Source organism: Burkholderia seminalis DSM 23518 (assembly GCF_902832885.1).
Classification (GTDB): Bacteria; Pseudomonadota; Gammaproteobacteria; order Burkholderiales; family Burkholderiaceae; genus Burkholderia; species Burkholderia seminalis.
The window spans coordinates 228942-285478 of record NZ_CADFDK010000009.1; the positions used below are offsets into that span (position 1 = coordinate 228942).

Sequence of the window (56537 nt, forward strand, 5' to 3'; positions counted from 1 at the left end):
GCTCAGCAGCAGCGTGATGACGGTCGCTGTCGCGATCAGCGCGGCCAGCGTCCAGCCGAAGCGGCGCAGCATCCGCTGCGTGCGTTCGCACGAGGTCGCGACGACCAGCTGCAGCGTCGGCCGCTCGTCGGCGCCGGGCAGCGTGACGGTCTTGGTCATCACCGCGTAGCTGCTGTCGTTGAGCTGGTAGCGCTGGAACGCGCCGAACGGCGGGTCGAGCGGCACGCCGTCGACGGGGCTGCCGAAGCGGAACGCGGGGTTGTCGCTGACGACCTGATAATGCGTCGAACCGTCGGGCGGTTCGAGATCGGCGAGTTTTTCCTGCATCAGGCGGCCGCGCGCGGCCGTGGTCGCGTGCGACACGATCATCGCGGCGACCTTGGCGCGCGTGTCGAGCGTCGCGCGCAACTCGGCGAACAGCTGGCGCTCCATCATCACGAACAGCCCGCAGCCGACCAGCGTGAACACGAGCAGCGACACGATGCCGAACATCGCCGAGAGCCGCAGGATGATCGAGCGCTTCATGCCCGCCGCTCCGTGTCGCCGTCCTCGCGTGCCTCGAGCACGTAGCCCATCCCGCGGATCGTGTGCAGCAGCTTGTCCGCGAACGGGCCGTCGAGCTTCGCGCGCAGCCGCTTGATCGCCGTCTCGACGACGTTCGCGTTGCTGTCGAAGTTCACGTCCCATACGAGTTCGGCGATCGTCGTCTTCGACAGCACCTCGCCGCTGCGCCGGGCCAGCACGCCGAGCAGCTGGAATTCCTGCGCGGTCAGGTCGAGCCGCGTGCCGTCGCGCGTCGCGCGGCGGCCGATCAGGTCGACGCGCAGGTCGCCGATCGAGATCAGCGTCGACTCCTGCACGCGCGCGCGGCGTGTCAGCGCGCGCAGCCGTTCGATCAGCTCGAGAAACGAGAAGGGCTTGGTCAGGTAGTCGTCGGCGCCGCCGCGCAGCCCGCGCACGCGATCGTCGACGCGGTCGCGCGCGGTCAGCATGATGACGGGCGTCTGCTTCTGCGTGCGCAGCGCGCGCAGCACGCCGAAGCCGTCGAGCTTCGGCAGCATCACGTCGAGCACGACCACGTCGTAGTCGAATTCGACGGCTTTCCAGGCGCCGTCCTCGCCGTCGAGCGCGGTATCGACGACCCAGCCTTCCTCGGTCAGGCCGCTCTTCAGGTATTCGACGACTTTCGGTTCGTCTTCGACGATCAGGACTTTCATGAGGTTGTCCGCCTAATCGGGTTAAGGGCCGACGCTCTCGGCGCGCGGCGGGGCCGCGGCCGCGACGTCGGACGGCGCGGCGCCGTCCCAGCCGCCGCCGAGCGCCTTCGCGAGAAACACGACGAGCGCCGCGCGCTGGCCCTGGATCTGCACGGCCTGGCGCTCGCTCGTCAGGAGTTGCTGCTGGGCCGTCAGCACGTCGATGAACGGCGTCAGGCCGCCCGCGTAGCGGTCCTGCGCGAGCGACACGAGCTTGCGCGCGTCGTCGACGGCCGCCGATGCCTGCTGCGCGGCGTCGGCGAGCACCGACAGGCCCGTGACCGCATTTTGCACCTCCTGGAACGCGGTGAGCACGGTTTGCCGGTAGCTGGCCTGCGCGGCGACGTAGCCGGCCTGCGCGAAATCGACGCCGGCCTTCAGCCTGCCGCCTTCGAACAGCGGCTGGCTGAGCGACCCGCCGACCGACCACAGCAGCGCCGGCACGGTGAACAGGCCCGCGAACCGCGTCGCGTCCCAGCCGATGTCCGGCGACAGCGTGATGCGCGGGAAATACGCGGCGCGCGCGACGCCGATCTGCGCGTTCGCGGCGGCCATCGCGCGCTCGGCCGACGCGACGTCGGGCCGCCGCTGCAGCAGGTCGCTCGGCATGCCGGTCGGCAGCGCGGGCGCGTTGATCGGCACCACGCGCGGGGGCAGCGAGAAGGCGGGGGCCGGCGTGCCGACCAGCGTCGCGATCGCGGTTTCGACCTGCGCGCGCTGCTGGATCAGCAACTGCGCCTGCGTGCGCGTCGCGTCGAGCTGCGCGCGCTGCTGCAGCAGATCGAGACCCGACACCGCGCCGAGGTCGTGGCGCGCGCTCACGTAGTCGAGCGCCTTCTGCTGCAGGTCGATCGACCGCTTGACGACGTCGATCTCGGTATCGAGCTCGCGCAGCGCGAAATAGCTCGACGCAAGATCGGCGCTCAGCACGAGGCGCGCGTTCGCGAAATCGTCGCGCGCCTGCTCGGTGGTCGCCTGCGCCGATTCGACGCTGCGCCGCACGCGACCGAACAGGTCGAGTTCGTAGCTGACGGCCGCGCCGACCTGGACGTCGTTCTGCACGGTCGACATGCTTTGCGTCGCGTAGTTGGTCTGCGGCCGGTCGGCGGAGATCTTGAAGCGCTGGCCGCTCGCGGTCAGGCCGACGGCCGGATACTGGGCCGACGCGACCGACGCGAGCGTCGCTTTCGCCTGGTCGTAGCGCGCGGCCACGGCCTTCAGGTTCTGGTTGTTGCGCAGCGCGTCGGTTTCGAGTGCGTCGAGTTGCGGATCGCCGAACGCGGTCCACCACGCGGGGTCGAGCGGCGCGCGGGCCGGCGCGGCCGGGTGCCAGTACGCGTCGGCCGGGTCGAGCCGCCATGCGGCCGGCGTGTCGACGGCCGGGCGCTGGTAGTCGGGGCCGACCGTGCAGCCGGCGAGGACGGTTGCCGCCGCGACGGCGGCGAGCGCCGCGGGCCGCATGCGTGCGCGCAACGCGATCACGACTTTGCTCCCGCGACGGAAGAAGCGGGCTGCGCGGCCGGCGCCTGCACGACGACCTTGTCGCCGTTCGCGAGCGCGTCGCTCGGGTTCGCGACGAGGCGGTCGTTCGGCGTGAGCGGGCCGTCGACCTCGAGCGTCTGGCCGATCGTGCGCACGACCGTCACCTGCTTCAGGTGGACCTGGCCGTTCGCATCGACGGTCGCGACCGTCGGGCCTTCGCCGCGGAACAGCAGCGTATTGGCCGGCACCTGCAGGCGGCCGATCGGCGTCATCGGCAGCGTGGCCTGCACGTACGCGCCGGGCAGCAGCCGCCCGTCGGGGTTCGGCAGCGTGATCTCGATCTGCAGCGAGCGCGTCGCGACGTCGATCGCCTCGGACGTGCGCGTGATCGTGCCGTCGAAGGTCCGGCCCGGCAGCTCGGCCTGCGCGACGCTCACGTGCTGGCCGACCTTCACCTGCTGCGCGTAGGCCTGCGGCACCTGGACGTACAGGCGCAGCCGGTCGGCCTGCACGACCGTGAACAGCGCACGGCCCGCGTTGCCGGAACTGACGAGATCGCCGACGTCGACGTTGCGCTGCGTGACGATCCCGTCGATCGGCGCGGCGATCCGCTGGAAACCCTTCAGCTCGGTGAGCCGGCGCATGTTCGCATCGGCCGCGGCGAGGTTCGCGGTGCCCTGGTTGAACGCGCCTTGCCGGTCGTCGAGTTCCTGCTGCGACACGGCATCGCGCTGGCGCAGCTGCTGCGCGCGGTCGAACGACGTCTTCGCGAGCGCGAGCGCGGCCTGCGCCTGCTGGCGTTGCGCGGTGGCCTGCGCGAGTTCCTGGTTCAACTCGGGCGTGTCGAGTTCGGCGAGCGTTTGCCCCTGCTTCACGTGCGTGCCGATGTCGGCCTGCCAGCGCAGCACGTAGCCGCTCGCTCGCGCATAGATCGGTGCCTCGACGAAGCCGCGCAGCGTGCCGGGCAGCGTCAGCTTGCCGCCGGTGGCCGCGTCGACCGGGTGCACGACGGTCACGTACTGGCGCGTGTTCTGCTCGGCGACAGCGTCGAGCCGGTGGCCGTTCAGCACGTTGACGACGATCGTCCGCGCGGCGCCGGCGGCCAGCAGCACGCCGATCACGATCAGGACGATGCGCCCGCGCCGCGACACCGACGTGCGCGTCGGCAGATGCATGCCGTGTTCGTCCACCTGGATGCCGACGGCGCTGTGATGTTTCTCTTCCATGAATTCAACCAATTCAACCGGGTAGGGGGGACGAAAGTCAGTGTCCGGCCTGACGCGCACGGCGGCGGGCCAGCCGCGCATGCACGCCGCCGAACACGAGCGGCACGAACAGCAACGTCGAAACGGTCGCGAACAGCAGTCCGCCGATCACCGCGCGGCCGAGCGGCGCGTTCTGCTCGGCGCCTTCGCCGAGACCGAGCGCCATCGGCACCATCCCGATGATCATCGCGAGCGCCGTCATCAGCACCGGCCGGATCCGCGTCGCGCCGGCCTCCAGCGCGGCCGTGAGCGGCGGCGCGCCGGCCGCGAGGCGCTGGCGCGCGAACGACACGACCAGGATGCTGTTCGCGGTCGCGACGCCGACCGTCATGATCGCGCCGGTCAGCGCGGGCACGCTCAGGTGCGTGCCGGTGATGAACAGCATCCACGCGATGCCGGCGAGCGCGGCCGGCATCGCGCTGATGATGATCAGCGGGTCGAGCCACGACTGGAAGTTGACGACGATCAGCAGGTAGACGAGCACGATCGCCATCGCGACGCCCGCGCCGAGGCCGAGATACGACGTGCGCATCGTCTCGATCTGGCCGCGCATCGTCAGGTCGGTGCCGCGCGGCAGCGTCGCGCGCGCATCCGCCACGATGCGGTCGATCTCGCCCGCGACCGCGCCGAGGTCGCGGCCCTCGACGCTCACGTACACGTCGATCGCGGGGCGGATGTTGTAGTGCGTGATCACGGCCGGGTTCGCGGTGCTGCGCACCTGCACGAGGTTGCCGAGCAGCTGCAGCGGCGTGCCCGTGCGGCCGCTCGCCGAGATCGGCGTGCCGAGCAGGTCGTCGACCGACGAGATGCTGTATTGCGGGGTCTGGATCTGCAGCGGGTACTGCACGCCGGTGCGCGGGTTGATCCAGAACGACGGCGTCGTCTGCGAACTGCCGGACAACGAGATCAGCATGTTCTGCGCGACGTTCTGCGCGGAGAGGTTGAGCTGCTGCATGCGCGTACGATCCATGTCGGCCAGCAGGGTCGGTTCGTCGTTGCGTTGCAGCACGTGCACGTCGACGGCGCCGGGGATTTGCCTGAACTTTTTCATCAGGCTGCTCGCGATGGTCATGTTACTCGCGAGATCGTTGCCGAGCACCTGCACGTCGATCGCGGCCGGCTGACCGAAGTTGAGGATCTGCGTGATGATGTCCGACGGCTGGAAGAAGAACTCGACGCCCGGGAAGCGCTGGGGCAGCAGCGTGCGCAGCGTCTGCACGTAGTGCTGGGTCGCGCGGTGGCCCGGTTTCAGCGCGATCAGCAGCTCGCCGTCGAGCGTACCGATCGTGCCGGCGTTGCTGTACGACAGGTTGATGCCGCTCACCGGCAGGCCGAGGTTGTCGACGATTGCGCCGAGCTCGTCGGCCGGCACGGTTTCGCGGATCACGCGCTCGACCTGGTCGGCGAGGCGCGCGGTTTCCTCGATCCGGTAGCCGGTCGGCGCGCGCATGTGCAGGCGGATGTTGCCGGAATCGGCGTTCGGGAAGAAGTCGCGCCCGAGCACGAAAACCAGGCCCGTCGACAGCACGCAGAAGCCGAGGAAGCACATCGCGTAGAAGCGGCGGCGCACCAGCAGGATGCTCAGCAGCACGATGTACCACGCACGCAGCCGCTCGAACGCGCGGTTGAACGCGTGATGGATGCGCGCGAAGCGCGACGTCGAATGGTCGGGGCCGGTGCCCGCCTGCTGCGGGCGGAACAGCAGCATCGCGAGCGTCGGCACCAGCGTGCGCGACAGCACGTACGACGCGAGCATCGCGAACACGACGGCTTCGGCGAGCGGCACGAACAGGAAGCGCGCGACGCCCGTCAGGAAGAACATCGGCACGAACACGATGCAGATGCACAGCGTCGACACGAACGCGGGCACCGCGATCTCGCCCGCGCCTTCGAGGATCGCGTCGTGCAGGTTGGTGCCGAGATGCAGGTGCCGCTCGATGTTCTCGATCGTGACGGTCGCGTCGTCGACGAGAATGCCGACCGCGAGCGCGAGCCCGCCGAGCGTCATGATGTTGATGGTCTCGCCGAGCGCGGACAGCGCGATCAGCGACGTGAAGATCGACAGCGGGATCGAGATCGCGATGATCAGCGTGCTGCGCCAGTTGCCGAGGAACAGCAGGATCATCATTGCGGTCAGCACGGCGGCGATCAGTGCCTCGTGGATCACGCCCTGGACGGCCGCGTTGACGAACACCGACTGGTCGAACAACGGCGTGATCGTGAGCCCTTCGGGCAGCGTCGGGATCACCTTCGGCAGCAGCGCCTTCAGGTCCGACACGACCTTCAGCGTGGACGCGTCGCCGCTTTTCAGGATCGAGATGAGCACGCCGCGCTGGCCGTTCTGCCGCACGACGTTGGTCTGCGGCGCGAAGCCGTCGCGCACCGCCGCGACCTCGCGCAGGTAGGTCGTCGCGCCGTTGACGGTCTGGATCGGCAGGTTGCTGATGTCGGCGACGGTGTCGGCCGACGCGTTCGTGTCGATCCGGTATTCGGTCGGGCCCATCTTCGCGGTGCCGGTCGGCAGCACGAGATTCTGCGCGTTCACCGCGTTGACGATGTCGGCCGGCGTCAGGCCTTTCGCCTGCAGCGCCTGCGGATCGAGGTCGATCGCGACCACGCGCGTGCGGCCGCCGTACGGGAACGGGATCTGCACGCCGGGCACCGTGATCAGCTGCGGGCGCAGGAAGTTGAGCGCGATGTCGGCGAGCGACTGTTCGCTGAGCGTCTTGCTCGACAGCCCGAGCTGGATCACCGGGATGCTCGACGCCGAATAGGTGATCACGAGCGGCGGCGTCGCCCCCTGCGGCATCTGCCGCACGATCGCCTGCGCGGAGGACACCGTCTGCGCGATCGCCGTCTGCACGTTGGCGCCTGGCTGCAGGAACACCTTCACGACGGCGATGCCGGGCAGCGACGTCGATTCGACGTGCTGGATGTTGTTGACGGTCGTCGTCAGGATCCGTTCATGGACGGACGTGATCCGGTTGGTCATCTCCGTCGCGGAGAAGCCGCTGTAATTCCAGATGACGCTGATCACGGGGATGTTGATCGCGGGCAGCACGTCGACCGGTGTGCGCATCAGCGCCAGCGGGGTGGCCAGCACGATCATGATGGCCATGACGATGAACGTGTAGGGGCGCCTGAGCGCGAGATTGACGATCCACATGGAGGCGGCGGGACAGGCGGTGATCAGGCGTCGGTGAAGGGAACCCGAATGATAGGCGTCGGCGTGGAACGGGTTACTGTCGCGAAACTGGCGGAACTGTCAGGTTGGGGCGGGCGGGTGGTCGGCCGATTCCGCAGACGGAAGGCATGCGTCGCGATGGCGGCGGTTTCGCCGATCGTGCCGCGTTCACAGCTGCTCCATCCCGAAGCGCGCGAGCGCGCGCAGATCGACGACCTCGATCTGGTTGTACGCGAGCCGCAACGCGCCGAGCTTCTCGAGCTGCTGCAGCGCCTGGTTGATCCGTTGCCGCGACACGCCGACGAGCATCCCCAGTTCCTCCTGCGAGATCGACAGCGACGGGCCGGTGTCCGGATACAGGTCGGGGTTGAACAGCTGCGCGAGCGCCTGCGCGACGCGCGCGTCGACGTCGAGCAGCCGGCTGTTCTGGATCGACGCGATGAATTCGCCCATCCGGTTGTTCAGCTGATGAATCACGAAGCGCGTGAACGGCAGGCTGGTATCGAGCAGCGCGTGGAAGGTGTCGACCGGCACGAACAGCACGGTCGAGCGCTGGATCGCGACGACCTCGTACTTGCGCAGCTCGCGCTTGATCACGCTGCCTTCGCCGAACCAGCCGCCCGACGGCACGCCGGAAAACGTGCAGCCGCGCCCCGACACGTTGAAGATCGCGAGCTTCAGCAGCCCCTGGTGCACGCCGATCCAGTATTCGGACGGCGCGAGCCGGTGCGCGATCACGTCGCCGGCCTCGCATTGCTCGACGTGCGACTGCGCGAGCACGAGCGCCTGGTGCTCGGGCGCGAGCGTGCGGAACCACGCACACTGGCCGAACAGCGTCGCCAGGGCGGGCAGCGGGCCCGGTTCGGGAAGCGGGTCGGCCGCGTCGGGCGGCGCTACGGGGTGATCGTGCATGGGTGCGGGTTTGCGAGGATAGGGATAACGCGCAGCGCTCGAAAGGCACTCTGTCGTTTCGATGACAGACGGCTCACAATAACGCCCGTTAGGCTGTCGGCAATTGAACCACATCAAAACGATCCGGGGTGCATGCACGCCGGTCGGCAGAATACGGGAGACAGGATCATGACGCAGATGTTCGAGGCCGGACTCGGCCGCCGCGACGCCAATTACGTGCCGCTCACCCCGATCGACTTCCTGGTCCGGACGGCCGAAGTCTACGGCGAGCGCGCGGCGATCGTGCACGGCGACGTGCGGCGCACGTGGGGCGAGACCTACACGCGTGCGAAGCAACTCGCGAGCGCGCTTGCGCGGGCCGGCGTCGAGCGCGGCGACACGGTCGCGGCGATGCTGCCGAACATCCCGGCGATGGTCGAGGCGCACTTTGGCGTGCCGATGGCCGGCGCGGTGCTCAACACGATCAACACGCGCCTCGACGTGCCGTCGGTGCTGTTCATGCTTCGTCACGGCGAGGCGAAGGTGCTGATCGTCGACACCGAGTACGCGGAGTTCGCGCATCGCGCGGCGCTCGAGGTGCCGGGCCTGAAGATCGTCAGCGTGGCCGACGCGATGCCGGCCGATCCCGAGCGGTTCGCGGGCGCGACCGACTACGAGGCGTTCGTGGCCGGCGGCGATGCCGACTACGCGTGGACGCCGCCCGCCGACGAGTGGGACGCGATCGCGCTGAACTACACGTCCGGCACGACCGGCGACCCGAAGGGCGTCGTCTACCATCACCGCGGCGCGTATCTCGCGGCGGTCAGCAACCTCCTCGAATGGGACATGCCGAAGCACGCGGTGTATCTGTGGACGCTGCCGATGTTCCACTGCAACGGCTGGTGCTTCCCGTGGGCGGTCGCCGCGCGCGCGGGCGTGAACGTGTGCCTGCGCAGGTTCGACGCGAAGACCGTGTTCGACCTGATCCGCCGCGAGCGCGTCACGCATTACTGCGGCGCGCCGATCGTGCAGAGCGCGATCGCGAACGCGCCGGCGGAATTCCGCGCCGGAATCGACCACACGGTGCACGCGATGGTCGCGGGTGCGGCGCCCGCGCCGGCCGTGATCGCGAAGATGAAGGAGATCGGCTTCGACCTGCTGCACGTGTACGGGCTGACCGAGGTCTACGGCCCGGCGACCGTCTGCGCGAAGCAGGCGCACTGGGACGAGCTGCCCGACGAGGACCGCGCCCGGCTCAATGCGCGCCAGGGCGTGCGCTACCACCTCGAGGCGGGCGCGACGGTGCTCGATCCCGACACGATGACGCCGGTGCCGGCCGACGGCGAGACGCTCGGCGAGATCATGTTCCGCGGCAACATCTGCATGAAGGGCTACCTGAAGAACCCGAAGGCGACCGACGAGGCGTTCCACGGCGGCTGGTTCCATACGGGCGATCTCGCGGTGCTGATGCCGGACGGTTATATCCGGATCAAGGATCGCAAGAAGGACATCATCATCTCGGGCGGCGAGAACATCTCGAGCATCGAGGTCGAGGACGCGCTGTACCGCCATCCGGCCGTCGCCGTCGCGGCGGTCGTCGCGATGCCCGACCCGAAATGGGGCGAGGTGCCGTGCGCGTTCGTCGAGCTGCGCGAAGGCGCGAGCGCCACCGAGGCGGAGATCGTCGCGCATTGCCGGCAACTGCTGGCGGGCTTCAAGGTGCCGAAGGCCGTGCGCTTCGGCGAGCTGCCGAAGACGTCGACCGGCAAGATCCAGAAGTTCCAGCTGCGCAACGCGGTCGGCTCGGACAAGGCGATCGACCTGGCGGGCGACAAGAAGTAGGCGCGGCGCCGGGCCCCGGCCGATCATCCGGCGTCCGTCACGCGTCGCGTTCGAGCCGGAACACGCTGACCGCGTCCGACAGCTGCGCGGCCTGGTCGCGCAGCGCGACGGCCGCGCGCTCGGCGTCCGAGATCAGCATCGCGTTCTGCTGCGTCGCGTCGCCGATCTGCGTGACGGCGAGGTTGACCTGCTCGATGCCGGTCGATTGCTCGCGCGACGCGGCGCTGATCTCGCCGATCAGCGTGCGGACCTGGTCGACCCGCGCGACGATCTCGCGCATCGTGCCGCGCGCGGCGTCCGCGATCCGGTAACCCTGTTCGACCGTCGTCGACGATTCGGCGCTCAGCGCGTCGATCTCCTTGACGGCGGCCGCGCTGCGCTGTGCAAGCGCGCGCACCTCGGCCGCGACCACCGCGAACCCCTTGCCGTGCTCGCCCGCACGGGCGGCCTCGACGGCCGCGTTCAGCGCGAGGATGTTGGTCTGGAACGCGATGCCTTCGATCGTACCGGTGATCTCGGCGATCCGGCGCGTCGCGCGGCCGATGTCGTCCATCGTCGCGGCCACGCGCTGCACCGCGGCGTCGCCGTTCGTCGCGGCGGCCGACGCGTCCGCGACCAGCATGTTGGCTTGCGCCGCATGCTCGGCGCTCTGCTGCACGGCGGCGGTGATCTGTTCCATGCTGGCGGCCGTCTGTTCGACGCTGCTCGCCTGCGTCGCGATCCGGGCGGCGATGTCGCCGCTGCCGGCCGCGATGCCGACCGTGCCGTGCGCGATGTCGGCCGAGCTGTTGCGTACCTGCGCGACGATCCGCGCGAGGCCGTCGCCGATGCCGTCGACCGCCTGCACGAGCCGGCCGATCTCGTCGTTGCCGGCGCTGCCGCGCGCGTGCGCGCCGTCGCGGATGCGCACGCTGAGATCGCCCGCCGCGTAGCGCTCGGAGGCGCGGGCGGCGGCTTCCAGCGGCCGGCTCACGACACGCCGCACGACGATCACGAACAGCGTCGCGAACGCCGCGACGAGCACCGCGCCGATCATCAGGAAGCGGTTGCGGGTGGCGCGCATGGCGGCGAGCAGTTCGTCGTCGAGCGCGATGCCGCCGACGAGCCACTGCCACTGCGGAATCGTCGTGAACGACACGAATTTCGCGGTCGGGCCGCTGTCGTGCGCGGCCGGGTCGGTCGACGTGTACGCGAGCCGCCCCTGGCCGGCCGCGAGCATCCGCGCATACGGCGCACGCGTGTCGTCGGCGGGTTGGCCGGCCGCATCGGGATGCACGACGAAGGTGCCGCGCGACGGGCCCTGCGACGCATCGAGCACGAAGTAGTAGCCGTTGTCGCCGATCTTCAGCGAGCGGATGCCGTCTTCGACGAGCTTGAGTTCGTTGCCGATGTCGAGGCCGACGAACAGCGCGCCGATCACGCGGCCGCTCGCGTCGGTCACCGGCTTGTACTGCGTGATGTACGGCCGGCCGAACAGCCTCGCGAGGCCGGTATAGCTGCGCCCGGCGACCAGCGGCGCATACGCGGGCCCGGCGCGGTCGAGCCGGGTGCCGACGGCGCGCGCGCCGTCCTGCTTCTTCAGCGACGTCGTGATGCGCACGAAATCGTCGCCGTCGCGCGCGAAGATCGTCGCGATCGCGCCGCTTTTCTTCAGGAACTGGTCGGGAATCGCGTAGTCGAGGTCGAGCGGCTGGCCGCCCGCGAGGAGGGTCGGCGCGGCGACGCCGCCGATGTCGACCGTGCGGGCCGCGTCGAGCGAGAAATCGGCCGGCAGGAAGCTCGCGAACAGCGTCATCGAGCGGTTCGCTTCGGCGGTCAGGGCCTTGTCGAACAGGTCGACCATCGCGCGGATCGACTGCTCCTTGTCGGCGATCCGCAGATGGGCTTCTTCAGCGAGCTGCTGGCCGGCGAAATGGGCGAGCGTCCACGCGAACACGGTAAACAGCAGGGCGACGAGCACGCACGCCAGCGCGGCCAGACGCGCGCCGACGCTCACCCGGCCCAATTGGGTCGATCTCATGAAACATCCTGAGTGGGGAGAGTGAGAGGGGCGGAACGCACGCGTCACCGCAGTCCGTAAGGAAAACGGCAGATTCGGCGAAATCTTTAGCGGGACGAAGCCGGCGGCGCCGCGAACGGGCGTTGCCGGAGGTCGGCGGCGCGCGTCGGCCGGTCAGCGGGTCAGTGCGTCACGAGCCACGCGACGGCCAGGTAGCGGCCGACTTTCGCGATCGTCACGATGACGAGAAAGGTCGGCAGCGGCTCGCGCAGCACGCCGGCGATCATTGTCAGCGGATCGCCGATGACCGGCGCCCAGCTGAGCAGCAGCGACCAGCGGCCGTAGCGCCCGTACCAGCGCTCGGCGCGCGCGAGCGCGGACGGCTTGACCGGAAACCAGCGGCGGTCGCGGAAGTGCTCGATGCCGCGCCCGAGCGCCCAGTTGATCACCGAGCCGGCGACGTTGCCGATGCTCGCGACGAGCACCAGCGCCCACACGGGTTCGCGCCCGGCGAGCAGCAGGCCCGCGAGCACGGCTTCGGACTGGAGCGGGAACAGGGTCGCGGCGACCATCGACACGGCGAACAGGCCGCCGTAAGTGAGCAATTCGGACATCGCGCGATTGTACCGGCCGAATGCCGACCGGCCCGGATCAGGCGATCACGGGCGCACGATGCTAGGTGGCGCCGGTCGTGCCGAACAGCAGGTGCGAGATCAACGATTTGTCGACCGGTTCGTCGTTGAGCGTGCTGGCGAGCAGTTCGCCCGCGAGTTGCTGCGGCGAGAACACCATGTCGGGTTTCAGCAGGCGCAGCCGTTCGAGGTTGCGCTGCTGGTTCACGAGCGCGACCGTTCGCACCGTCGACGCGATCTCGCGGATCGCGAGGATGACGAACGCGTTTTCGGCGTCGTCGGAGCGCAGCGCGAGCACGGCACGCGCGGTCGCCGCGCCGGCGCTTTCCAGCACCGCATGATCGGCCGCGTCGCCGACGATCAGGTCGGTCGAGGCCGCGTAGTTGTGCTCGACGCCGGCCGGCACGACGACGGTCACCGCGTAGCCGCGCTTGCGCAGCCCGTCGTGTACCGCGTGCGCAACCGGCGTCGCGCCGACGATCAGGAAATGATGCTTGCGGATCACGTTCGACAGGCCTCCCTTGACGATCCGTTTCAGATTGCCGCCGATCACGGGGCCGACGACCGCGCTGATCGATGTCGCGAACACGGTGATGCCGAGCACGATCACCGAGGCGGTGAACAGCCGCGCGGTCGGCGCGTGCGGGACGATGTCGCCGTAGCCGACCGTCGACATCGACACGATCGAGAAATAGACGGCGGTGGCGAGATCGTGGACGGGCGGCGTGAATTCGTCGCCGAGGTACAGCACGCCGAAGGTCGCGTAGATCAGCAGCGACACGATGCTCAGCAACGCGAACAGGCTGCTCGCGGCGATGCTCGCGCGGTCGAAGTGCCGCCAGTAATAGAGCAGCGCGACGACCAGCACGGCCGTGTAGACGAACACCGCGTGGCTGCGATAGCCGCCGAGCATGCTGATCGCGGCGGCCGCGACCAGCAGCACGATTGACAGCACCCACGCGACGCGGGCGCGTAGCACGATGCCGATGGCCATCGTCGCGAGGCCGGCCGCGACGACGACTTGCGGCAGCACGACGAGCCCCGCGGTGTCGACGAGGTTCAGCGCATCGGCGAGCCACGCGTGATGCAGGCCGAGCCGCGCATGCTCGACGACGGGGCGCAGCACCATCAACGCATCGAGCGCGAGAAGGAGGGCGAGATACCAGTGCAGGCCGATCGGCGCGAACAGGCGCCGCAGGCGGGTAGTGACGTGCTTCATTCAGTCGCCCGGCGGGCCGGGCATGTCCAACGAACCAGCCGCTACCCTAAAGCATTCGGCGAGCGGCTGCTTTTTCGCGGGGCTCGACGGCGGCCGCGACGAAGCCGGCAGACCGGACCGTTCAGTTCCACCCGACCATGATCGCGCCCATTCCGACGAGCAGCCCGCCCGTCACGCGGTTCATCGCGCGCATCCGCGCCGGCCGCTGCAGCGCGCGGCTCAGCCGGTGCGAGAACAGCGCCATCGACGCGACGCCGCCCGCGAACAGCAACGCGAACGTCGTCGCGAGCAGCAGGAATTGAAGGTTCAGGCTCCAGTCGGCATTCGGGCTGATGAACTGCGGAAAGAACGACGGAAAGAACAGCAGCGTTTTCGGATTCAGGCCGGAGGTCGCGACGCCGCGCCAGAACAGCGCGCGGTCGGTGTCGGTGTCCTGCCGGGCGATTGCGGCTCCGGCCGCGGCATCGGTGGACGGAGCGGATGCGTTGGCCGGCGCCCGGCTGAGCCATTGCCTGGCGCCGAGCCACACGAGATACGCGGCGCCGGCCCAGCGCAGCGCGGTCAAGGCATGCGCGCTGACATGCACCAGCGAATTCAGGCACAGCGCGGTCAGCGCGAGTTGCAGCAGCACCGCGAGCGTGCCGCCCCACACGCACGGCAGCGCGCGGCGCCAGCCGGCGCGCAGCGCCTGGTTCATCGTGAGCAGGTTGACGGGACCGGGGGCGTAGATCAGGACGACGGAAGCAGCGAGGAACGACAGATAAAGCTTGAACGACATGACGGGAGTGCAGGAACAGGGCCGCGGGCACCGGCCCCGCACGCGGTCGGATAGGCGTGCGGGCGGCGGGGAATCGCATGCCTGCGGCCCGGCACCGCAACTCGTGATTGCGGCCGTGCGTCCCGCTGCGAAGGGGTGGTCGCGGGGAGCGTGCCGGGCAGCAGGCATGGTGAAAATGTATCAAGCGGCCCGGTTAAAAGGCTTCCTGTTTTCCGGCTAAACGGGCCTGAAACCGGAATCCTGTTCAGCTAGAATGCTGATTTTAAGTAGAAGATTCTTTTCATCATGGCTACCCGCGAACGCACGCCGAGAACGCTCGACAACCAGGACCGCAAGATCCTGGGCGCATTGCAGAAAAACGCGCGCCTGTCGAACGCCGAACTCGCCGAACAGATCGGCATGTCGACCACCGCCTGCTGGAACCGCACGCGGCAACTCGAACTCGACGGCTACATCGACGGGTACGTCGCGCTGGTCAACCAGCGCATGCTCGGCTACGCGGACATCGTGATCCTCGAAGTCACGCTCGATCGCCACGAGGACGACGCGCTCGCGCGTTTCGGTTCGGAGCTGGCGGCGCTGCCGGAAGTGCTCGAGGCGTATCTGGTGTCCGGCGAGTACGACTACTGGATCAAGGTCGCGGTGGACGGCACGGCCGGCTACGAGCGCTTCCTGCGCGAAAAGCTGTACCGGATTTCGAGCATCCGCCACAGCCGCTCGATGTTCGCGCTGCGCTGCATGAAGGACGTGCCTTCGATCCAGGTGTGATGGGGTGCGGAGGGCGGCCGTCGTTGAAACGACGGCGCGTGCGGCTGCGGGCGGGGCGCGGAGAAAACCGCCAAAGGGCCGACAGGCAACGCTTGCCGGCAGAGTCGGCAGGCGAGCGCGGAAAACGGATGAATCTTCCGGCGGCGGCGGTCCGGCGCAATCGTGCGCCGGCTATCGGCCTTGAAGCGGCCTCGAGATGACCTTCAAACGCTCGCGGCGCGGTGAGCTCGGCCGGCCGGCACGAGCCCGGCCTGTTTCCACGCCGGCACCGCCATGTTCCGATGCCCGACGCAGCGGCCGCTGGCGGCCGGTCGGCCTGCTCAGCGCGGCAGGCGCGCGTGTGCTTGCGCGATGATTTCGCAGTTCTCGAGGTGGAGCGCCCACGCTTCTGCAAGCAGCTCGCTCACACGTGCGAGCCAGCCGGTGGATTGGGTGGAACGGTTGGAGACGTTGGACGTTTGCATGGTGAAGCCCCGTATAGGTGGCGAGTTAGGGATAACCCTAATCATAGCGGAGCATCACCGCCTTGTGAAATGCGATTTCGTTATATGAGAATTCCTGACACTTTATGTTGCTGCCGCGCAACATGCATGTCTGACCGCGTTTGCGTCGCGGACAGGCGTGCCGAGGCCGTCCCGGCCAGGCTTCGCGGGAAGCGGGACAAGGGAAGGCGAGCGTAGGGGAAACGGGGCGCGATTACCGGCCGATCCACCCGAACCGCCAGGACAGTCGCCGCGTCGCGGCGAGCAGCGCCTGTGCGAGGTCGCTGTCCGGCCCGCGCGGGAAGCCGCGCGACGAGCCGATGATCGCGATCACGAGCCGGATGCTGCCGGTGTGATCGAACACGGGCGCGGCGACCGTGCCGATGCCCGGCACCGGCGCGTCGAATGCGAAATCGAGTTCGTCCGCGCGAATCGCCGCGAGCCGCGCACGGAATGCGGCGTCGTCCGGCGCGGTGCGGCTGCCCGCGAGGCGCACGGGCTCGTTGGCGAGCAGGTCGGCCAGCACGTCCTCGGACATGCCGGACGCGAAGATCCGGCCGATCGCCGTATTGACGAGCGACATCACGGTGCCGACCTGCAGGCTCACGTGCTGCGGCCGTGCCGATTCCTCGAGACGGATCACGGTCGGGCCGAGCGGGCCGAGCGTCGCGGCGGCGACGCTCATGTCGGTCGCGGCGGCCAGCGCGACGATCTCGGCTTCCGCGTCGCGCGTCGGCGACACGCGCTGCATCGCGATCAGGCCGAGCGCCTGCGCGAGCGGGCCGCCGTCGAAGCAGCCGGCGTCGTCGCGGCTCAGCAGGCCGATCTTCTGCAGGCTGACGAGATGGGGGAACGCCTTCGCGGCCGGCATGCCGGCTGCCGCCGCGAGATCGCGCAACGGCAGCGCGCGGCCCGCCGACACCAGCGCGAGCAGCAGGTCGCCGGTGCTGTCGAGCGCGTTGATCCCGCGTTGCGCCTTCGCGTCGTCGGCCAGTGCCGGTGGCACGCGAGCCGGGCCCGCTGCCGGCGCGGGCAGCGGTTCGGCCTGGTTCGCCCTTTCCGCGCCGAGCGACGCGGTGGCCTGCCGCGCTGCTTCGCGCAAGGCCGTCGCAATCGGGCCGTGCCAGTCGACATCGATCGACCCGCTCGAACCGATCACCGTCAACGCAAGCTGCAGACGCCCGTGCGCGTCGAGGACGGGCACGCACATCGCGCTGACGCCGGGGCTCGGCCGGTCGATGCCGCGTTCGATGCCGCGTGCGCGGATCGCCTCGCGTTCGGCCTGCTGCACGTCCGCGTCCGGCGCCGGCTGCACGCCCTCGGCGCCCGCGAGCGTCTCGCCCGCGCCGGCCTGGCTCGCCGCCATCGCGTCGAGCTGCGCGGGTTCGCCGAATGCGCGGAACACGCGGCCGGTCGCCGTCGTGTCGAGCGACATCACCGAGCCGACGTGCAGGTTCACATGCAACGGATAACCACCGTGCTCGATGCGCACGATCGTCGGGCCGAGCGCGCCCGGCACCGACAGCGCGACGCTCAGGCCCACGGCTTCGGCGAGTCGCACCGCGTGCGGCAGCGTCGCGCGGTAGGCCGGTTGACGCTCGATCGACATCAGCCCGAGCCGCAGCGACAGCGGGCCCGGCTCGTAGTTGCCGGTGATCGCGTCGCGCTTCACGAGCGCGAGCCGCGTCAGGCTGACGAGATAGGTATGCGCCTGCGCGGTCGACAGGTCGGCCGCCGCGGCCAGTTCCGACAGCCCGAGCGGCTTGCGCCGGCGCGCGAGCGCGTCGAGCAGCCGGCCGCCGACCTCGACACTCTGGATGCCGCGCTGCGCCTTGGGCGGCGCATCGTCCGCGCTGACTTCGTGGTTCTGCACGCGATGATTCTTCCTTGACGAAACCCCGCATGGTATCCGACGCCATTTATCGCGCCAGCCCGCAGGTTTACCCGTATTAGACAATAGCAAGCGACTTTGTCATTGACAAATATTCCATGCGGGAAGATGATCCGCTCACTCCCCTCAACACATGGCTCGCAGCCACGGAACGCAACATGGCCAAAGCATTCGCCTCCCAAGCCGATCTGGAAGAGAAGAAAGTCACCTGGACGAAGCTGTCCGAGAACGCCTACGCGTACACCGCCGAAGGCGACCCGAACTCGGGCGTGATCATCGGCGACGACAGCGTGCTGATCGTCGACACGACCGCGACGCCCGCGATGGCGCAGGACCTGATCGCGAAGATCCGCAGCGTGACCGACAAGCCGATCAAGCACGTGGTACTGTCGCATTACCACGCGGTGCGCGTGCTCGGCGCGTCCGCGTATTTCGACGAAGGCGCGCAGCACGTGATCGCGAGCCGCGGCACGTACGAGATGATCGTCGAGCGCGGTGAGGCCGACATGAAGTCGGAGATCGAACGCTTCCCGCGCCTGTTCGCCGGCGTCGAGACGGTGCCGGGCCTGACCTGGCCGACGCTCGTGTTCGAGCGCGAGATCACGCTGTTCCTCGGCAAGCTCGAGGTGAAGATCATGCACGTCGGCTCGGGCCACACGAAGGGCGACACGATCGTCTGGCTGCCGTCGCAGAAGGTGCTGTTCTCGGGCGACCTCGTCGAGTACGACGCCGCGTGCTACTGCGGCGATGCGCAGCTCGAACAGTGGCCGGCCACGCTCGAGGCGCTGCGCGCGCTCGGCGCCGAGAAGCTCGTGCCGGGCCGCGGCCCCGCGCTGCTGAACCCGGCGGAGGTGAACAAGGGCCTCGACTACACGAAGGATTTCGTCACGACGCTGCTCGCGCAGGGCCGCAAGGCCGTCGAGCGCAATCTCGACCTGAAGGCGGCGATGGCGCTCACGCGCGAAGCGATGGACCCGAAGTTCGGCCACGTGTTCATCTACGAACACTGCCTGCCGTTCGACGTGTCGCGCGCCTTCGACGAAGCGAGCGGCATCGCGCATCCGCGCATCTGGACCGCGCAGCGCGACAAGGACATGTGGGCCGCGCTGCAGGACTGAGCGGCACACGACGGCGAGCGCTGACGTAGGCATCGCCGTTTCCCCGACGGTTGCGGCATCCGCGGCGGCAGTGCGCCGCGGTGCCGGCAGCCGGATCCGGTCTCACAAGAAAGCAGGGCGCACGCACGCCCTCGGAGACTGCCGCGCGCGCGAATCGCGCGGCCCGTTTGGAGAGAGACATGCCCCAATCGCTTCCCGCCGGAGCGACGCTCGCGCACGCGCGTGCGTCGGCTTCGGTATCCGAATTCAGCGACGCGCAACTGTTCCGCAAGATCGCGTGGCGGATCGTCCCGTTCCTGTTCCTCTGCTACGTCGTGTCGTTTCTCGACCGCATCAACATCGGCTTCGCGCAGTTGCAGATGAAGCACGATCTCGGCTTCAGCGATGCGATGTACGGCCTCGGCGCCGCGGTGTTCTACGTCGGCTACGTATTCTGCGAAGTGCCGAGCAACATGCTGCTCGCGCGCTTCGGCGCGCGCCGGACATTCATGCGGATCATGCTGCTGTGGGGTCTCGCGTCGACCGGGATGATGTTCGTGTCGCAGCCGTCGCACTTCTACGTGCTGCGCTTCCTGCTCGGCGTGTTCGAAGCCGGCTTCTTCCCCGGCATCGTGCTGTACCTGACCTACTGGTTCCCGGCGAACCGGCGCGCGGCGGCGATCTCGGTGTTCTTCGCGGGCGTCGCGGTGGCCGGCGTGCTCGGCGGCCTGCTGTCGGGCTGGATCATGCGCGACATGAGCGGCGTGCTCGGGCTGCACGGCTGGCAATGGATGTTCGCGATCGAAGGCGCGCCGGCGATCCTGCTCGCGTTCGCCGCGTTCACGTTCCTGGTCGACCGGCCGCAGGACGCCGCATGGCTCACGGCCGACGACAAGGCGCGCGTCGCCGCGCTGTGCGCCGAAGGCCGCGGGCACGGCAGCGCGTACGACGGGCGCAGCGTGATGGCCGCGCTCGCGAACCCGCGCGTGTACCTGTTCGCGTTCATCTATTTTTCGCTGACCTGCGCGTCGCTGACGCTCAACTTCTGGATGCCGCTGATGATCCGCGACTTCGGCGTGACCGATGTCGTCGCGGTGAGCCTCTACACGGTCGTGCCGAACGCGGTCGGCGCGGTCGGGCTGGTGCTGATCGCGCGCCGCTCGGACCGCACCGGCGAGCGCCGCAAGCACTTCGCGTGCTGCACGATCGGCGGCGGGCTCGCGCTCGCGGCGCTGACGCTGCACCTGCACAGCTTCGCGGCGATGCTCGCGTGCCTGTCGATCGCGGCGACGCTGATCTTCGCCGCGCTGCCGATCTTCTGGGCCGTACCGACCCGCTACCTGTCGGGCAACGCGGCCGCGGCCGGGATCGCGCTGATCAGCAGCCTCGGGATCACGAGCGGCATCGTCAGCCCGTGGGTGATCGGGATGATCCGCACGCGCACCGGCAGCATGGATCTCGCCGTGTACCTGCTCGCCGCGCTGCTGGTGGCCAGCGGCGCCGCGCTGATGCTCGGCGTGAAGGGCGAAAGCGCGCCACGCGGCTGAGCACGTGACGACCGGTCGCGGCCCGCGGGCGGCGGCGGCAGGCGCTTCCTCTTCGCCCGCACCCGAATCCATCGAGGAGACGATCGATGTCAGCCCCTCTTCACGCGCACGCCGCACCGGCCGCCGTGTCCGCCGCCGGTTCGACGGATGCGGCCGGCGACGATGCGCTGTACCGCCGTATCGGCCTGCGGATCGTGCCGTTCCTGTTCATCTGCTACATCGTGTCGATCCTCGATCGCAGCAACATCGGCTTCGCGCAGTTGCAGATGCGGCAGGATCTCGGCCTGACCGACGCGATGTACAGCCTCGGCGCGGTGCTGTTCTTCGTCGGCTACGTGCTGTTCGAGGTGCCGAGCAACGCGCTGCTGCGCCGCTTCGGCGCGCGCCGCACGTTCGCGCGGATCATGTGCCTGTGGGGCGCGGTGTCGGTCGCGATGATCACCGTCGACAGCGCCCGGCACTTCTACGTGCTGCGCTTCCTGCTCGGGCTGTTCGAGGCCGGGTTCTTTCCGGGCGTGGTGTTCTACCTGACGTACTGGTACCCGGCGCGGCGGCGCGCGTCGGTGCTGTCGATCTTCTACGCGGGCGTCGCGGTGGCCGGGATGGTCGGCGGGCTGCTGTCGGGCTGGCTCATGCGCGGGATGTCCGGCGTGATGGGGCTGCACGGCTGGCAATGGATGTTCGCGATCGAAGGCGCGCCCGCGATCCTGCTCGGCGTGGTCGCGTGGTTCTGGCTGTGCGACCGGCCGGAGCACGCGCGCTGGCTGTCCGACGCCGAGCGCGAGCGGCTGGCGGCGGACCTGGCCGCCGACCGCGCCCGCACGGGCGCGCCGGCGCCGCATTCGCTGCGGCAGGTGCTGGCCGAACCGCGCACGTACCTGTTCGCGTTCATCTACTTCTCGTTGACCACCGCGCTGCTGATGCTGCTGTTCTGGATGCCGCTGATGATCCGCGAATTCGGCATTCACGACATCGTGCGGATCAGCCTGCTGTCGGTCGTGCCGAATGCGATCGGCGCGGCCGGTCTGATCGCGATCGCGCGGCGCTCGGACCGCAAGCGCGAACGGCGCCGCCACTTCGCCGCCTGTGCGTTCGGCGGCGCGGCGGCGCTCGCGCTGCTGACGCTGCACCTGCCGAGCATCGTCGCGATGATGGCGCTGCTGTCGATCGCGGCGACGCTGATCTTCGCCGCGCATCCGGTGTTCTGGACCGTGCCGTCCGCGTATTTCTCGGGCGCCGGCGCGGCGGGCGGGATCGCGCTGATCAGCAGCATCGGCGTGTCGAGCGGGATGATCACGCCCTGGCTCGTCGGGCTGATCCGTACGCGAACCGGCAGCATGGATCCGGCGATGCTGATGATCGCGGCGCTGCTGGCCGCGTGCGCGATCGCGATGCTGCTGGGCGTGCGGCGCGGCGAGGCGGGTGCGCGGGCGGACGCCGCGCCTTGACGGCGAGGCCGCGTGACCGGGCGGCGGCGGGATGCCGTCGTCCCGTTCCCGGCGGAAGCGGGCGCCGCGGCTACGCCCGATACACCTCGATCCGGTTGCGGCCGCGTTCCTTCGCGAGATAGAGCGCCTTGTCGGCGCGCGACAGCGCCTGGTAGGCACCCAGGTCCGACTCCCGCATCGCGTCGATGCCGATGCTGACGGTCAGCACGATCTGCTCGTCCTCGTGCGTGAGCTGCGTCTGCCGCGCGCGCTGCTGCACGCGCCGCGCAAAGGCCAGCGCCGTCTCGAGGTCCGATCCCGGCAGCACGATCGCGAACTCCTCGCCGCCGACCCGGCCCACGATGCAGTCCGGCCCGGTTTCCGCGAGCAGCAGCCGCGCGAAATGCCGCAGCGCGCGGTCGCCGAGCGGGTGGCCCCAGCGGTCGTTCAGCGCCTTGAAGTGATCGAGGTCGAGCATCAGCACGGCGGCAGCGTGGCCGGTCGCGCGTACGCCGCGTAGCGCCGCTTCGCTTTGCCGCATGAACGCATGGCGATTCGACAGTTGCGTCAGATGGTCGGTCGTCGCCATCCGGTGCAATTCGGCCTCGATGTGCTTGCGGTCGGTCGCATCGGTGATGAAGCCGTGCCACACGGTGCCGCCGTCGATCGTGCGCTGCGGGCGCGCATCGCCTTCGCGCCAGCGCAGGCCCTGCCCGGGCAGCAGCACGCGATACTCGAGACGCCACGGCGTCAGGTGCACCGACGATTCCTGCAGCGACTGCCGATAGGCGGCCAGGTCGGCCGGATGGATCCGCGTCTCGACCGTGTCCGCCTGGCGGGCGAGCTGCTCGGACGTCAGTTCGTAGATGTCGCGGACACCGGCGCTCGCATACGAGAAGAAGCGGCGCCCGCCGGCGGTCTGCCGCAACTGGAATACGAGCCCGGGAACCTGGTCGGTGAGGTCCGTGACGAGCGCGGCCGAGTCGAGCAGCCGCTCGGCGAGCTCGCGCAGCGCGGTGATGTCCGTGGTCGTGCCGACCATCCGCAGCGCGCGGCCGTTGCCGTCGCGCGCGATCACCTTGCCGCGGCTGCGGATCCACTTGTACGTGCCGTCCTTGCAGCGGATGCGGTGCTCGACTTCGTAGCTGTCGGTCCGGCTCTCGAAATGGGCGAGCATCGCGGCCTTCACGTCGTCGGCGTCGTCCGGGTGCAGGCGTTCGTAAGCGTCCTCGATCCGGTTGCTCAGCTCGTGCGGCGCGTAGCCGAGCATCGCCTTCCACGCCGGCGAATAATGGATCTCGCCGGTTTCCACGTTGCGATCCCACACGCCGGTGCCGCTTTCGGTCAGCGCCAGCGCCGTCAGCGTGCTGTGCTCCTCGACGCGCGCCAGCCGTTCGCGCAACGCGGTTTCCGTGAGGGCGCGGGCCAGCGCGCGCTCGGCCACGACCGCGAGGTCGAGCAGCAGCGCGCATGGCGTGCCGTCGAGCGTCAGGGGGGTGTCGTTGGCGATGCACAGCGTGCCGAGCGTCGTGCCGTCGGCGGTGGTCAGCTCACAGGCCGCGACGATCTGCGGCGCGTGCGGCGGGCCGTCGTCGCATCGCAGGTCGTGTATGACGTAGCGTCTGCCGGCGGACGGATCGCGTTCGACGTGCGCTGGAAAACAGTCGGCCGGAAGCGGGTCGGGCACGGCTCCGTCGGCCGCCAGCACGCGTTGCGTGCCGCGGCCGGCGCGCGCGACGAACGCGCCGGCCGCGCGTGCATGCGCACGCGCAATACGGCAGACGGCGACGAGTTCGGGCAGCGCCGCAAGCGCCGGCTGCTTGTCGGCGGGATCGCGTGCGGCGGCCGGCGCGTCGCCGGTCTCGGTGATGAACATACGGAACCGCCTGGTCGAATTCCGCAACGGACGATTGCCCTCGTGATCGGACGAGGTTGCGTGGGGACTGCAATCGCAGAGCTTACTGTCGCGCGGAATGCGTGGCAAGCGTGTCGGAATCGATGGGTGGCACCGGTCATTTGTGCCGTCGGAGAACGAATTCGCGAGAGCGTTCCCGCAGACGAATCGAGCGTTCCGCGCCGGCCCGTCAACCTGCCGCCGAACGCCGGGCGACCATCGGTCGAGTCGTCGCCGGGCATCGCCGTGTTCCGTCACGTTTGCCGGCGTTCGATCCGTTGGCCGGCCCCGCTCGGCGCGGGGCCGGCGCGATCGATCAGCTCGCGTAGCGCGGTGCGGGCGTATCGGACGACAGGTGCGGCGCCATCGTGCGGCGTGCGGTCTCGTATGCGTCCCATTCGTCGCCCGCGTGCAGCGACGGGATCGTCACGAGTTCGCCGCGATCGAAGCCGACGAGTGCCGCGTCGACCATGTCGGGCGCCGTCATCACGATTTCCTTCGGCAGGTGCTCGAGCGGCAGGCCGCCCGTCTGCCAGAAATCGGTGGCCGTCGCGCCCGGCAGCACGGCCTGCACCCGTACGCCCTTGTCGGCGAGTTCGTGATGCAGCGACTGGCTGAACGCGAGCACGAACGCCTTGCTGCCGCCATACACGCCGTTCAGCGTTTCCGGCGAGATCGCGACGATCGACGAAATGTTGATCACGGCGCCGCCGCCGCGCGCGACGAAGCCGGGCACGGCCGCGTAGGTCAGGCGCGTGAGCGCCGTCACGTTCAGGTCGATCATCCGCGTCATCGCGTCGACGTCGCTGTCGAGCAGCGGCGCATGCGTGCCGATGCCCGCGTTGTTCACGAGCAGCGTGATGCTCGCGTCCTGCTTGAGCTTCGCCTCGACGGCGGCGAGCGCCGCGCGGTCGTTGAGGTCCGCGTCGACGATCTCGACGCTGCGCTGCGTGTCGTTCGTGATGCGCTCGGCGAGGGCGCTCAGCCGGTCGCGATTGCGCGCGACCAGGATCAGGTCGTAGCCGCGGCGCGCGAGGCGGTCCGCGTAGACGGCGCCGATGCCCGACGAGGCGCCGGTAATGAGGGCGGTACCGCGATGTGCTTGCGTCATGATGTGCTCCGTTTCGGTGGGAATGGCCGGATGGCGTGAAGCCATTCTGGCGCCGAAGTGCGGCGACACAAATGACGTAGATGGGTATGATTCAGGACATCGGGCCGATGACCGCGCCCGGGACCGGAGAATCCTCATGCACCGAATCGGCTTTCTGATCAGCGACGGCTTCCAGATCATGGCGCTCGCCGCGCAGTCGGTGTTCGAGTACGCGAACATGGGCACGCGCGAGCCGTTCTACGTGATGGACAGCTATTCGGTCGACGGCGGCGACGTGCGCTCGTCGCTCGGGCTGACGGTCGCGACGCGCGCGCTGCGCGGGCGGATCGACGTCGATACGTGGATCGTCGCGGGCGTCAACGATCCGCTCGTCTCGCCGGCGCCGGCCGGCGTCGTCACCTACCTGAGGCGCGCGAATGCGCGCGCGCGGCGGATCGCCGGCATCTGCACGGGCGCGTTCGTGCTGGCCGAGGCCGGGCTGCTCGCGCAGCGCCGCGCGACCACGCACTGGGCGTTCGGCCGCGACATGCAGCGGCACTACCCGGAGATTCGCGTCGAGGAAGACCGGATCTACATCGTCGACGGGCCGATCTGGACCTCGGCCGGGATGACGGCCGGGCTGGACCTCGCGCTCGCGATGGTGGAAAAGGACCTGGGCGCCGACGCCGCGCGCTCGGTCGCGCACAAGCTCGTGATGCACCAGCGCCGCGGCGGCGGCCAGTCGCAGCATTCCGAAATGCTCGATCTCGCGCCGAAATCCGACCGGATCCAGAACGCGCTGAACTATGCGCGGCGCAACCTCGGCCGCGCGCTGACCGTCGAGGAACTCGCCGAAGCCGTCCACCTGAGCCCGCGCCAGTTCAGCCGGGTGTTCACGCTCGAAACGGGGCAGTCGCCGGCGAAGGCGATCGAACGGCTGCGGCTCGAATCCGCGCGGCTGATGATCGAGCAGAGCCGCCATCCGCTCGACGTGATCGCGAAGGAGAACGGCTTTCGCGACCGCCGGCACATGCGCGAGGCGTTCGTGCGCGGGTTCGGCGTGCCGCCGCAGGCGATGCGGCGCGACGCGCGGCTGGACGAACGGGAAACGGGCTGACGCGGGCGCCAGCGCGGCCCGGGAAAAGCGCGCAAAATCTCCGGCACCCTTCGTGAGGAGACACCATGCCCGCCGAGCCGTTCCGCATTGCGATACCCGACCATGCGCTGGACGACCTGCGCCGGCGCCTGCGCGACAGCCGCCCGCCGCTGCTGACCCCCGCCGAGCCGTGGCAGCAGGGCGTCGACGGCGCGTGGCTGCGCGAACTGGTTGCATACTGGGCCGAAGGCTTCGACTGGCGTGCGGTGGAGCGTGCGCTGAACCGGTTGCCGCAGTTCGTTGCCGACGTAAGCGGGCAGCGCGTGCATTTCATTCACCGGCGCGGGGCGGGACCGAAACCTTATCCGCTCGTCATCACGCACGGCTGGCCGGGCTCCGTGTTCGAATTCGACGCGCTGATCGACCGCCTGTGCGACCCGGCGGCCTTCGGCGGCGATCCCGACGACGCGTTCGACGTCGTCGTGCCGTCGTTGCCCGGCTTCCTGTTTTCGCCCGCGCCCGCGGCGCCGGGCATGGCGGCATTCCAGGTCGCCGACCGCTGGGCGGCGTTGATGTCCGGTCTCGGTTATCGGCGCTTCGGTGCGCAGGGCGGCGATCTCGGCGCGGGCGTGTCGATCGCGCTCGGCGTGCGACATGCCGACCGGGTGGACGGCATCCATCTGAACTACCTGCCCGGCAGTTACGAGCCGCCGGCCGACGCGGCGTTGCCGTTGACCGGAGACGAGCAGGCCTTCCTGACGCAGCGCGGCGAGTGGGCCGCGCTGGAAGGCGGATACGCCCATATGCACATGACCAAGCCGCAGACGCTGGCCGTCGCGCTCAACGATTCGCCGGCCGGGCTGGCCGCATGGATCGCCGAGAAATTCCGCGCGTGGAGCGATTGCGACGGCGACGTCGCGCGGCGGTTTTCGCACGATACGCTGCTGACCGGCATCTCGCTCTACTGGTTCACCGGCTGCATCGGCTCGTCGATGCAGATGTATTGGGAAAACCGGCTGCAGCCGATGCGCTTCGCGGCCGGGCAACGCGTGGCGGTGCCCGTCGCGTATGCGCGTTTCCCGAAGGAAATCGGCCGGCCGCCGCGCAGCTGGCTCGAACGCGTATTCGACGTCGTGCAGTGGACCGACATGCCGAGCGGCGGCCATTTTGCCGCGATGGAGGAGCCGGATCTGCTGGCCGACGACGTGCGGCGATTCTTCCGGCGGTTTCGGTAATGCGCGGCCGGGCCGTCTGGCTTACCGCGTGACGAACGGCGCGGCGTCGTCCGGCGCGGTGCGCGCATGCTTGCGCTGGCGCAGCAGCGCGACGCGGCAATTCTCGCGCGCGGTCTCGCGGCCGTCGTCGTCGAGCAGCACGAGGTCGCCGCGCATCACGTTCAGCGTGATCACGTCCTCGCCCGGCGCGCCGAGCGTTTCCGGCGTATGCACCGAGCCGGCCGGTTCGAGCACGGTCGAGCCGGCGTGCGCGACCCAGTCGTACTCCCGGTAGCGCCACGCACCCTGCAGCGTATGGACGAACACCTCGCCGTCGTGACGGTGGCGCGGCAGCGTGCCGCCGGCCGGCATCTTCAGCAGCGCGGTGAGCGTGTCCTCGGCCGCATTGATGTGCAGGTACTTGATCGCGAGCCCCGGCAGGTCGGCGCTCATCGGCAGCCACGGCAGCGCGTCGCCGGGCAGGCACGAGATCGGCGGCAGGTCGGTGGGGGGCAGGGCGGGCGGCTGCGTCATGGCGGGAGGCGGAGCGGAAATGGGGAGTCAGCATTATCGCAGAGCAACTTCGCACGGCGGAACGCGGCCGTTCTCGGCGACGCGGGTCTGGCCGGGCCCACGATCCTGACAACCTGAAATATACAGCCAAACTGTACAGTTAAACTGTCGATGTGATATCGTGGCGCCATGAACACGCGATCGTCCCCCTCCGATACGCGCCCGCTTGCCGGGCTCGCCGGCGAACTCCGCATCTCGGTCGGCAAGCTGATACGGCGCATGCGGGAGCAGACCCATCCGAACGACCTCACTTCATCGCAGAAATCGGTGCTGCTGCGGCTCGACCGCGACGGCCCGGCTACCGTATCGGCGCTGGCCCGTGCCGAAAGCGTGCGCCCGCAGTCGATGCGCGTGACGGTCGCGACGCTCGAGGCGCTCGGCGCCGTCAGCGGCGCGCCCGACCCGACCGACGGCCGGCAGACGCTGATCGCGCTCACTCCCGGGTTTCGCAAGATGCTGCAGGCCAACCGTGCAGCCAAGGACGACTGGCTGTTCCGCGCGCTGCACGCGCAGCTGTCGGCGGCGGAACAGGCCGAGCTCGCCGCTGCCGTGAAGCTGCTGCAGCGGCTCGCCGAATTTCAGGATCCCGCCCGCCCGTGAACCGCCTCGGCCCGCACGCCGAAAGGACCGCCCGACCATGAACCTCCTGCATCTCGTGTCGTACTTCTTCGGCGGCGCGTTTCTCGCGAACGTCGTGCCGCATCTCGTCAGCGGGCTGCGCGGCGAGCCGTTCCAGACGCCGTTCGCGAATCCGTCCGGCCGCGGGCTGTCGTCGTCCACCGTGAATGTCGTGTGGGGCGTCGTGAACCTCGCGATCGCCTACGCGCTCGTGTGCCGCGTCGGCGATTTCGACCTGAGAAGCACGGCCGACGCCGCGGCGCTCGGGCTCGGCATCCTCGCGCTCGGCCTGTTCCTCGCGTGGCACTTCGGCACCCTGCACGGCGGCAACGAGCCCGGCCGGAAGCGGCCATGAGCGTGCCGGCGGCGGGCGTGTTCCGCTCGCTTCGCAGCTTCAACTATCGGGTCTGGGCGATCGGCTCGCTGGTGTCGAACATCGGCACCTGGGTGCAGCGTACCGCGCAGGACTGGCTCGTCCTCACGCAGCTCACGCATCACGACGCGTCGGCCGTCGGCACGGTGATGGCGCTGCAGTTCGGGCCGCAGCTGCTGCTGTTGCCGTGGACCGGCTATGCGGCCGACCGCTTCGACCAGCGCAAGCTGCTGATGACGACCCAGGCGCTGATGGGCGTGCTGGCGTTGGCGCTCGGCATGCTGACGGTCACGGGCGCCGCACGGCTCGAGCACGTGTACGTTTTTGCGTTCCTGTTCGGCTGTGCGTCGGCGTTCGACGCGCCGGTGCGGCAAACCTTCGTCGCGGAACTGGTCGGCGATCGCGAGCTGGCGAATGCGGTCGCGCTCAATTCGACGTCGTTCAACGCCGCGCGGATGATCGGCCCGGCGGCGGCGGGATTCATGATCGCGTCGGTCGGCACGGGCTGGGCATTCGTTGCCAACGGGCTCAGCTTCTTCGCGGTGCTGGCATCGCTGCTGCTGCTCCGGGAGGACGAACTGCGCGCGAACCTGCGCGCGGGCCGCTCGCGTGGCGGGCTGCTCGACGGCTTCCGCTACGTGTGGCACCGCGAGGACCTGAAGGCGATCCTCGTGATGCTGTTCCTGATCGGCACGTTCGGGCTCAACTTCCAGCTGTTCATCTCGACGATGGCCGCCAGCGTGTTTCACGTCGATGCGCGCGGGTTCGGGTTCCTGTCGTCGATGATGGCGGTCGGCACGGTGTCCGGCGCGCTGCTGGCGGCCCGCCGCGAGCAGCCGCGCTTCGGGCATCTGTGGTTCGGCGCGGCGCTGTTCGGGCTCGGTTGCACGTTCGCCGCGCTGGCGCCCGGCTACTGGCTGTTCGCGGCCGCGCTCGTGCTGACGGGCGTCGCCGCGATCACCTTCATGAACTCGACCAACAGCCTGATGCAGCTGTCCACCGAGCCGGCGATGCGCGGCCGCGTGATGGCGCTGCGCCTCGCGGTCGCGCTCGGCGGCACGCCGATCGGCGCGCCGGTGGCCGGCTGGGTCGCGAACCATCTCGGCCCGCGCTGGGCGCTCGGCGTCGGCGCGGCGTCCGGTTTTGCCGCGGCGCTCGTCGCGACGCATTTCGTGAAGCGCAACCGCGACACGCTGCGCGCGGGACGCGCGGTCGAACAGCGCGACGCCGCCTGATGCACGCAAGGCGGCGGGCGGCGCGTCCGCCCGTCATGCGATGCCGCCGCCGGGATGACCCGCGCGAGCTGTCTACGCCGCCGGCCGCACGGCCGCATGCGCGGCTTCCAGGCACGACTGGAACAGCAGCGCGGCCCGCGACGGCCGCGGCGAGCGCCGCAGCAGGCTCACGAACCGGCACCGGTAATTGAACCGGTGCGGCGCGATCGGCTGCATCAGCCCCTTGTTTTCGAAACTTTCCGCGTAGTGGTCGGGCAGGAAGCCGAGGTAGCGGCCGGACAGGATCAGCGTCGCGATCGACTCCTGGTCCGACGCGGTCGCGCTGCGCGTGAGCTTCGCGCGATGACTCAGCTCCATGTTCGGTGAATGGAAGCCGAGCCCGGCGAACGCGTGGTTGCGGATCGTCGTCCACGTGAGCTTGCCGTGCGGCGCATCGAACAGCGGATGCTGACGGCCGCAGTAGAGCAGCATCCGTTCGTCGAACAGCTCCGCATACTCGAGGCTGCCCGAATTGCGGTGCGCGGGAATGATCCCGACCTGATAGCTGCCGTCGATGATCCCGCGCTCGACTTCGTTGATCGACGCGACATGCAGGTTCAGCGTGACGTCGGGCGCCTCGTCGGCGAACTGGCGGATCGCGTCGCCGAGGCGCGCATGCGGGTTGGTGGCCGTCTTGTCGAACACGGCGACGTGCAATTCTCCGCCCATCTTGTCGTGAATGCCGTCGATCCTGCTGCGAAATGCTTCCATCGACGCCAGCAGGCGCAGCGTCTCCTCGTACACCGTCTGGCCTTCCGGCGTCAGCGTGAAGCCGGCGCGGCCGCGCCGGCACAGCACCAGGCCGAGGCGCGTTTCGAGATCCTTCACGTGCCGGCTGATCGTCGAGATGCCGATATTCAGTTCCAGTTCGGCCGCCGCCATCCCGCCGCACTGCACGACGCCCTTGAAGACCCGCAGCAGGCGCAGGTCCATGTCGCTGAGCTGCCCCAGCAGCGCGCGGCTCTTCGGTTTCTTTGCTTGCATAGTTGAGCAAGTGAACATTGATATTGCGATATTCAAAAGACTAATTGTCGTCCCGACAATGTGCAACATCATCACAAGGAAGAGGGGCGCGCCGCGCCGACCGACATGACCGACATCACCACCGCCCAGCACGACGACACGAACCTGCGCACCGACGCCGCGTGGCTCGACGCGCACTGGATGCCGTTCACGGCCAATCGCCAGTTCAAGGCCGATCCGCGCATGATCGTGTCGGGCAAGGGCGCGTATTACACGGACGCCGAAGGCCGCAAGATCTTCGACGGCCTGTCGGGCCTCTGGTGCACGGGCCTCGGTCACGGCCGCACGGAGATCGTCGAGGCCGTGAGCCGCCAGATCGCGCAGCTCGACTACGCGCCGGCATTCCAGTTCGGCCACCCGAAATCGTTCGAACTCGCGAACAAGATCAAGGAGCTGACGCCGGCCGGCCTCGACTACGTGTTCTTCACGGGCTCGGGTTCGGAAGCCGCCGACACGTCGCTGAAGCTGGCCCGCGCATACTGGCGCGCGAAGGGCAAGGGCACGAAGACGCGCCTGATCGGCCGCGAGAAGGGCTACCACGGCGTGAACTTCGGCGGCATCTCGGTCGGCGGGATCGGGCCGAACCGCAAGCTGTTCGGCCAGGGCCTCGACGCCGATTTCCTGCCGCACACGCAACTCGCCGAGAACAAGTTCTCGCGCGGGATGCCCGAGCACGGCGCCGAGCTGGCCGACCGCCTGCTCGAGCTGATCGCGCTGCACGACGCGTCGAACATCGCGGCCGTGATCGTCGAGCCGTTTTCCGGTTCGGCGGGCGTGGTCGTGCCGCCGAAGGGCTATCTGAAGCGCCTGCGCGACATCTGTACCGCGCACGACATCCTGCTGATCTTCGACGAGGTCATCACGGGCTTCGGCCGTGCCGGCGCGATGACGGGCGCCGACGCATTCGGCGTGGTGCCGGACATCATGAACTTCGCGAAGCAGGTGACGAACGGCGCGCAGCCGCTCGGCGGCGTGATCGCGACGAAGGAGATCTACGACACGTTCATGGCCGCGGGCGGCCCCGAGTACATGCTCGAGTTCCCGCACGGCTACACGTATTCGGCGCACCCGGTCGCGTGCGCGGCCGGCGTCGCGGCGCTGGACCTGCTGGTGAAGGAGGACGCGGTGGCCCGCGTGCGCGATCTCGCGCCGCATTTCGAGGCGGCCGTGCACGGGCTGAAGGGCCAGCGCCACATCGCGGACATCCGCAACTACGGGCTGGCGGCCGGCCTGACGATCGCGGCACTGCCGGGCGAGCCGGCACGACGTCCGTACGAGATCGCGATGCGCTGCTGGGCGAAGGGCTTCTACGTGCGCTACGGCGGCGACACGATCCAGCTCGCGCCGCCGTTCATCGCCGAGAAGCGCGAGATCGACAACCTGGTCAACGCGCTGTCCGACGCACTGAACGAAGTGGACTGAGCCGCGGCTCGCCCCCGCGACAACCGCATTCACGAAAGAGCCTCAACGATGAAACACGACAGCAACGTCACCTCCACCATCGGCCACCTGATCGACGGCAAGCGCGTCGACGGCGGCCACCGCGTCCAGCCGGTGTTCGACCCGGCCACCGGCGATTCGGACAAGAGCGTCGCGCTCGCCAACAAGGCGACCGTCGAAGCCGCGATCGCGTCCGCGCAGGCCGCGTTCCCGGCGTGGCGCAACACGCCGCCGCTGAAGCGCGCGCGCGTGATGAGCCGCTTCAAGACGCTGCTCGAAGAGCATGCCGACGAGCTGTGCGCGCTGATCACGGCCGAGCACGGCAAGGTGCTCGCCGACGCGATGGGGGAACTGCAGCGCGGGATCGAGAACGTCGAATACGCGACGTACGTGCCCGAGCTGCTGAAGGGTGAGCACAGCAAGAACGTCGGCCCCGCGATCGATTCGTGGAGCGAGTTCCAGGCGCTCGGCGTCGTCTCCGGCATCACGCCGTTCAACTTCCCGGTGATGGTGCCGCTGTGGATGTGGCCGATGGCCGTCGCGTGCGGCAACACGTTCGTGCTGAAGCCGTCCGAGCGCACGCCGTCGTCGACGCTGCGCATGGCCGAGCTCGCGCTCGAGGCCGGCCTGCCGCCGGGCGTGCTGAACGTCGTGAACGGCGACAAGGAAGCGGTCGACACGATCCTGACCGACCCGCGCGTGAAAGCCGTGAGCTTCGTCGGCTCGACGCCGATCGCCGAATACATCTACTCGACCGGCTGCGCGCACGGCAAGCGCGTGCAGGCGCTCGGCGGCGCGAAGAACTTCGCGGTCGTGATGCCGGACGCCGACATCGGCAATGCGGTGAACGCGCTGATGGGCGCCGCGTACGGCTCGTGCGGCGAGCGCTGCATGGCGATTCCGCTCGTCGTCGCGATCGGCGACGAGACGGGCGACCAGGTCGTCGCGGGGTTGAAGGCCGAGATCGAGAAGATGAAGGTCGGCCCGGGCAACGGCGCGGGTGTCGACATGGGCCCGCTCGTGACGCGGCAGCACTTCGAGAAGGTGACGGGCTTCGTCGATGCGGGCGTCGCGGCGGGCGCGACGCTCGTCGTCGACGGCCGCGGCGTGAAGGTCGACGGCCACGACGGCGGCTACTACCTCGGCCCGTGCCTGTTCGACAACGTGAAGCCCGGCATGCCGATCTACCAGCACGAGATCTTCGGGCCCGTGCTCGGCGTGATCCGCCTGAAGTCGCTCGACGAGGCGATGGCGCTGATCGACGCGCACGAATACGGCAACGGCACGTGCCTGTTCACGCGCGACGGCGAGGCCGCGCGTTACTTCAGCGACAACATCCAGATCGGCATGGTCGGCATCAACGTGCCGCTGCCGGTGCCGGTCGCGTACCACTCGTTCGGCGGCTGGAAGCGTTCGCTGTTCGGCGACCTGCACGCATACGGCCCGGACGCCGTGCGTTTCTACACGAAACGCAAGACGATCACGCAGCGCTGGCCGTCGGCCGGCGTGCGCGAAGGGACGGTATTCAGCTTCCCGTCGAGCCGCTGACGCGCAAGCCGGCTGCACGCAGCCGGCGCGACGTGCCGAAGCCTGCCCCGGTCGACGATCGGGGCAGGCTTTTTGGCTTGTGCACGGATCGTGCGGAAGGCGGCGGAAGGACGCTTACGGCGCAACCACGTGCCACATGTTCTTGAAGTTGTCGCCGTTGCGGTCGCCCTGTTTCATGTCCTTCGAGAAGAAGTACAGCGGCTTGCCCTTGTAGGCCCATTGCGGGCTGCCGTCGTCGCGCTTGACGATCGTGTAGGGGCCGACCGGGACGTCGGTCGCGCTGGCCTTGTAGGGCGGCCAGAAGGATTCGCACTGGCCCGTGCAGGCGCTGGTGCCGGCATTGGGTTTGTCGTGGTCGAACGTGTAGACGGTCATCCCGTTGGCGGCGACGAGCGCGCCGTTTTCTTCCTTCGTGATGGAACCCTGGGCCGTAGCCGAAGCGGATGCAATGGCGAGCAGAGCGGAGCTGACGAGCAGCACGGCTTTCATGTGTGCCTCCTGATAGTCCGGTGGGCGGCCGCAACCGCGCGCACGGGCAAGCGTGCGCGACGATCGCGATGAATGGTGCCGGAACGCGATGCCGTTGCCGTTCGCGAGCTTGACGCGGGATCGCATGGCGGCAAACGGGGCGCCTTCTTCACGATAGGCGGTTTTGCGCGGGGCTGCGAGAAGATCGGGGGGCATATCGGCCGCGCGTAGGCATCGCGCAACGGCGCGGCAATTGCCTGCACGCCGGTATTCCGCATCCGTCCCCGAACGCGCGGCGCACGCCGGCGCGTCAGCGTCTGGCGCGATTGGTCAGCGCGACGCCCGTGATCACGAGCACGCCGCCGGCCAGTATCGACGGCGACAGCGGTTCGCCGAGCAGCGCGACCGACAGCAGCACGCCGAACACGGGCACCCGGTTCGTGAACACGGCGGCGCGGGCTACACCCACAGCCGGTACATCCAGAACGATTCGTCGTCGGCGAAGCGCCGCACGAATTCGGTCGGCGCAAAGCCCGTGATGCGCCGCGTCGCGCGGCTCAGGTGGGCCTGGTCGGCAAAGCCTTCGTCCAGCGCCAGCGCCGCCCAGTCGACCGGCTCGCCGGCTTCCTGCCGCGCCCGCGCGGCAAAGAACGCGCCTTCGCTGCGCACCAGCGTATGCCAGTCGCGCAACGAACGCCCGCTGTACGCCTTGATGCGCCGCTCGACCTGGCGCGCGCTGTGCGTGTGCCGCCATTCGCGTGCCTGCAGCGCGAGCCGTTCGGCCCAGCTGCGGCCCGCGTCACGCAGCGACGACAGCGGCGTCGTGCCGCCGCGCAGCGCGCGCCAGCGCGGCGCCAGGTGGCGGTCGAGCGCGGCCAGCGCCGCGGCGTCGCCGTCCGCCTCGGCCAATGCGTCGAGCAGCGGCCGCCAGCCGTCGTCGAGCGCGACACGCGCATCGACGAAGCGGTCGTGAATCTCGGGCAGCCCGATCCCGAACAGCACGCGGGCCGCGTCGGCATGGAAGCAGACGATGCCGCCCTGACCGGTGGTCGGCGCCCAGCTGACGGTCGGCGCCGACTGGCTGCCGGACAGCGTCGCCGACGCGCCGAACGCGCGCCAGCGCGGGCCGTCGGGCGCGCTCTCGACGAGCCCCGCGTCGAGAGCGCGATACCACGCGAGACAGACGAGCGGTGACGCCGGGAAGTGCGTCAGCCGCTGCGCTGCGTCCAGCGCGAAGCCGCGCGTGTCGCGGCAGATGATCGCGACCACCGCGCCTTGCAACGCGGCCGGCGCCGGATACAGCCGCGCATGCGGCGCGCGGCCGCCGCGCAGCACGCGCGGCGCGCGCGCGAGCGGATCGGGGCATGACGGCAGGATCGGGGGCGGGCCGGAGCACATGACGCCGGAGTATAGGGACGGCCTGCATGCGTGTCGATGTCGTTTGCGTTCAAGACCGCCGCCGCGTCGCCGCGGACAATCCGCCGCATGAACCCGCGAACCTCCTCCCCATGTCCCTTCCATGCGGGCGCCGCAGCACCGGCGCCCGTGCTTCACCCGCCCGGCGTATGGCCGCCGGGGCCGCGCGCCGGCCTGACGGGGTGGTCATTGCTGCGCGCGATGTCGCGCGACCTGCTCGGCACGCTCGCGGGCTGGCAGCGCGAGCATGGCGACGTCGTGCACTTGCGCATGTGGCCCGAGCACGTGGTGGCCGTGACCGATCCCGCGCTCGTGCGCGAACTGCTGGTCACGCATCACGATGCGCTCGTGCGCTGGGAGCGCGGCATCCGCGTGTTCTCGCAGGTACACGGGCACAGCGTGCTGGTGGCCGAAGGCGACGCATGGCGCGACAAGCGGCACGCGTTGCAGCCGAATTTCATGCCGAAGCCGGTACAGGCGTTCGTTCCGGCGATCGCCGCGACGGCGGCCCATGCGCTCGCGCAATGGCCCGCGCACGACGCGCGTTGGCCGATCGAAAGCGCGCTGACGTCGCTCGCGATGGACGTGATCATGCGCGCGATGTTTTCCGATGCGATCGGCGAGGATGCGCGCGTGGCCGAGGCCGCCGTGCGCACGGTGAGCGCCGTGTCCAATGCCGAGTTCTACCAGCCGGTGAGCGCACCGGACTGGATGCCGTGGAAGCGCGGCAAGGCGCGGGCGCTCGCGGTGCTGAACGGGCTGATCGACCGGCAACTGCATGCGCGTCTCGACCGTCCCGAGCACGGCTGGCCCGACGATCTGCTGTCGCGCCTGCTGCGGCTGCATCGCGCCGACGCGCGCGTCTGGCCGCTGCAGGCCGTGCGCGACGAATGCATGACGGCGTTCCTGGCCGGACACGAGACGGCCGCGGCCACGTTGACCTGGTGGGCGTGGAGCATGGCGGCGCATCCGGACGTGCAGGCTGCCGCGCGGGACGAGGTCGTGCGCGTGCTGGACGGCCGCGCGCCGAGCGCCGACACGCGCGCGGCATTGCGCTACCTGACGCAGACGCTCGAGGAAACGATGCGGCTGTACCCGGCGGCGCCGATCCTGATCAGCCGCCGCGCATCGCGGCCGGTTGCGCTGGGCGCCTGGCAGTTTCCCGCGCGGACGCTGTTCATGCTGCCGTTGCAGTTGATGCATCTCGACGAACGCTGGTTTCCCGAGCCGCATGCGTTCCGGCCGGCGCGCTTCGCCGACGACGCGCCGCCGCTGCCGCGCGGCGCATACATGCCGTTCGGCACCGGCCCGCGCGTGTGCCTTGGGCAGCATCTGGCGATGACGGAGATGACCGTGGTGGCCGCGATGCTCCTGCAGCGCTACGTGCTGTCGGTTCCGCCCGGCATGGCGCCGCCGCGACCGGTGTTGAACGTGACGCTGCGGCCGCGGCAGGCGTTGCATCTGGCGATCGCGTCGCCGGGGCTGACGGCCGAGGCGGCCTCGGCACAAGGGCCGGCGTGACCGAGCCGGTCACGCGCGCATCGCGCGAGTGACGACCGTGCGAGCGATGCCGTGTCGTCGAATCGTCGGAACGTGAATGCATGCCGGCAACGGTGTTCGGCGCCCTGGCGCGGCGTCGCGCAGCACCTATGCTTGAAGGGCCCAGGCCGGGCGGACCCAACGGAGGACGGTCATGCGCATGCTTCTCAACATACGAATTCCTCACGAGCCGTTCAATACGCTGGTGCGCGACGGCAGCGTCGGCGACGTGATCTCGCGAATACTCGAGGCGGTCAAGCCGGAGGCCGTGTATTTCACGGAGCAGAGCGGCGGGCGCGGCGCGGTCGTGATCGTCAATCTGGACGACCCGTCGCAAATCCCGGCGCTCGCGGAGCCGTGGCTCCTGATGTTGAATGCGGACTGCGAGTTCCGCGTGGTGATGCTGCCGGACGATCTGCGGAACGCCGGGCTCGCGCAACTCGGCGCGAAGTGGCGGTAGCAGGATGCCGCGCGTGGCCGTGCCCCTGCCCGACAACGGGGCGGGAGGCATGGCGCGGCGTTCGCGTGCCGACTATCGCGCAGGCCGCGACGGCTCGACGGGTGCCGCCGGCCGGTCTTTCGGCCGGCACAGCAACAGCAGGCCGCTCAGCGCCGCCGCGCCGAGGAAAACGAAAAAGCACCGCGCGTTCCATGCGTTCAGGCTGTCGGATGCCACGCCGCCGGCATTTCCGGCCGTGGTGCCGGCTTCGAGCAGGAACGTGAAGACCGCCGGCACCGGCGCGGAGCCCAGGTAGGCGAGGAATGCGAACTGCAGCCGGCCGCGCGTCAGGATCGACCAGACGTCCTTGCCCATCAGGCAGGCGGCCAGCACCACGGGCGGCACGAGCACGATCGAAGCGGCGCTGACGGCGCACAGCAGCAGCCAGCCAAGTCCGATGAGCGGAACGAGCGACATGAATCGGGTCTCCTGTATCGGGGCGGCCGCGTGGTCGGCGAAACCTCCGTGCCTGCTTCACCGGCCGATCACGGCGCGAATCGATGCACGGATAGTGCCCGATTCCGCGCCCGTTGCCATCTACCGCGATCGAGGCGTTCACCCGGCCGCATCTTCCCCGAGCGCCCGGATGAACCGCGAAAACAGCTCGGGCTGCGATGAAATCCCGAGCTTCGCGTACAGATGGCGCCGATGCACCTTCACCGTTTCGGGCGATATCGCCAGCCGCTCGGCGATCGCCTTCGACGAATTGCCGCGCAGCACCATGCGCGCGATCGACATCTCGCGGTCGGTCAGCACGCCCGCGCCGAAGCGCGCGAGCGCCTGCTCGACGCGCGCGCCGAGATCGGCGTCGGGCGTCGCGCGTGCGGCGTCGCCCACCAGCCGCCAGTGCTGCCGCATCGCCGCGAGCACCCACGGCATCGCGGCCGTCAGCTTGCCGAGCGGCTCGACGTCGAAGCGCGCGGCCGCGCCGAGCGACAACGACAGCAGCGTATCGGCGTTCGGCCGCACGAGTATCTGGATCTCGTCGTCGCCGACCGCATCGCGGAAATAGCTGAGGAAATATTCGCTTTGCCGGAACAGGTCGGGCGCGACTTCCTCGAGCCGGTAGCAGCCGTCGGCGAGCCCGTCGTGCGCGGCCTGCAGGAACGGGTCGAGCAGATACACGCCGTTCAGGTAGAGCGGCACGGGCGATGCGTTGTCGGTGCCGCCGGTGTCGTATTCGTCGAGCACGAGCGGCACGCCGTCGCGGCCGACCGCGGTCGCGAGCGCGTTGTCGAACGGCACCATTTCGTTGAGCAGCAGCACCAGGAACCGCCAGAAGCGCGGCTGGCCGAGATGATCGATTGCGCGGCCAAGCGCCTGATGCATCGCGATTTCGGAAAAGAGACGATCCATACCACCACCGGAAGGGCGTAACACGAAGGGGGAATAGCGGTCCTGAAATTGGCTTCCTAGACTGCCACGCAATCAATCGGGCCCGAGTATGGGTGTTCAAAAATTGGCAGCAAAGGAGCACAGGAGAACGAAATGGCGATGATGTCGGAATCGACGGGTAGCCTGCAAGCGGCGCCTGCAACGGAAGACGCGCCGCGCGCGCTGTCGCAGACGCTCAGCGTGCGCGACGCGGTGATGATCACCGTATCGGGCGTGACGCCTGCCAGCTCGATCTTCGTGATCGCGCCGTTCGCGATCCAGCAGGCCGGCAGCGGTGCCGTGCTGTCGTTCGTGCTCGGCGGCGTGCTTGCACTGGCGTTCGCGCTTTGCTACGCGGAGCTCAGCGCCGCGCACCGCAGCGCGGGCGGCGAATACGTGATGGCCAAGCGCGTGTTCGGCACGCTGCCCGGCTACCTGACCTTCATCACGGTGCTGTCCGTCAGCGTGTTCATCCCGGCCGTGCTCGCGAGCGGCGCCGCGCCCTACCTGAACAACGCGCTCGGCACGCACTTCGGCAACCAGTCGGTCGCGCTGACGATCGTGCTGCTCAGCTATCTGCTCGGCATGCTGAACATCAAGACGAACGCGTGGATCACCGGCGCGTTCCTGGTCGTCGAGATCGGCGTGCTGATGCTGATCGCGGGGCTCGGCTTCGGTTCGCCGCATCGCGGCGCCGACGTGCTGATCGCGCCGGTCGTCGCGAGCGGCAACGCGCTCGTGCCGGCGACGCTCGCGGCCATCGTGCCGGCGATCGGCACTGCGATCTTCTGCTACAACGGCTTCGGCTCGGCTGCGTATCTCGCGGAAGACCTGCGCGGCGGCAACCGCAACGTCGCGAAGGCGGTGATCTATTCGCTGCTCGTGATCCTCGTCGTCGAACTGGTGCCGCTCACGGCGATCGTGCTCGGCGCGCCGTCGCTCACGGAACTGACGAAGAGTGCCGACCCGATCGGCTATGTGGTGCGTTCGCTGAGCAACCCGGCCGTGTCGCGCGTGGTCAGCGGCGGGATCTTCCTGTCGGTGTTCAACGCGATCATCGCGATCGTGATCACGATGGGCCGCCTGCTGTACAGCAGCGGCCGGCATGCACTCTGGTCGCGCGCCTGCAACCGCGCATTCTCGACGATCCATCCGCGCCTCGAATCGCCGTGGCTCGCGACGCTCGCGCTGGCGGTGCCGTCGGCCGGGCTCGTGTTCGTGTCGAGCCTCGACGAACTGACCGCGTTCACGGTCGACCTGCTGCTGCTGATCTACCTGGTCGTCGGGCTGGCCGCGCTCGCGAGCCGGTTCGTGCGTCGCGACGTCGAGCATCATTACCGGATGCCGCTGTGGCCCGTGACGCCGCTCGTCGCGGTGGCCGGCGCGGCCTACACGCTGTACACGACGCTGGCGACCGCGACGAAGTCGACCGACCTGATCATCATCGCGGGGCTGCTGGCCGCCGCACTCGTGATGTACGGGGTATGGGCGCGCCACAGCGAAGCGTTCCGCGCGCTCTGAGCGGCGGATCGACACCTTGCAGCATCGACATACCGAACCACGGAAAGACTGGAGGAACTGCATCATGCGCACGAGGGATCTCGGCATCCGCATCGGGCTCGGCACGCCGGGCCGCTTCAACGCGATCACGGACGTACCGGGCGTGCGGGTCGGACATTGCACGCTGAACGTCGAGAACGGCGACGCATCGATCCGCACCGGCGTGACCGTCATCGAGCCGCGCGCGGGCGCCGCGCACGATTCGCCGTGCTTCGCGGGTGTGCACGTGCTGAACGGCAACGGCGACGCGACGGGGCTCGAATGGATCCGCGAGGCCGGCCTGCTGACGACGCCGATCGCCTATACGAACACGCACAGCGTCGGCACGGTGCGCGACGCGCTCGTCGCGAACGAGCGTGCAGCGGCGGCCGGCCGCGTGTACTGGTGCATGCCGGTCGTGATGGAAACCTACGACGGGCTGCTGAACGACATCTGGGGGCAGCACGTGAGCGCCGCGCACCTGCAGCGCGCGCTGGCCGCCGCGCAGTCGGGGCCGGTCGCGGAAGGCGGCGTCGGCGGCGGCACGGGGATGATCTGCCACGAGTTCAAGGGCGGCATCGGCACCGCCTCGCGCGTGCTCGCGAACGATGCGGGCGGCTGGACCGTCGGCGCGCTCGTCCAGGCAAACTACGGCGTGCGCGAAATGCTGCGGGTGGCCGGCTACCCGGTCGGCGAGGTGCTGCGGCACGTGCATTCGCCGTTCCGCGACCAGGGCGCCAAAGGCGAGCCGGGCATGGGATCGATCGTCGTGACGCTCGCGACCGATGCGCCGCTTCTGCCGCATCAGTGCACGCGCCTCGCGCAGCGCGCGAGCGTCGGGCTCGCACGCGTCGGCGGCGGTACCGAGGATTCGAGCGGCGACGTCTTCCTGGCATTCGCAACGGGCAACGACGGCCTGCCCGCGGCGAACTACGGCAGCAAGGGCGCGCCGACCACCGATCTGAAGATGGTCAACAACGACCACATTTCCGCGCTGTTCGTCGCGGCGGCGGAAGCGGTGGAGGAAGCGATCGTGAATGCGCTGGTCGCGGGCGGCGACGTCGAATCGCGCGGTGCGCGGGTCGAGGGGCTCGGGCAGGCGCGCCTGCTCGATGCGTTGCGCGAAGTGGGGTGGCGGCCGGGGCGCGGCGCCTGAAACGGCGAGCGCCGCTTCAATCGAAGCGGCGTGGAACGGGGCGGCGATGCGGCGATCGGCCGGACCGCCGTCCGCCCGCGCATGCGATGCATGCCGTGCGGGCGATGCGGGCCTGGCCGTGACGACGCGGCGTCATGCTCAGCTGCCGAAGTAGATGTTGCAGAAGCTGACCGGGCCGACACAGGCGTTCGGGTCTTCCTGCTTCGATTGCGAACGATCGACACGGCCCGCGGCCTTGACGGCTTCGGCGCGGTTCGCCTGTTGCGGTGCGGCGTCCGCCGGCGCCGGCTGTGCGTGGGCGACAGCGGCGGTGAGCGACAGGGCAACGAGGGCGAGGTGCAGCGGCTTCATTTTGGGTTCTCCTGGGTGAGTGCCAGTCGCGCTGGCAGTGAGGAAACTATAGGCTCGCACTGCTTAAAGATTAATCACCGGGGCTGTAGAGCTTATTTCCATCCGGAACAAGGATCCCGTTGCGCACGCATCGATCCTCAATGGCGGCGCCGGTTGAACGGCGCATCCTTGTCGAGCAGCGCGGTGCGCATGAAGTGCAGGCAGCCGACGATCCGCTGCATGCTCCGGCGCGCATCGGGCACCGCGTACCAGGCCTGCAGCGTGTGCTGCGCCGCGCGGATCGCGAGATTCACCGATTTCAGCGTGCGTGCGTGATGGCCGGGCGTCGGGTCGTCGAAGAAGCGCGGCAGCTCGTGCAGCACCGCGTCGATCGAGGTGGTCCAGCGCAGCGTCTGCGGCGGTTTCGAGGCACTGAACGCGCGCAGCTCGTCGCGCAGGTCGATCACGGCGTGGCCGACCTCGAGCGTCGACAGCATCCAGCGCATGGCGTCGCGGTGCTGCCGGGTACGCCGCACGAGCAGCGTGCGCAGTTGCGCCATCAGGTCGTGCGTACTCGACTGGAAACGCTGCGCGAGGCCGACCGGCGCGCCTTCGCACGCGAGCGTGACCTGGCGGCGCAGGTCGTGGGCGATGCGGCCGGTGAGCCACGGCATGTGGGTCGGGAAGACGACCGCGAACACGAGCGAGCACGCGAGCATCGCGACGACGATCGCCAGCCCGTTGTTGATCAGCACTTCGGGCGTATACGCGATCGCGTTGTCGGGGCCGGCGAGCAGGCAGAAGAACACCGCGAAGCCGATTCCGTAGCCGGACAGGCCGGGCCGCATGGCGAGGAACGCGCCGAGGCCGAGCACCGGCGCGAGTGTCGCGCACAGCAGCGGGAAGCCGTCGATGTTCGGATACACGTAGCACAGGAACACGTAGCCGACGGCGGTCGCGAACGCCGCGCCGACGCTCATCTGCGCGACGAACTTCGGCGCGCGCGGCGACGTCGAGCTGAGCGCGCACGCGATCGCGGTGGCGATCACGGCGAGCGAGCCGCTCGGCCATTCGGACGCGATCCAGAACGCACTCATCGCGCCGACGGCCACTACCGTGCGCAGGAACGCGAAGCCGACGAAGAACGCATTGGTCTTCACTGCGTAATGCGTGACGGAGCGCTCGAACGCGTGATCGTCCTGGTCGAGCGACGCGTAGGTATCGGCGTAGCCGAGGTATTCGCCGATGAAGCGGTACATCAGCTCGATCGCGGTATCGAAGTCGAGCAGGCCGCCCGCGGCATGTTCCTCGATGGTTCGGCGCGACGCGCGCGCGGCCTTCGGCAATGCACCGTGGAAGCGACGCAGTTCGAGCAGCGCGCCGGTGGCCGGCGTGATGCCGCGCGGCCGCTCGTCGCGCAGTGCCGCGAAGCGCAGGGCGAGCGCGTCGACGTGCGGCGCGAGCGCAGCGAGCACCGCGTCCGACTGGTTCGCGCGCAGGCGCTTGACGAGCTGGTGCAGCGCGTGCAGTCGCGTGCAGGCATTCATGAACTCGCTGTTCAGCCGCGCAAGGCGGCGGCTGCGCGCGCGAATGTGCGGATCCTCGAACGACGCGAACGCGCGGTTGGCCTCGAAACCGACGATGTCGTCGACGAAATCGGCGAAGCGCCGCTCGAAATCGCCGCGCGCGACGTCGCCAGCCAGCGCACCGGCGGCGAACGCCGCGAATGTCGCATGGCGCGCGCTCAGCGAGCGCATCAGCGCCTTCGCGGAACTCAGCGGCAGGATCAGCGCGCTGACCGCGCCCGAGCAGGCGATGCCGAGCGCGACTTCCGCGGCGCGGGTGAGCGCGGACTGGAACAGCGTCTGCGGCGTCATCACGGCCGGCAGGCCGATCAGCGCGGCCGTGTAGCCGGCGAGCACGAAGCCGTACCAGCGGAAGTGGCGGTTGCGTACCGCGAGCGCGATACAGCCGCCGATCCACAGCGTGATGCCGGCCATGTACAGCTCGGGCTGCTGCGCGAACAGTCCGCCGAGCGCGAGCGCGGCGACGAGGCCGGCCGCCGTGCCGAGCACGCGATAGAAGCTCTTCGCGAACACCATGCCCGAGAGCGGCTGCATCAGCACGAACACGGTCGTCATCGCCGTGCGCGGCTGGGACATCTCGAGGCGCATCGCGATGCCCATCGCCAGCAGTGCCGCAAGCACGGTTTTCGCGAGATGCAGCCAGATCAGCCCGTCGCGGGTCGCCCAGTCGCGCGCGGCGTCGCCGAGCGGTTCGAGCCAGGCCCTCCATCGCGCGGGTTCGATGGAAGATTGCTCGATCGCAGGTGGTGGCTTCATGAAAAGAGGGGGCCGAGGCGGGGCCGGGGCGGGGCCGCGGCGCATCCGAACGGGTCCGTTCGACTGGTGAGGCGCCGATTGTAGGAGTGCGGCGCGTGCGCATTAACGCAGCTCCGGGGAAACGATAGTTGCAGCCGGAGTAACAATCTGTCGCATCCAGTGGAGGAAAATAGCGGTTCCGCTACAGGTTGCTCACAGGAATGGATACCCTACAAAACATGCGGGTGTTTTCGCGCGTCGTCGAGACGGGCAGCTTCACGGCCGCGGCGCAATCGCTGAATTCGACGACGGGCGCGATGTCGCGCGCGGTGTCGGAACTCGAGGCGCGGCTGCGTACCCGTCTGATGAATCGCTCGACACGCCGTCTCGCGCTCACGTCGGCCGGCGAAAGCTATCTGCGGCGCTGCCGCCAGATCCTCGCCGACGTCGACCGTGCGGAAGAAGAAGCGAGTTGCGCGCACGAACGGCCGGCCGGCGTGTTGCGCATGCACAGCTTCGCGAGCGTCGGTCACCACTACGTATTGCCCGCGCTGACGCGTTATCACGCGCAGTTCCCGGACGTGTCGATCGAGCTGTCGCTGTCGCAGCGCATGCCCGACCTGTTCGACGGCACCAGCGACATGGCCGTCGTGACCGCGTCGTCACTGCCCGATTCGGAACTTGTGTCGCACCTGCTCGGCTCCACGTTCAGCATCCTGTGCGCGTCGCCCGACTATGTGAAACGGCACGGTGCGCCGGCCCGTCCGCAGGATCTCGCCGCGCATGCGTGCCTGACGCTGTGCACGCCCGCGTTCCCGACGCACGAGTGGGTGCTCGAGGGCCCCGAAGGCGTCGAGCAGATCCACGTCTCGGGGCCGGTGCAGACCAATACGGCCGAATCGCTCGCACTGGCGATCCGCGACGGCATCGGGATCGGCATGCTGCCGCTGTACGCGGCGATCGACGCACTGCGCGACGGCACGCTCGTGCGCGTGCTGCCCGCGCACATCCTGCAGAAGATGAACGTGTACGCGCTGTATCCGTCGCGCCGTTTCGTCGATGCGAAGGTGCGGACCTGGGTCGAGATGCTGCGTGCGCAGGTGCCGGGCATGATCGCGCGCGACGTCGAGATGCTGAACGCGATCGACCGCGAACCGCAGGCTGCCTGAAGGCCTGCACGCCGGGCGCACACGGGGGCGCCGTGTCCTGTCCGGCTTCTTCACGCATGCGCGAGACGCGCGTTGCCCGCGGAACATCCCTCTCGCGGGCGAGGCGCGTCGTCACGTCGTCACGGCGCGGGCTTCGCCGCCGCGCCGGATTCGGTGGCCGGCTGGCCGGCCGGGCCGTACGCGGCCTGCGCGGCCTTGTGTTCCGCGAGGCGCTTCGCCTGCAGCCGTTGCTGCGCGGCCATGATGTCGTCCGGATAGTTGTCGGCTTCACCGCGCGCCGGGTTGTAGCCGACCGATTCCAGATCGATCAGTTCCTGCAGCACCTGCGCGCGCGTGACGGGCGCCTGTGCCTGCTGGGCGAACGACAGGGCCGGTGCGGCAAGCAGGACGGCAGCGGCGGCGGTAACGACGAGCGATTTCACGGGGTTCTCCTGAATACGGGGTAGGTGGACGGATCGATGCGTGATGCATGACCCGAGCCTTCGACGCCAGTCTACGTAGCGGTCGCACGCACAAAAACCCCGATTCCCGGCAGGCTGCCTTCCAGATGGAACAACATTGGCGGCGCGTCGCGCGTGGCGCACGAACCGACGTTCCGTGCGCCACGCGCGACGCGGCATCACGCCGTTCAGAAGCGCGTGCGCATGCCGATCGTGCCGACGACCTGGTTCGCCGTGCTCGATGCGCCGCCCGACGTGTTGATGAACGCCTGGTAGCCGCGGCCCGACGCGTGCTGAAACATCGCTTCCGCGTACAGGTCGGTGCGGCGCGACAGCTTGTACACAGCCTGCAGGTCGACCTGGTGCCACTTCGGATCCGAGCCGTGCTTGCTGTCGGGATTCGACACGCTGGCGTCCGTGTACACGTAGGCGACGCCGAGGCTGACCGCCGGGGTGACCGCGTAGCGCACGTTCACGTCGTAGTTGTTGAATGCGACCTGGCCGGTGGCGCCGAACGAGCCCGTGTTGTCGTACTGCGAGCGCGTGTAGACGAAGCCGACCGTCGCCGGGCCGAACACGTAGCCGACGCCGCCGCCGTAGGCGCGCATGCGGTCCGAACCGATCGACCAGCCGCCCTGGTTCACGCTCTTTGCCTCGGCCGAATCGGTCGCGCCGGGGCTCGCGCTCGTCGAGCCCTTCGTGCCGTTCATCTGCAGGTACGCGCCGGCCAGCTTGAGCGGGCCGTTCGTGTAACTCGCCGCGACGCTGTACGCGCGGTTGGCGCTGAAGTTCGTCGAGTTCGAGAACGCGTACATCGCGCCGACCTTGAAACCGGCGAGCGAATCGCTCGTGTACTTGACCGCGTTGTTGATGCGCAGCGAGTGGTTCAGGTTGTCGTTGTCGAACGGATGCGCGAAGCCCGCATCGCCGAAATCGCCGGCCGTCGCGGACAGCGGCGCGACGAAGTCGACCATCGTGTCGTACTGGCGGCCGAGCGTCAGCGTGCCGTAGCCGGCCTGGCTCAGGCCGACGTACGCGTGACGGCCGAACAGCTTGCCGTCCTGGCCGAGGCCGCCGTTGTTCACGTTGAAGCCGTTCTCGAGCACGAATAGCGCCTTCAGGCCGCCGCCGAGATCCTCGGTGCCGCGCAGGCCGAAACGGCTGCCGTTGACCGTGCCGCTGGCCATGCGCCACTGCGACGCGCCGTTCACGTTGTTGGTATAGGCGATGCCGGCGTCGATCAGGCCGTACAGCGTGACCGAGCTCTGCGCATGGGCGAGCGGCGCGAACAGGGCGGCCGCGCATGCACCGGCGATCAGGGTTTTTTTCATGGTGAAGCTCCTGCGTGTGGGAGGGGAAACCAAAGTTCGGCGCAAGTATAGGAACGCCCTGCGCGCGCGCGGCCGCCGGCGCGGCGAGCGCACCTTTCCGGATCCGGCAAGAGTCCTTCACAAAACCGACATGTCGCGCGGCGTGCGCGCGAGGCCGGCGGTTTTCACGTGATCGCCGACGCCGGGCTTCCGTCCGGCCGTGGCCGGCTGTCGTGCCGACGCAACATGCGCGGCGCGTGCGCGCATCGATGTTTTTCATCCATACTGGTCACCGGGATCGCACGGCCGCCGGCGCCAATCGCGCGGCGCGCGTCATGCATACAACAAGGGGCCTCCACATGAATCTGTTCAACGTACGCTTGCGCGGCCGCGACGGCCTGTTCACGATCGGCATCGACGGCGGCACGATCGCGCGGATCGATGCGCAATCCGCGCCGATCGCGCCGGCGAACCCCGGCGATATCGACGGCGGCGGCCGGCTCGCGATTCCGCCGCTCGTCGAGCCGCATATCCACCTCGATGCGGTGCTGACGGCCGGCGAGCCGGCATGGAACATGAGCGGCACGCTGTTCGAGGGCATCGAGCGCTGGGCCGAACGCAAGGCGACGATCACGCACGAGGACACGAAAGCGCGCGCGCATGCGGCGATCGGCATGCTGCGCGACCACGGAATCCAGCACGTGCGCACGCACGTCGACGTGACCGATCCGACGCTCGCCGCGCTGAAGGCGATGCTGGAAGTGAAGGACGAGGCGCGCGGGCTGATCGACCTGCAGATCGTCGCGTTTCCGCAGGAGGGCATCGAATCGTTCGACGGCGGCCGCGCGTTGATGGAGCAGGCGATCGACCTCGGCGCGGATGTCGTCGGCGGCATTCCGCATTTCGAGAACACGCGCGAGCAGGGCGTCAGCTCGATCGGCTTCCTGATGGACCTCGCGGAACGCACCGGCTGCCTCGTCGACGTGCATTGCGACGAGACCGACGACCCGCATTCGCGCTTTCTGGAAGTGCTCGCCGAAGCCGCGCGCGTGCGCGGGATGGGCGCCCGCGTGACCGCGAGCCACACGACCGCGATGGGCTCGTACGACAACGCGTACTGCTCGAAGCTGTTCCGGCTGCTGAAGCGCGCGGGCCTGAACTTCATCTCGTGCCCGACCGAGAGCATCCACCTGCAAGGACGCTTCGATACGTTTCCGAAGCGGCGCGGCGTCACGCGCGTCGCCGAACTCGACCGTGCCGGGCTCAACGTGTGCTTCGGGCAGGATTCGATCAAGGATCCGTGGTATCCGCTCGGCAACGGCAACATCCTGCGCGTGCTCGACGCGGGCCTCCATATCTGCCACATGATGGGTTACGAGGACCTGCAGCGCTGCCTCGACTTCGTGACCGACCACAGCGCGACGGCGCTGCATCTCGGCGACGGCTACGGCATCGCGGCCGGGCGTCCGGCGAATCTCGTGGTGCTCGACGCGGACAGCGACTACGAAGCCGTGCGCCGGCAGGCGAAGGCCACGCTGTCGGTTCGCCACGGGAAGGTGATCATGCGGCGCGAACCGGAGCGCGTGACGTATCCGGACTGACGCGGAAGGCGGGGCGCACGGCCTCGTCCGATCTCATGTATTCATCAGATGCATGAGTCGATGCTAAAAATACGTTTGTCTCATGATCGGTGCGGGCCTACGATGCGGTCCTGACGACGGTGCGCGTGTTGCGCGCCGTCCTTTCGATCCCGTTCGCCGACCTCATGCGCCTCGATCTGCCGTCCGCTCCCGCCTCCTCTCCGCCGCCTGCCAGCCCGTTCGCGCGGATGGCCGTCGTCACGGTCCTGACCGGTCTTGGCGCGGGCCTGGGCGGCATGCTGCTCGCGCTGCTGCTGCATGCGATCCAGCACATCGCGTACGGCTACAGCATCGCGCACGTGATCGGTTCCGAGAGCTTCCTCGACGGGGTGACCGGCGCCGATCCGCTGCGCCGGGTCGCGGTGCTGACCGTCTGCGGAATCGTCGCCGGTGGCGGCTGGTGGGCGCTCTACCGGTATGGCCGGCCGCTCGTCAGCATCCGCCGCGCGGTGCGTGCGGCCGATCCGCGGATGCCGTTCGTCAGCACGACGATTCACGCGCTGCTGCAGATCGTCACCGTTGCGCTCGGCTCGCCGCTGGGCCGCGAAGTCGCACCGCGCGAGATCGGTTCGCTGCTGGCCGGGCGGTTTGCGCACGCCGCGGGGCTCACGCCCGACGACTGCCGGCTGATGGTCGCGTGCGGCGCCGGCGCGGGCCTCGCGGCGGTCTACAACGTGCCGCTCGGCGGCGCGATCTTCGTGCTCGAAGTGCTGCTCGGCACGTTCGAGCTGCGTGCGCTGGTCGTCGCGGTCGTGACCTCGGCGATCGCGGCGGCCGTCGCGTGGATCGGCCTCGGCAACGAGCACCAGTACACGGTGCCGCCGTTCGTGCTGAGCACGCCGCTCGTCGCGTGGTCGATCGTCTGCGGGCCGCTGTTCGGTTTCGCCGCATACGGTTTCGTGCGGCTCACGACCCGCGCGCGGGCGAACGCGCCGAAAGACTGGCGGCTGCCCCTGTTCGCGCTGGTCAATTTCATGGTGATCGGTGTGCTCGCGATGGGGTTTCCTCAACTGCTCGGCAACGGCAAGGGGCCGGCGTCGCTGGGTTTCGACGGCACGCTGACGATCGGCCTGGCCGCTGCGTTGCTCGTGCTGAAGGTGCTGATCGAGGCCGGCAGCCTGCGGGCCGGCGCGGAGGGCGGGCTGCTGACGCCGGGCCTGGCGAACGGCGCACTGATCGGCGTCGTGCTCGGCGGGCTGTGGAGCCTCGTGTGGCCGGGCGCGTCGATCGGCGGGTGTGCGCTGATCGGCGCGACCGCGTTCCTGGCCGCGTCGATGCAGATGCCGATCACGGCCGTCGTGCTGCTGCTCGAATTCACGCGCGCGAATCACGACAGCCTCGTGCCGATGCTGCTGGCCGTGGCCGGCTCGCTCGTTGCGTACCGGTTCGCGCAGCGGCTGGCGGAGCGACGGGCGAGTGCGGTTGCCGCCGTGAACGCGCCTGCGACGACGGTACGCTGACGCGCCCGAGCGGCTGAGGGCGGGCCACGTCGTCTGTGTCGATTCGGCGCCGCTTACCGGGGCGCCGAGGTGTCGCGGCGCGGTGCGCGGGGTTCCTCGTGCTGCGTTTCGTGCAAAAGGGCCCGCGCTCGAGGTCATGGGATACGTCGTGACGACGCGCCAGTTTTCGGGCGCGGGGTGTGTGGCGCGGATGGATCTGTTCTGATCGAGCGGGGCGAGATCCGGGCGGCGTGCTCCGTCCGCATCTCGCCATCCCGGATCCGGCCCGCCGTCAGCCGTGCGATCGTGCGGCCCGGCGTTCGTGCCCGTGACGCAACGCGAGACTCGCGAACGCGGCGACGAGGAGCGCGGCGGCCAGCAGCGTCAGCCCGTTCTTCGCATTGCCGGTGGCCTGTTCGATCGCGCCGACGACGGTCGGCCCGACGAAGCCGCCGAGCAACCCGCACGTATTCACGAGCCCGAGTCCGCCCGCCAGTGCGCTACCGGCCAGCCGCGACGCGGGAAACGTGAAGACGATCGATTGCACGACGAAGAACATCGATGCGGCCACGCACACGCACAGGAGCCCCGCAACCGGCGACGTATGCGCCGCGCCGACCATCCCGGCCGCCATCACGACCAGCCCCGCGCACAGCATCCGGCGCGCATGCCGTGACTCGCGTGCAAAGCGCGGCAGCGTTGCGGCGCCGCATGCGGCGGCGAGCCAGGGCAGCGCGGTCAACAACCCCACCGCGAACGGCGAGAAGCGTCCCGAGGCGCCGATGATGCCCGGCAGGAAGAAAATCACCGTATAGATGGTCAACTGATGGCAGAAGTACACGAAGATCGCGAGCCAGATCTGCGGATCGCGCAGTGCCGCGCCGAACGCATGCCCGCCGTGCGTGCCGACGCCCGCATCCTGCTCGGCGGCCAGCGCGCGTTCGAGTGCGCGTCCGGTCTCCGGGGCAAGCCACGGCGCGGTGCCCGGACGATCCGGCAACCGTGCCCACACGACGAAGGCGAGCAGGATCGCCGGAATCCCTTCGACGACGAACAGCCATTGCCAGCCGTGGAAACCGAGTGTGCCGTCGAGTTCGATCAGCGCGCCGGCCAGCGGGCCGCCGACGATGTTTGCGATGCACACCCCGAGCAGGAAGTAGCCGGTGGCGCGCGCACGCTCCTCGCGACCGAACCAGTACGTCAGGTACAGCATCACGCCGGGAAACAGCCCGGCTTCGGCGGCCCCGAGCAGCAGGCGCATCACGTAGAACGACGTCTCGCCGCGGACGAACGCCATCGCGATCGACAGCGCGCCCCAGGTGATCATGATCCGCGTGATCCAGAAGCGGGCGCCGACGCGATGCATGATCAGGTTGCTCGGAATTTCGAAGAGCGCATAGGTCAGGAAGAACAGCCCCGCGCCGAGTCCGTACGCGGCCGATGAAATGCCGAGATCGACCCCCATCGAATGTTTGGCGAACGCGATGTTGGTGCGGTCGAGAAAGCTGATCACGTATGCGGCGATCAGCAACGGCATGAGTTTGCGGAACAGCAGCCGGTTCAGCGACGCGCTCGCGTCGCCGGCGGCGGAAGGCAGGGCCTGGGCGTGATGAGTGGACATGCGGACGACTCCGGTAAGGGCGAACCGGCGCGCACGGCAAGCACGGTGCGCCGCGTTCGGCAAATGCCGCTGCGGGGCATGCAGCGGATGGGCAGACGACGGAGCCGCGCCGGCGGCGCTCGAACGGAGCGGGGCGATGATGGGCGTCCGGGCGCCGGCCGGCTCGGGCCGGCGCCTTGTCACTGCGCTTGCGGGTTCGGGGGCGGGGCGCGACCCGCGGTCAGAAATTCACCGCGTCGCCGCCCTTGAGTGCGAGCATCGCGCGCGCTTCGGCCGGTGTCGCGATCTCCAGCGATAGACCTTCGAGCACCTGGCGCATTTTCAGCACCTGCGCGGCGCTCGATTCCGCGAGCTTGCCCGGCGCGATCCACAGCGAATCCTCGAGCCCGACGCGCACGTTCGCGCCTTGTGCCGCGCCGATCGTCGCGAGCGGAATCTGGTTGCGGCCGGCACCGAGGATCGACCACACGTAGTCGCCGCCGAACAGGCGGTCGGCCGTGCGGCGCATGTGCATCAGGTCTTCCGGATGGGCACCGATCCCGCCGAGCAGGCCGAACACGCTTTGCACGAAGAACGGCGGCTTCGCGAGCCCGCGGTCGACAAAATGCGCAAGGTTGTACAGGTGTGAAATGTCGTAGCACTCGAATTCGAAACGCGTACCGTTCGCTCCGCAGCGCGTGAGGATCGTCTCGATGTCGGCGAAAGTGTTCTTGAACACCAGGTCGCGGCTCTTCTCGAGGTGTTCGCGTTCCCACGGATGCTTCAGCTCCCGAAAGCGCTCGAGCATCGGGTACAGCCCGAAGTTCATCGACCCCATGTTCAGCGAAGCGACCTCGGGCTGGAAATGCAGCGCGGGCTGCAGCCGTTCGTCGACCGTCATGTGCGGGCTACCGCCCGACGTGAGGTTGATCACCGCGTCGGTTTGCGCCTTGATGCGCGGCAGGAATTCGGCGAACACCGCCGGATCCTGGGTCGGCTTGCCGTCGGACGGATGGCGCGCGTGGAGGTGCAGGATCGCCGCGCCGGCCTCGGCGGCCGCGACGGCGGCCGTTTCGATCTCGTGCGGCGTCACGGGCAGGTACGGCGACATCGACGGCGTGTGGATCGCGCCGGTGGGCGCACAGGTGATGATGACTTTGCGAGCGTTTGCCACGGATGGATTCCTTTCGGTGAACGATGCCGGGTGCGTCACAGCACTTCGACGTTGCCGCAGACGGAGATGGCCTGCCCCGTGATTCCGTGCCCGCCCGGCGAGCACAGGAACAGCGCGGTCGCGGCGATTTCGGCCGGGTCGGTCATGCGCCGCAGCGAGATCTTCTCGAGATAGCGCTTCTCCATTTCGTCGTAACCGATGCCCAGTTGCTGCGCGCGTGCGTCGATCACGCGGCGCATCCGCGGGCCGCGCACGATGCCGGGCTGAATCGCGTTCACGCGGATGCCGAGCGGGCCCAGTTCGATCGCGAGGCTCTTCACGAGGCCGACCACGGCCCATTTCGTCGCGGCGTACGGCGTGCGGAACGCGTAGCCGAGCCGCCCGGCGACCGACGACAGCGCGATGATCGCGCCGCCATGTTTCGCGTCGCGCAGCAGCGGCACCGCACGGCGCGCGAACTGGAACTGTGCGTTCAGGTTGATCGCGACGGTTTGTTCCCACTGCACGGGGTCGATCTCGTCGATGCCGCCGGTCGGGCCGGCGATCCCCGCGTTGTTGACCAGCACGTCGAGGCCGCCGAGCGTTGCCGCGACGTCGTCGAACACGCGTTCGACGGCGGCCGGATCGGATACGTCCGCCAGCGTCGCGCTGATCGCACCGGCCCCGGCGCGCGGCGGCCGGTCGGCGAGTGCGGCCAGCGCGGCTGGCGACGCGTCGCACACATGCACGCGGGCGCCGCACTCGGCGAACGCGTCGGCGATGTCGAGGCCGATGCCCGATGCGCCGCCCGTCACGAGGACGCGCAGGCCGTCATAGGGTTTCAGCAGGTCGGAAGCTGTCATGCCGGGTTGTCTCCATCGTTGATGTTGTAGGATCGCAGCCGCCCGCGGCGGGCGGCCGCTACGGCTTTGCGTTCACGGTTCGCGGGGCCTGTTCGGCCCGCAAGGTTTCGGCGAGATCGTGTGCGGCGCCGCCGATGTCGAGCGCGATGCCGGCCCGCACGCCGGTGCCGTCGCGCCGTTCGAGGGCGTCGACGATCGCGCGGTGCGCGTCCATCGAGCGCCGCATGTGCGGGATGTCGAGCGCGACCATGTTCAGGAACGGCCCGACCCGCATCCACAAGTTCTCGACGATCGCGAGCGTGCTTTCGCTGGCGCCGTGCGCGTAGATCGCGCTGTGGAAGGCGAAATTGCTTTGCAGGTAAGCGCGCGAGCGGCCGGCTTCGACGTGCGCCTGCATCGTCTCGCAGGTCTTGCGCACGGCCGCGATCTGCGCGTCGCTCATTCGTCCGCACGCACGCTCGGCGATGCAGCCCTCGAGTGCGATCCGCACGTCGCGCAGTTCGTCGAGCATGTCGAGCGTCATCGGCGGCACGACGAGCGCGCGATTCGGGCCGTCGACCAGCGCGCGCTCGGCGCGCAGCCGCGTGAGCGCGGCGCGCACGGGCATCGTCGACGAACCGACCGCCTCGGCGACGCTGCGCAGGCTCAACGCCTGGCCGGGCGCGAAACGGCCGCTCATCAGCGCTTCGCGCAGTTGCTGGTAGACCTTGTCGGCCATCGTTTCCTGTTCGATGGCTTTCAGTGCGGGCGGGACGATACGAGGCGCCAAGGCGGGGGTTCTCCTGGGTTTGATCTGCGATCTGTGATCACACTTGCGATAGGCGAAGTGTTGACGATGCGGCGGGCGGAGTCAAGACGAACGGGATCGGGGAAAACGCCGAGGAAGGGCGGACGAAGGTTGAAGGCCAGGTACCGCTTCGGAGCATGCGCCGGACGTCATTCACGCACGGGTGGCGAAGCATCTGGCGCGGGATTATCGACATCCGGTCGTCGAAACGGATGTCGGCGACGTGAAGTTCGACTACCTGAAGTGCGTCGATCTGTACCACGGCAAAGCACGGGACGCCGCGGCGAAACAACGCGTGTGCACCCGAACGGTACCTATCGGACCAAGAAGCCGCAGAAGCCGCGCTGACGATCAAACGCCGTCGTACACCGCGCCTTCCGCGCCTCGAACCCTACTCGAGCGTCCTGATCGAATTGCTGATGCCGCGCGCGCAGTCGATCACGGCCGGCGCGAGCTTGCGGCGCGCGTCGTCGAAGGTCCAGCGGCTCGTCGGCGCAACCACGTGCACGGCCGCCACCGGCTGCCCCTGGCTGCCGAGCACGGGCGCCGCGATCGACATGTCGCCGATGAACAGTTCTTCCTGGTTGGTGGCGTAGCCTTCGCGCCGCGCGCCGTCGAGCAGCGCGACCAGTTCGTCGAGCGCCGTGACCGTGCGCGGCGTGTGCGGCGGGCGCGCCATGGCGTCGAGACGCGCGCGCGCGTCGCCGGGCGGCAGCGCGCTCAGGAATGCGCGGCCGCAGCCGGTGCAATACATCGGGATGCGGCTGCCGATCGGCATGTGGATCGGCACGAACTTCGTCGACACGAAACGCGCGACGTACACCATCTCGTCCTCGTCCGGCTCGGTGAGGTTGGTGGTTTCGCCGGTCAGGTTCGTGAGCTCCGACAGAAACGGATTCGCCACGTCGATCAGCGTATCGGCCGCGAGATAGTTGAAGCCGATCCGCATCACGTGCGGCGTGAGCTGGTAGCGCCGCGTGACCGGATGCTTGCGGATGTAGCCGAGCTTCTCGAGCGTATAGACCATGCGCTGCGCCGAGCTTTTCGTCATGCCCGCGGCGTCGGCCACTTCCGCCAGCGTCATCGTGCGCCGCTTCGCGCTGAACGCGCGCAACACGTTCAGCCCTTTCTCCAGCGACTGGTTGAACAGCAGGTCGTTTGACTGATCGGGCGACGTTTCCATGGGCAAGGGGCCGAATCGATTCGATAACGCATCATATCGTATCGCATATCGATACTCAAAAATCTTTTCTCGATATTTTTGATTCGTTTTAAGATCGAGTCATCGTCGCAGTGTCGATCCGCGACCAGTCGGCGCACCGAAGTATTCGAGAAGGAGGCACCATGGTTTCGTTCATCAAGCGGTTCGGCGCACTGGCCGCCGGTTTCGCCACCTGCATCGCGCTCGGCGCGGCATCGCCCGGCGCCGCCGCGGCCGAGCCGACGCTGAAGGTCGGCGCGACGGCCACTGGCGTGCCGTTCACGTTTCTCGACGTCAAGAGCAATTCGATCCAGGGGATGATGGTCGATGCGATCACCGCGGCCGGGCAGTCGGCCGGCTTTCGCGTCGACGTGCAGCAGACCGTGTTCT

General features: G+C 69.0%; 50 protein-coding genes and 1 pseudogene (2 of these 51 cut by a window edge). 21 read left to right on the forward strand and 30 right to left on the reverse strand.

The annotated features are described in order from the left end of the window. The 6 genes from HWX00_RS25575 to HWX00_RS25600 all read right to left on the reverse strand — a co-directional run. Positions 1–525: the beginning of a heavy metal sensor histidine kinase gene (locus HWX00_RS25575; protein WP_175027975.1), read on the reverse strand. Its footprint begins 942 nt before the window's first position; the window shows 525 of its 1467 coding nt (coding positions 1–525); the start codon lies at positions 523–525; its stop codon lies off the left edge, out of view. Continuing rightward, positions 522–1217: a heavy metal response regulator transcription factor gene (locus HWX00_RS25580; protein ID WP_034191481.1), complete on the reverse strand. Its 696-nt coding sequence runs from the start codon at positions 1215–1217 to the stop codon at positions 522–524. The genes HWX00_RS25575 and HWX00_RS25580 overlap by 4 nt, the downstream gene beginning before the upstream one ends. A gap of 21 nt (positions 1218–1238) precedes the next feature. After that, positions 1239–2717, reverse strand: coding sequence for an efflux transporter outer membrane subunit (locus HWX00_RS25585; RefSeq protein ID WP_175027985.1), 1479 nt, complete (start codon positions 2715–2717; stop codon positions 1239–1241). A 17-nt stretch (positions 2718–2734) separates the two neighbouring features. After that, the gene (locus HWX00_RS25590; protein WP_059556485.1) at positions 2735–3964 is read right to left on the reverse strand and encodes an efflux RND transporter periplasmic adaptor subunit; all 1230 of its coding nucleotides are present in this window, start codon (positions 3962–3964) and stop codon (positions 2735–2737) included. Positions 3965–4001: 37 nt separating this feature from the next. Next, positions 4002–7169 (reverse strand): efflux RND transporter permease subunit, encoded by a 3168-nt coding sequence (locus HWX00_RS25595; RefSeq protein WP_034191478.1) that lies wholly within the window; start codon positions 7167–7169, stop codon positions 4002–4004. A gap of 186 nt (positions 7170–7355) precedes the next feature. Next, a complete protein-coding gene (locus tag HWX00_RS25600) occupies positions 7356–8099 on the reverse strand; it encodes a Crp/Fnr family transcriptional regulator (protein ID WP_175027974.1) in 744 nt (247 codons plus the stop codon). Positions 8100–8267: 168 nt separating this feature from the next. Here HWX00_RS25600 and HWX00_RS25605 point away from each other — a divergent pair, with 168 nt between their 5' ends. Continuing rightward, positions 8268–9920 (forward strand): acyl-CoA synthetase, encoded by a 1653-nt coding sequence (locus HWX00_RS25605; RefSeq protein ID WP_175027973.1) that lies wholly within the window; start codon positions 8268–8270, stop codon positions 9918–9920. Between the two features lie 37 nt (positions 9921–9957). Here the strand turns inward: HWX00_RS25605 and HWX00_RS25610 are convergent, their stop codons facing one another. The 4 genes from HWX00_RS25610 to HWX00_RS25625 form a co-directional block, all read right to left on the reverse strand. Continuing rightward, positions 9958–11940: a methyl-accepting chemotaxis protein gene (locus HWX00_RS25610; RefSeq protein ID WP_059556488.1), complete on the reverse strand. Its 1983-nt coding sequence runs from the start codon at positions 11938–11940 to the stop codon at positions 9958–9960. A 161-nt stretch (positions 11941–12101) separates the two neighbouring features. Further along, positions 12102–12533 carry a YqaA family protein gene (locus HWX00_RS25615; protein ID WP_034191474.1) on the reverse strand — a complete coding sequence of 144 codons (432 nt, stop codon included), beginning with the start codon at positions 12531–12533 and terminating at the stop codon, positions 12102–12104. 61 nt (positions 12534–12594) lie between these two features. Further along, positions 12595–13770, reverse strand: coding sequence for a voltage-gated potassium channel protein (gene kch, locus HWX00_RS25620; RefSeq protein WP_175027972.1), 1176 nt, complete (start codon positions 13768–13770; stop codon positions 12595–12597). Positions 13771–13891: 121 nt separating this feature from the next. Continuing rightward, complete coding sequence (locus tag HWX00_RS25625; protein ID WP_069705337.1) at positions 13892–14548, reverse strand: LysE family translocator; 657 nt, start codon at positions 14546–14548, stop codon at positions 13892–13894. 285 nt (positions 14549–14833) lie between these two features. Here HWX00_RS25625 and HWX00_RS25630 point away from each other — a divergent pair, with 285 nt between their 5' ends. Beyond that, positions 14834–15316, forward strand: a complete 483-nt coding sequence (locus tag HWX00_RS25630) for an Lrp/AsnC family transcriptional regulator (protein WP_034191471.1) — start codon at positions 14834–14836, stop codon at positions 15314–15316. A gap of 320 nt (positions 15317–15636) precedes the next feature. Here HWX00_RS25630 and HWX00_RS25635 read toward each other — a convergent pair whose 3' ends face one another. Then, the gene (locus HWX00_RS25635; protein WP_167361898.1) at positions 15637–15780 is read right to left on the reverse strand and encodes a hypothetical protein; all 144 of its coding nucleotides are present in this window, start codon (positions 15778–15780) and stop codon (positions 15637–15639) included. A 232-nt stretch (positions 15781–16012) separates the two neighbouring features. Beyond that, positions 16013–17671, reverse strand: coding sequence for an IclR family transcriptional regulator (locus tag HWX00_RS25640; RefSeq protein WP_069705338.1), 1659 nt, complete (start codon positions 17669–17671; stop codon positions 16013–16015). Between the two features lie 176 nt (positions 17672–17847). On the opposite strand from HWX00_RS25640, the gene HWX00_RS25645 reads away from it, so the two are divergent. The 3 genes from HWX00_RS25645 (at position 17848) to HWX00_RS25655 (ending at position 21781) form a co-directional block, all read left to right on the forward strand. Further along, the gene (locus tag HWX00_RS25645; protein ID WP_006482658.1) at positions 17848–18807 is read left to right on the forward strand and encodes an MBL fold metallo-hydrolase; all 960 of its coding nucleotides are present in this window, start codon (positions 17848–17850) and stop codon (positions 18805–18807) included. A gap of 179 nt (positions 18808–18986) precedes the next feature. Beyond that, the gene (locus HWX00_RS25650) at positions 18987–20333 is read left to right on the forward strand and encodes an MFS transporter (RefSeq protein ID WP_175027971.1); all 1347 of its coding nucleotides are present in this window, start codon (positions 18987–18989) and stop codon (positions 20331–20333) included. Between the two features lie 86 nt (positions 20334–20419). Further along, on the forward strand, positions 20420–21781 hold the full coding sequence (locus HWX00_RS25655; protein WP_175027970.1) for an MFS transporter: 1362 nt from the start codon (positions 20420–20422) through the stop codon (positions 21779–21781). 70 nt (positions 21782–21851) lie between these two features. On the opposite strand, the gene HWX00_RS25660 is transcribed toward HWX00_RS25655, so the two are convergent. After that, positions 21852–23636, reverse strand: coding sequence for a sensor domain-containing diguanylate cyclase (locus HWX00_RS25660; protein WP_175027969.1), 1785 nt, complete (start codon positions 23634–23636; stop codon positions 21852–21854). Positions 23637–23970: 334 nt separating this feature from the next. Then, positions 23971–24765, reverse strand: coding sequence for an SDR family NAD(P)-dependent oxidoreductase (locus HWX00_RS25665; RefSeq protein WP_034191466.1), 795 nt, complete (start codon positions 24763–24765; stop codon positions 23971–23973). Between the two features lie 136 nt (positions 24766–24901). Between HWX00_RS25665 and HWX00_RS25670 the strand changes: the two genes are divergently transcribed. Further along, positions 24902–25861: a GlxA family transcriptional regulator gene (locus tag HWX00_RS25670; protein WP_124608373.1), complete on the forward strand. Its 960-nt coding sequence runs from the start codon at positions 24902–24904 to the stop codon at positions 25859–25861. A 65-nt stretch (positions 25862–25926) separates the two neighbouring features. Beyond that, a complete protein-coding gene (locus HWX00_RS25675) occupies positions 25927–27075 on the forward strand; it encodes an epoxide hydrolase family protein (RefSeq protein ID WP_175027968.1) in 1149 nt (382 codons plus the stop codon). Positions 27076–27096: 21 nt separating this feature from the next. Here the strand turns inward: HWX00_RS25675 and HWX00_RS25680 are convergent, their stop codons facing one another. Continuing rightward, on the reverse strand, positions 27097–27588 hold the full coding sequence (locus HWX00_RS25680) for a 2,4'-dihydroxyacetophenone dioxygenase family protein (protein ID WP_175027967.1): 492 nt from the start codon (positions 27586–27588) through the stop codon (positions 27097–27099). A gap of 168 nt (positions 27589–27756) precedes the next feature. Between HWX00_RS25680 and HWX00_RS25685 the strand changes: the two genes are divergently transcribed. Genes HWX00_RS25685 through HWX00_RS25695 form a run of 3 tightly spaced genes read left to right on the forward strand, consistent with a single transcriptional unit; the run spans position 27757 to position 29853 of the window. Beyond that, positions 27757–28227: a MarR family winged helix-turn-helix transcriptional regulator gene (locus HWX00_RS25685; RefSeq protein ID WP_059556495.1), complete on the forward strand. Its 471-nt coding sequence runs from the start codon at positions 27757–27759 to the stop codon at positions 28225–28227. Between the two features lie 37 nt (positions 28228–28264). After that, entirely contained in the window at positions 28265–28600 is a 336-nt protein-coding gene (locus HWX00_RS25690; RefSeq protein WP_034191461.1) for a hypothetical protein, read from the forward strand. Next, positions 28597–29853, forward strand: coding sequence for an MFS transporter (locus HWX00_RS25695; protein WP_034191460.1), 1257 nt, complete (start codon positions 28597–28599; stop codon positions 29851–29853). The genes HWX00_RS25690 and HWX00_RS25695 overlap by 4 nt, the downstream gene beginning before the upstream one ends. A 72-nt stretch (positions 29854–29925) precedes the next feature. On the opposite strand, the gene HWX00_RS25700 is transcribed toward HWX00_RS25695, so the two are convergent. Continuing rightward, the gene (locus tag HWX00_RS25700; protein ID WP_034191459.1) at positions 29926–30876 is read right to left on the reverse strand and encodes a LysR family transcriptional regulator; all 951 of its coding nucleotides are present in this window, start codon (positions 30874–30876) and stop codon (positions 29926–29928) included. Between the two features lie 105 nt (positions 30877–30981). On the opposite strand from HWX00_RS25700, the gene aptA reads away from it, so the two are divergent. Together aptA and HWX00_RS25710 are read left to right on the forward strand one after the other, a co-directional pair. After that, positions 30982–32337: an omega-aminotransferase AptA gene (aptA, locus tag HWX00_RS25705; RefSeq protein ID WP_034191682.1), complete on the forward strand. Its 1356-nt coding sequence runs from the start codon at positions 30982–30984 to the stop codon at positions 32335–32337. 48 nt (positions 32338–32385) lie between these two features. Beyond that, complete coding sequence (locus HWX00_RS25710) at positions 32386–33903, forward strand: CoA-acylating methylmalonate-semialdehyde dehydrogenase (protein WP_175027966.1); 1518 nt, start codon at positions 32386–32388, stop codon at positions 33901–33903. 114 nt (positions 33904–34017) lie between these two features. On the opposite strand, the gene HWX00_RS25715 is transcribed toward HWX00_RS25710, so the two are convergent. From HWX00_RS25715 to HWX00_RS25725, 3 genes are all read right to left on the reverse strand, one after another. Then, positions 34018–34392 (reverse strand): COG4315 family predicted lipoprotein, encoded by a 375-nt coding sequence (locus HWX00_RS25715; protein ID WP_049028502.1) that lies wholly within the window; start codon positions 34390–34392, stop codon positions 34018–34020. Between the two features lie 289 nt (positions 34393–34681). Then, the gene (locus HWX00_RS25720) at positions 34682–34840 is read right to left on the reverse strand and encodes an EamA family transporter (RefSeq protein ID WP_277622977.1); all 159 of its coding nucleotides are present in this window, start codon (positions 34838–34840) and stop codon (positions 34682–34684) included. After that, the gene (locus tag HWX00_RS25725; protein ID WP_034191457.1) at positions 34831–35769 is read right to left on the reverse strand and encodes a helix-turn-helix domain-containing protein; all 939 of its coding nucleotides are present in this window, start codon (positions 35767–35769) and stop codon (positions 34831–34833) included. The genes HWX00_RS25720 and HWX00_RS25725 overlap by 10 nt, the downstream gene beginning before the upstream one ends. Before the next feature lie 87 nt (positions 35770–35856). Here HWX00_RS25725 and HWX00_RS25730 point away from each other — a divergent pair, with 87 nt between their 5' ends. Next, the gene (locus HWX00_RS25730) at positions 35857–37308 is read left to right on the forward strand and encodes a cytochrome P450 (protein ID WP_175027965.1); all 1452 of its coding nucleotides are present in this window, start codon (positions 35857–35859) and stop codon (positions 37306–37308) included. A 172-nt stretch (positions 37309–37480) separates the two neighbouring features. Then, positions 37481–37786, forward strand: a complete 306-nt coding sequence (locus tag HWX00_RS25735) for a panthothenate synthetase (protein WP_175027964.1) — start codon at positions 37481–37483, stop codon at positions 37784–37786. A 72-nt stretch (positions 37787–37858) separates the two neighbouring features. Here the strand turns inward: HWX00_RS25735 and HWX00_RS25740 are convergent, their stop codons facing one another. Both HWX00_RS25740 and HWX00_RS25745 read right to left on the reverse strand, forming a co-directional pair. After that, a complete protein-coding gene (locus tag HWX00_RS25740; RefSeq protein ID WP_059556498.1) occupies positions 37859–38242 on the reverse strand; it encodes a hypothetical protein in 384 nt (127 codons plus the stop codon). A 138-nt stretch (positions 38243–38380) separates the two neighbouring features. Next, positions 38381–39181, reverse strand: a complete 801-nt coding sequence (locus HWX00_RS25745) for a helix-turn-helix transcriptional regulator (RefSeq protein ID WP_034191454.1) — start codon at positions 39179–39181, stop codon at positions 38381–38383. A gap of 132 nt (positions 39182–39313) precedes the next feature. Here HWX00_RS25745 and HWX00_RS25750 point away from each other — a divergent pair, with 132 nt between their 5' ends. Both HWX00_RS25750 and HWX00_RS25755 read left to right on the forward strand, forming a co-directional pair. After that, positions 39314–40720 carry an APC family permease gene (locus HWX00_RS25750; RefSeq protein WP_175027963.1) on the forward strand — a complete coding sequence of 469 codons (1407 nt, stop codon included), beginning with the start codon at positions 39314–39316 and terminating at the stop codon, positions 40718–40720. Positions 40721–40784: 64 nt separating this feature from the next. Beyond that, positions 40785–41894, forward strand: coding sequence for a DmpA family aminopeptidase (locus HWX00_RS25755; protein WP_049028341.1), 1110 nt, complete (start codon positions 40785–40787; stop codon positions 41892–41894). A 138-nt stretch (positions 41895–42032) separates the two neighbouring features. Here HWX00_RS25755 and HWX00_RS25760 read toward each other — a convergent pair whose 3' ends face one another. Together HWX00_RS25760 and HWX00_RS25765 are read right to left on the reverse strand one after the other, a co-directional pair. Next, positions 42033–42245 (reverse strand): hypothetical protein, encoded by a 213-nt coding sequence (locus HWX00_RS25760; protein WP_034191451.1) that lies wholly within the window; start codon positions 42243–42245, stop codon positions 42033–42035. 137 nt (positions 42246–42382) lie between these two features. Next, positions 42383–44566, reverse strand: coding sequence for an FUSC family protein (locus HWX00_RS25765; RefSeq protein WP_034191450.1), 2184 nt, complete (start codon positions 44564–44566; stop codon positions 42383–42385). Between the two features lie 200 nt (positions 44567–44766). Between HWX00_RS25765 and HWX00_RS25770 the strand changes: the two genes are divergently transcribed. After that, complete coding sequence (locus tag HWX00_RS25770) at positions 44767–45714, forward strand: LysR family transcriptional regulator (RefSeq protein ID WP_034191449.1); 948 nt, start codon at positions 44767–44769, stop codon at positions 45712–45714. A 119-nt stretch (positions 45715–45833) separates the two neighbouring features. On the opposite strand, the gene HWX00_RS25775 is transcribed toward HWX00_RS25770, so the two are convergent. Next, positions 45834–46136, reverse strand: a complete 303-nt coding sequence (locus HWX00_RS25775) for a DUF4148 domain-containing protein (protein ID WP_059556501.1) — start codon at positions 46134–46136, stop codon at positions 45834–45836. A 206-nt stretch (positions 46137–46342) separates the two neighbouring features. Further along, positions 46343–47485: a porin gene (locus tag HWX00_RS25780; RefSeq protein WP_069705345.1), complete on the reverse strand. Its 1143-nt coding sequence runs from the start codon at positions 47483–47485 to the stop codon at positions 46343–46345. Between the two features lie 338 nt (positions 47486–47823). On the opposite strand from HWX00_RS25780, the gene codA reads away from it, so the two are divergent. Both codA and HWX00_RS25790 read left to right on the forward strand, forming a co-directional pair. Continuing rightward, positions 47824–49065: a cytosine deaminase gene (gene codA, locus HWX00_RS25785; protein ID WP_034191446.1), complete on the forward strand. Its 1242-nt coding sequence runs from the start codon at positions 47824–47826 to the stop codon at positions 49063–49065. A 164-nt stretch (positions 49066–49229) separates the two neighbouring features. After that, entirely contained in the window at positions 49230–50564 is a 1335-nt protein-coding gene (locus tag HWX00_RS25790; RefSeq protein ID WP_175027962.1) for a chloride channel protein, read from the forward strand. 271 nt (positions 50565–50835) lie between these two features. On the opposite strand, the gene HWX00_RS25795 is transcribed toward HWX00_RS25790, so the two are convergent. The 4 genes from HWX00_RS25795 to HWX00_RS25810 form a co-directional block, all read right to left on the reverse strand. Then, positions 50836–52164 carry an MFS transporter gene (locus HWX00_RS25795; protein ID WP_124669347.1) on the reverse strand — a complete coding sequence of 443 codons (1329 nt, stop codon included), beginning with the start codon at positions 52162–52164 and terminating at the stop codon, positions 50836–50838. A gap of 220 nt (positions 52165–52384) precedes the next feature. After that, entirely contained in the window at positions 52385–53317 is a 933-nt protein-coding gene (gene kce / locus HWX00_RS25800) for a 3,5-dioxohexanoate:acetyl-CoA acetone transferase (RefSeq protein ID WP_034191444.1), read from the reverse strand. Positions 53318–53352: 35 nt separating this feature from the next. Beyond that, positions 53353–54159: an SDR family oxidoreductase gene (locus tag HWX00_RS25805; protein WP_034191443.1), complete on the reverse strand. Its 807-nt coding sequence runs from the start codon at positions 54157–54159 to the stop codon at positions 53353–53355. A gap of 58 nt (positions 54160–54217) precedes the next feature. Further along, positions 54218–54928: a GntR family transcriptional regulator gene (locus HWX00_RS25810; protein ID WP_034191442.1), complete on the reverse strand. Its 711-nt coding sequence runs from the start codon at positions 54926–54928 to the stop codon at positions 54218–54220. 181 nt (positions 54929–55109) lie between these two features. On the opposite strand from HWX00_RS25810, the pseudogene HWX00_RS36970 reads away from it, so the two are divergent. Next, positions 55110–55157 (forward strand): annotated as a pseudogene (locus HWX00_RS36970) (hypothetical protein); the annotation flags it as partial. A gap of 180 nt (positions 55158–55337) precedes the next feature. On the opposite strand, the gene HWX00_RS25820 reads toward HWX00_RS36970, so the two are convergent. Further along, the gene (locus HWX00_RS25820) at positions 55338–56129 is read right to left on the reverse strand and encodes an IclR family transcriptional regulator (protein ID WP_034191441.1); all 792 of its coding nucleotides are present in this window, start codon (positions 56127–56129) and stop codon (positions 55338–55340) included. A gap of 161 nt (positions 56130–56290) precedes the next feature. On the opposite strand from HWX00_RS25820, the gene HWX00_RS25825 reads away from it, so the two are divergent. Then, positions 56291–56537, forward strand: partial view of an ABC transporter substrate-binding protein gene (locus HWX00_RS25825; protein WP_034191440.1) — the start only. 530 nt of this gene lie beyond the right edge of the window; 247 of the gene's 777 nt are visible here — the first part of the coding sequence; the start codon lies at positions 56291–56293; its stop codon lies off the right edge, out of view.

Coding starts and splice junctions, on each gene's coding strand:
- HWX00_RS25580 (WP_034191481.1), bottom strand. CDS start 1,217: ATGAAAGTCCTGATCGTCGAAGACGAACCGAAAGTCGTCGAATACCTG.
- HWX00_RS25585 (WP_175027985.1), bottom strand. CDS start 2,717: ATGCGGCCCGCGGCGCTCGCCGCCGTCGCGGCGGCAACCGTCCTCGCC.
- HWX00_RS25590 (WP_059556485.1), bottom strand. CDS start 3,964: ATGGAAGAGAAACATCACAGCGCCGTCGGCATCCAGGTGGACGAACAC.
- HWX00_RS25595 (WP_034191478.1), bottom strand. CDS start 7,169: ATGTGGATCGTCAATCTCGCGCTCAGGCGCCCCTACACGTTCATCGTC.
- HWX00_RS25600 (WP_175027974.1), bottom strand. CDS start 8,099: ATGCACGATCACCCCGTAGCGCCGCCCGACGCGGCCGACCCGCTTCCC.
- HWX00_RS25605 (WP_175027973.1), top strand. CDS start 8,268: ATGACGCAGATGTTCGAGGCCGGACTCGGCCGCCGCGACGCCAATTAC.
- HWX00_RS25610 (WP_059556488.1), bottom strand. CDS start 11,940: ATGAGATCGACCCAATTGGGCCGGGTGAGCGTCGGCGCGCGTCTGGCC.
- HWX00_RS25615 (WP_034191474.1), bottom strand. CDS start 12,533: ATGTCCGAATTGCTCACTTACGGCGGCCTGTTCGCCGTGTCGATGGTC.
- kch (WP_175027972.1), bottom strand. CDS start 13,770: ATGAAGCACGTCACTACCCGCCTGCGGCGCCTGTTCGCGCCGATCGGC.
- HWX00_RS25625 (WP_069705337.1), bottom strand. CDS start 14,548: ATGTCGTTCAAGCTTTATCTGTCGTTCCTCGCTGCTTCCGTCGTCCTG.
- HWX00_RS25630 (WP_034191471.1), top strand. CDS start 14,834: ATGGCTACCCGCGAACGCACGCCGAGAACGCTCGACAACCAGGACCGC.
- HWX00_RS25635 (WP_167361898.1), bottom strand. CDS start 15,780: ATGCAAACGTCCAACGTCTCCAACCGTTCCACCCAATCCACCGGCTGG.
- HWX00_RS25645 (WP_006482658.1), top strand. CDS start 17,848: ATGGCCAAAGCATTCGCCTCCCAAGCCGATCTGGAAGAGAAGAAAGTC.
- HWX00_RS25650 (WP_175027971.1), top strand. CDS start 18,987: ATGCCCCAATCGCTTCCCGCCGGAGCGACGCTCGCGCACGCGCGTGCG.
- HWX00_RS25655 (WP_175027970.1), top strand. CDS start 20,420: ATGTCAGCCCCTCTTCACGCGCACGCCGCACCGGCCGCCGTGTCCGCC.
- HWX00_RS25660 (WP_175027969.1), bottom strand. CDS start 23,636: ATGTTCATCACCGAGACCGGCGACGCGCCGGCCGCCGCACGCGATCCC.
- HWX00_RS25665 (WP_034191466.1), bottom strand. CDS start 24,765: ATGACGCAAGCACATCGCGGTACCGCCCTCATTACCGGCGCCTCGTCG.
- HWX00_RS25670 (WP_124608373.1), top strand. CDS start 24,902: ATGCACCGAATCGGCTTTCTGATCAGCGACGGCTTCCAGATCATGGCG.
- HWX00_RS25675 (WP_175027968.1), top strand. CDS start 25,927: ATGCCCGCCGAGCCGTTCCGCATTGCGATACCCGACCATGCGCTGGAC.
- HWX00_RS25680 (WP_175027967.1), bottom strand. CDS start 27,588: ATGACGCAGCCGCCCGCCCTGCCCCCCACCGACCTGCCGCCGATCTCG.
- HWX00_RS25685 (WP_059556495.1), top strand. CDS start 27,757: ATGAACACGCGATCGTCCCCCTCCGATACGCGCCCGCTTGCCGGGCTC.
- HWX00_RS25690 (WP_034191461.1), top strand. CDS start 28,265: ATGAACCTCCTGCATCTCGTGTCGTACTTCTTCGGCGGCGCGTTTCTC.
- HWX00_RS25695 (WP_034191460.1), top strand. CDS start 28,597: ATGAGCGTGCCGGCGGCGGGCGTGTTCCGCTCGCTTCGCAGCTTCAAC.
- HWX00_RS25700 (WP_034191459.1), bottom strand. CDS start 30,876: ATGCAAGCAAAGAAACCGAAGAGCCGCGCGCTGCTGGGGCAGCTCAGC.
- aptA (WP_034191682.1), top strand. CDS start 30,982: ATGACCGACATCACCACCGCCCAGCACGACGACACGAACCTGCGCACC.
- HWX00_RS25710 (WP_175027966.1), top strand. CDS start 32,386: ATGAAACACGACAGCAACGTCACCTCCACCATCGGCCACCTGATCGAC.
- HWX00_RS25715 (WP_049028502.1), bottom strand. CDS start 34,392: ATGAAAGCCGTGCTGCTCGTCAGCTCCGCTCTGCTCGCCATTGCATCC.
- HWX00_RS25725 (WP_034191457.1), bottom strand. CDS start 35,769: ATGTGCTCCGGCCCGCCCCCGATCCTGCCGTCATGCCCCGATCCGCTC.
- HWX00_RS25730 (WP_175027965.1), top strand. CDS start 35,857: ATGAACCCGCGAACCTCCTCCCCATGTCCCTTCCATGCGGGCGCCGCA.
- HWX00_RS25735 (WP_175027964.1), top strand. CDS start 37,481: ATGCGCATGCTTCTCAACATACGAATTCCTCACGAGCCGTTCAATACG.
- HWX00_RS25740 (WP_059556498.1), bottom strand. CDS start 38,242: ATGTCGCTCGTTCCGCTCATCGGACTTGGCTGGCTGCTGCTGTGCGCC.
- HWX00_RS25745 (WP_034191454.1), bottom strand. CDS start 39,181: ATGGATCGTCTCTTTTCCGAAATCGCGATGCATCAGGCGCTTGGCCGC.
- HWX00_RS25750 (WP_175027963.1), top strand. CDS start 39,314: ATGGCGATGATGTCGGAATCGACGGGTAGCCTGCAAGCGGCGCCTGCA.
- HWX00_RS25755 (WP_049028341.1), top strand. CDS start 40,785: ATGCGCACGAGGGATCTCGGCATCCGCATCGGGCTCGGCACGCCGGGC.
- HWX00_RS25760 (WP_034191451.1), bottom strand. CDS start 42,245: ATGAAGCCGCTGCACCTCGCCCTCGTTGCCCTGTCGCTCACCGCCGCT.
- HWX00_RS25765 (WP_034191450.1), bottom strand. CDS start 44,566: ATGAAGCCACCACCTGCGATCGAGCAATCTTCCATCGAACCCGCGCGA.
- HWX00_RS25770 (WP_034191449.1), top strand. CDS start 44,767: ATGGATACCCTACAAAACATGCGGGTGTTTTCGCGCGTCGTCGAGACG.
- HWX00_RS25780 (WP_069705345.1), bottom strand. CDS start 47,485: ATGAAAAAAACCCTGATCGCCGGTGCATGCGCGGCCGCCCTGTTCGCG.
- codA (WP_034191446.1), top strand. CDS start 47,824: ATGAATCTGTTCAACGTACGCTTGCGCGGCCGCGACGGCCTGTTCACG.
- HWX00_RS25790 (WP_175027962.1), top strand. CDS start 49,230: ATGCGCCTCGATCTGCCGTCCGCTCCCGCCTCCTCTCCGCCGCCTGCC.
- HWX00_RS25795 (WP_124669347.1), bottom strand. CDS start 52,164: ATGTCCACTCATCACGCCCAGGCCCTGCCTTCCGCCGCCGGCGACGCG.
- HWX00_RS25805 (WP_034191443.1), bottom strand. CDS start 54,159: ATGACAGCTTCCGACCTGCTGAAACCCTATGACGGCCTGCGCGTCCTC.
- HWX00_RS25820 (WP_034191441.1), bottom strand. CDS start 56,129: ATGGAAACGTCGCCCGATCAGTCAAACGACCTGCTGTTCAACCAGTCG.